The organism is Rhodovulum sp. FJ3 (assembly GCF_032918305.1).
In the GTDB taxonomy this organism is placed as follows: domain Bacteria; phylum Pseudomonadota; class Alphaproteobacteria; order Rhodobacterales; family Rhodobacteraceae; genus SAT37.
The window spans coordinates 622,729-678,644 of record NZ_JAWJUU010000002.1 but is presented as its reverse complement, the minus strand read 5'-3'; the positions used below and the strand labels follow the sequence as shown (position 1 = coordinate 678,644).

Here is a 55,916-nt window from a genome sequence, read left to right as displayed (position 1 = left end):
GGCAGGTGGCGCAGCTGGCGACGGGTGCGTGCGCGTTTCGACCATGCTGCGATCACGGCTTGGGCGTCGGCGGCGTCCGCAGAGGGGCGCACCAGTTGGGAAATCAGGCCAGAGAGAGCGGGGAAGAAGCGTGCAGGCGAAAACATAGGGTTATCCTTGTTGATTTGTATTGATACAATCCGTTAGTTGTGTCATGGAAGTTAGGTACATTGCGCCGAACAATTTTACGAGGGAAATATTGTGATGGATACAATAAAGGAAATTGATCTATCCACGTCGGATGGGCCCAAGTATCTGTCATTGTTTGAGGAATTGCGCGCGCGGGTTAGTGATGGCCGCCTGAAGGCGGGTGAAAAAATGCCGCCAGTGCGCAACTTGGCGTGGGATTTGGGTGTGACACCCGGCACGGTTGCGCGCAGTTATCAGAAGCTGGTCGAGACGGGCGTGTTCGAGGCGCATGTGGGGCGGGGTACATTTGTCGCCGACAAGGCGCGGCCGATCACGGGGGTGATCGACACAATGCCCCAGCCGGAAATCCCCGTGGAACGGATCCGCGATGGTAGTGCGATTGATTTGCGCAGTCCGATCCTGCCCGATGTGGGGCAGAGCGAGTTGATCCGGTCCCTGATGCGGCGCGGGGCGGATGAGATGCCCCTGATCCAGATTATGGATTACCCGCAGGAGGTGGACCAGCAGGAGTTGAAGTCGCTGATCCTTGGGAATGTGGCATCGTTCGACCGCTCGGTCCTGAGCGAAAAGGACGTGACCCTGACCAACGGGGGGCAGCACGCGATCAACCTGATCTATCAGGCGGTTCTGCGCGGCGATCGACCTGTGGTCCTGACAGAAGAGCTTGCCTATCCCGGTATCCGTCATGCGGCGCGGCTGGCGCGGGCACAGTTGGTGTCGGTTGAGCAAGACGAACAGGGGCCGGTGCCCGCCTCGATCCAGGCGGCCTGTCGTGCGCATCATGTGCAGCTGTTTGTGACATCGGCCCATGCGCACAATCCGACGACCATCAACACAACGCCCGAACGCAGACGCGAGATTGCGGCCTTGGCGCGGGCGGAGAATTTCCAGATTTTGGATGATCAGTGCTATAGCCTGACCATCGGGGATCGTCCGTCCTATCGCGATCTTGCGCCCGAGCGGGTGTGGTATGTGTCCTCGCTGGCCAAGCGGGTGTCGCCTGCGCTGCGGTTCGGGTGGATCATTTCGCCCGAGGGGCAGTCCGAGGCCGCCCGCATCGTGGCGCGGCATTCGACCTTTGGTCTGGCGGGGCCGATTGTGTGGTTGACGACCGAGGTGATGAAACATCCGCAGATCGCGGAAATGCGCGCAGGCGTGGTCGAAGAGACCCGCCATCGGGTTGAGATCGCACGCGAATGCCTTGCGGGGTTTGATCTGCGCTCGGACCCGCTTGTGGCCTTTGCCTATCTGGTCTTGCCGGCGGGGTGGCGGGCGTCGTCCTTTGTCATGGCCTGTGAGAGGGCGGGGATTTTGGTGCGCTCGGCCGATGATTTCGTGGCCTTTGGGGGCAGGGCGCCCAATGCGGTGCGATTTGCCTTTAACGGGGGCATCAGTCGCACCCGATTCCGCGAGGCGATGAGCACAATTGCCGATCTGTTGCGCAATCCGCCTCATGAAATGGGTGCGTAGGTTGGGGTAAAATAATACCTATTTTTTAACCTGTTGTTTATGAACGGTTTTATGGCCATTCATGCGCTTGACTGTGTGTTTGGGCGCTGTATAACCCCGCAATCGAATTCTGGTGGGGCGACCCACCTCTGGATCAGACTACAGGGTATACCCACGATGAAAACCTTTACCGCTACTCCGGCGGACATCGACAAGAAATGGATCCTGATCGACGCCGAGGGCGTTGTTCTGGGTCGTCTTGCATCGATCGTCGCCATGCGCCTGCGCGGCAAGCACAAGCCGTCGTTCACGCCCAACATGGACATGGGCGACAACGTGATTGTCATCAACGCTGACAAAATTCAGCTGACTGGCAAGAAACGTGACGACAAAAACTACTACTGGCACACCGGCCACCCGGGCGGCATCAAGTCGCGCACGGCCCGCCAGATCCTGGAAGGTGAGCACCCCGAGCGCGTTGTCACCAAAGCTGTTCAGCGCATGCTGCCCGGTGGCAAGCTGTCGCGTCAGCAGATGACCAACCTGCGCGTTTACGCCGGCGCTGAGCATCCGCACGAAGCACAACAGCCCGAAGTGCTGGATGTGAAATCCAAGAACCCGAAAAACACCCGGAGCGCATGATGACTGAAGAAATCAAATCGCTCGAAGAGCTGAACGCTGCCGTCTCGGGCGAAGGCGTTGTTGCCGAAGTCGAAGCCCCCCGTGAACCCGTTCGTGACGAACTGGGCCGCTCCTACGCCACCGGCAAGCGTAAAGACGCTGTTGCGCGTGTCTGGATCAAGCCGGGTTCGGGCAAAGTAACCGTCAACGGCAAAGAGATGAACGTCTACTTTGCACGTCCGGTTCTGCAGATGATCCTGCGTCAGCCGTTCACCGTTGCCGGTGTCGAAGATCAGTTCGACGTCATGGCAACCGTCAAAGGCGGTGGTCTGTCGGGCCAAGCTGGTGCGGTCAAGCACGGCATCTCGAAGGCTCTGCAGCTGTACGATCCCTCGCTGCGCGCGCCGCTCAAGGCTGCTGGCTTCCTGACCCGCGACAGCCGCGTTGTTGAACGTAAAAAGTTCGGCCGTGCAAAAGCACGTCGTTCGTTCCAGTTCTCGAAGCGTTAATCGCCTCGACACTGTCGAAATTCAAACGGTCGCCTTCGGGCGGCCGTTTTTCTTTGTGTTCACTGGGGCGGGGCGCAATAGTGCGGGTGAATTTGCCCGAGGTACCCCATGTATACGCCGACCCATTTTGCCGAAACGGACGACGCCGAAATCCGCCGGATCGTGGCGGCCTTTCCTTTGGCCAGTTGCGTTGTGGCGGTCGATGGTGACTATGTGGTGAACCATCTCCCCGTGCTGTGGGGTGAGGACCGGTTGATCGGCCATGTGGCGTTGAACAACGATCTGCACCGGATTGCTGACGGGATGGACGCCGTGTTCCTTTTTCGCGCCGAGGACAGCTATATCTCGCCTAACTGGTACCCGACCAAGGCCGAGACGCACCGCCATGTGCCGACGTGGAACTATAGCGCGGTGAACCTGCACGGACGTCTGGTGTTTGATCCGTCGCGCAAGGCCAAGCTGGCCGTGGTGGGGCAGTTGACCAAGCATTTTGAGGGCGCGTTGAACGGCGATGAGGCATGGAAAATGCGCGATGCGCCGCGCGATTACATGGATGGGATGCTGGACAATATCGTCGCCTTTTCCGTGGATGTGGCGCGGGTTGAGGCGAAGTCGAAGCTCAGCCAGAACCGAGGGCCACGCGATTACGAGGCCGTGCGCGAGCAGATGCACGCGCAGGGCAAGCAGGACCTTGCCCGCCGGATGGTGGACCGCTCCTAACCCGAAAACATCAATGTGAAACAGGGTGATCGCCCGTCCCATTGTTGCCGCCCGCGCCGGATGTAGGGTGCGCGCGACGACAATGGATCAGATGGACAGGATGATCATGGAGCAGGGTGTAGAGGGTGCCGCGAAACCGGGCGGTTTCGGGCGGCGCTTGGTGGCGTTTCTCATCGATGGGGTGCTGGTGTTTATCATCAATGTCTTGGTGATGATTGTGGTTCTCCTTTTCATCCGCCGCAGTTTTCAGGAAAGCGGTGGTTTTGATGGCGCGGCCTTGCTGGTCATCATCACCAGCTATCTGTGCGGGATTTTGGTGGCGTGGCTCTATTTCGCGTTCGGGGATGCGTCGGCGCGTCAGGGCACGTTTGGCAAGCGGATGATGGGCCTCAAGGTCACGGGCGTGAATGGGGGCAAGATCGGGTTCGGTCGGGCCAGCCTGCGCTATGTCGGGCGGTTGTTGGGGGTGTTGACCATGTTGGTCGGGTTCCTGATCGCACTGGTCACGCCGCGCCGCCGTGCGTTGCATGATTATGTGGCTGGTACGGTCGTTGTGCGGGTGTAACACCCGCTGCGCGCCTAAAAATTGGGCGCGTCAATCGTGAGGCCGAAAGTCGTAATATTTCATATTCGCAACATGTTGCGAGGCGTTCTTCGACTAAATGATGCCTTGCCTATGTGGTGTTGTGCAACTGACCTCTTGAGCATGGCAGATTTTGTTTCCATGATCCGTAAAGGCAGATCGAACTGGGGCGCGGAATGAGTCTGGGATCAAGGTGGCGGCGCATGATGCGATCCGAGGGGGCCAATGGCCTTGCCTTGGTCAGCCCCGCCGCATTGTACGCGATCCTGTTGCTGGCCGTGCCCTTGTGCGTGATTTTCGCGTTCAGCTTTTGGACCCAAGACTACCTGACCATCGACCGGACGTGGACGCTCAAGAACTATACCGAGGCGTTTACCGAACCGCTCTATGGTGAGTTGCTGCGCCGCTCAATCCTGATTTCGGGCTCGGTCACATTGGTGACGGTCGTCTTGGCCTTTCCGATTGCCTATTTCGTGTCCTTCTACGTCGCGCCCGAGCGTAAATCGCTGTGGATTTTCCTGATTACCATTCCCTTCTGGACCTCCTATCTGATCCGCGTGTTCCTGTGGAAGGTGATTTTGGGCTATAACGGGGTGATTAACACATCGCTCCAAGGTGTTGGGATCATTGAGGAACCTCTGACCTTTATCCTGTACAACGCGAATGCGGTGGTGATCACATTGGCCCATGCGTTCGCGCCGTTTGCGATCCTGCCGATCTTTGTCGCGCTGGAAAAGATCGACCGGTCATTGATTGAGGCCAGCCTTGATCTGGGCGAGAACCGTGTGACGACGTTTCTGCGGGTGACGCTCCCGTTGGCGATGCCGGGGGTCGTGGCGGCGGTTCTGATCGTGTTCATCCCGACGATCGGGGATTACGTCACGCCGCGTTTGGTCGGTGGGCCCGATGGGTTGATGATCGCCAATATGATCCAGACCCAGTTCCTGAAACTCAACAACGCGCCGATGGGGGCGACCTTGGCCATCATCGCCATGGCCAGCGTCACTGTCATCGCCTTGGCCTTTGTCGGGTTGAACCGGCGGTTTTTGCGGGGGCCGAAATGAAGGGCATCTGGCTGCGCGTTTATGCGGTTCTGTATTTGGTGTTTCTCTATGCGCCGATCATTCTGCTGCCGCTGTTTGCGTTTAACGATTCAACGATCATCGCCTTTCCCCTGACGGGGTTCACGACCAACTGGTTCGTGGAACTGACCAAGATCGAGGCGATGCATGCGGCCGTGTTGAACAGCCTGTTCATCGCCATCACCACCGCCGTCTTTGCGACGCTCTTGGGTATTTGCGCGGCGCGGGCGAACAACCGCTATCGCTTTCCGGGGCAGCGCGGGATCATGGGCATGGTCATGCTACCCCTCGTCCTGCCCGAGATCATCGTGGCGGTGTCCCTATTGGTGGTGCTGTTGCAGCTTGGGTTCAGCCTTGGGTCTTGGTCGGTTATTCTCGGGCATGTTCTGATCTGTACGCCGTTCTCCATCGCGATCCTGAACTCGGCCTTTCAGAACCTTGATCGATCCCTCGAAGAGGCGGCGATCGACCTTGGCGAAACCCCGTTCAGCAGCTTTCGTTTGATCACCCTGCCGCTGGTCATGCCGGGGATCATTTCGTCGATGCTGATCTCGTTCACCATTTCGCTTGATGAATTCATCATCGCGTTTTTCCTGACGGGCAATGAACCGACCCTGCCGGTGTACCTGTGGGCGCAACTGCGCTTTCCGCAGAAACTGCCGGTGGTTCTGGCGCTTGGGACGTTGCTTGTGGCGCTGTCGATCATTCTTTTGACCTGCGCCGAATTCTTTCGCCGCCGCGGTGTTGCGCGGGCGGGCAAATCCGACACAGGGGGCTTTTTGTGACCCAACCGATTATCGACCTGCGCGATGTGCAGAAATTCTATGGTGATTATCACGCGCTGCGCGGGATTACGGCGACCATCGGGCAGGGGGAATTCTTTTCCCTGCTGGGGCCGTCCGGATGTGGCAAAACGACTTTGCTGCGCACCATCGCGGGGTTTGAGGACCTGTCGTCGGGCACGGTCCTGATCGGCGGACAAGACATGGCGCGGGTGCCCGCGAACCAGCGGCCCACGAATATGGTGTTTCAATCCTATGCGATCTTCCCGCACCTCAGCGTCGCGCAAAACGTCGGGTTCGGCCTGCGACGCGCGGGCCTGGACAAGGCGACGTTGGCCGCGCGCGTGGATGAGGCGCTAGAGATGGTCGGCCTGTCGGGCTATGGCAAACGCTCGGCCCATGCCCTGTCTGGTGGTCAGCGTCAGCGCGTCGCGCTTGCCCGCGCCCTGATCCTAAAGCCCAAGGTCCTGTTGCTGGACGAACCCCTGTCGGCGCTGGACAAAAAGCTGCGCGAACAGATGCAGGTCGAACTGATCCGGCTGCAGCGTCTGGTCGGGATCACCTTTATCCTTGTGACCCACGACCAAGAAGAGGCCTTGGTCATGTCCGACCGCATTGCGGTGATGTTTGACGGTCAGATTGCCCAGTTGGACGATCCCGAAACCCTGTATCGGCGTCCCAAAACCCACCGTGTTGCGGACTTCATCGGCATGATGAATTTCCTGCCCACGCGCATTTTGTCCGAGGACGGGGATCGCGCGACGCTGGACATCTCGGGGCTTGGCCGGACCGAATTTGACCTTGGCGCCTGTCCCACGGCCACGGCGGGGCCGGACGGAACGGCGGTGGGTCTGCGTCCCGAAACCCTGACCCTGTTGTTTGACGGGCAAACCGCCACAGGCCGACAGGTCATCGGCACGGTCGAAGAGGTCGTTTATTACGGCGATATGACATACTACGACATCCGGTTGCCCGATGGGGATCAGGTGGTGCGCGTGTCGATGCGCAACCTGTTTGGCCGTCCGGTTCTGGAGATCGGCGCGCCCGCACGTTTGTCGTGGGATCCGGGCGCGCTTGTGCTGTTTCGTTAGGCGTCCAGCGGCAGCAGGCCAAGACCGCGCAGGTAAATGCCGATCCCGCTTTCGAGCAGGTCCTCAGGCGAAAACTGGGTCCGCGCGCCCGGATTGCCGCGGGCGTAGAGTTCAACCACCCCGTGGCTCATCGCCCAGATATGGGCGGAAAACATTGCCGCCGGTGGGCGGCGGTCTGCGGGCAGGCGTTGCAACAGATCCTGCGCCGCGCGTTCCAAAATGCCACTGGCACGGGTGGCGACGCGCGCCAGTTCGGCGTTGGAATTCAGGGACAGCCCGCTTTCGAACATCGCCATATAGTGGCCCGGATGTTTGCGCGCAAAGGCCAGATAGGCGCGGCCCGTGGCGCTAAAACTGGCCGAGGCCGAGGGCTGACCGCTCTCATAGGCGTATTCCATCAGGTCGCCGAAAATCTCATACCCCTGGCGGGCGACCTCGATCAACAGATCCTCACGGCCCTGAAAGTGGCGGTAAACGGCGGCGGGGGTGACGCCCGCCTTTTTCGCCGCCTCGCTGAGGGTAAAGCCGGTCGGGCCTTTCTCCTCAATCAGGCCAAGGGCGGCATCGACCAAGGCTTGTTTCAGGTTGCCGTGGTGATAGCCGCGTTTAGGCATTCCAGATCTCCGGCCCGCCGCAAATCGCGGGGTCAGGCGCGGCGACGACCGCGTGGTCCTTGCCGGCGTAATCCACCTGCGCCAGAACCGCGCGGATCGCGGCCAGACGGGCGCGGCGTTTATCGTCCGAGCGCAGCACGGTCCACGGCGCAAAACCGTTGTGGGATTTGGTCAGGGTCTCATCAATCGCGGAGGTGTAGGCGTCCCAACGGTTCAGGCCCTCAACATCGATCCAACTCAGCTTCCATTGTTTGAGCGGATCGCTTTCCCGCGCCAAAAACCGGCGTAACTGTTCCGCGCGCCCGACGTTCAGCCACAGTTTGACCAGCGTGATGCCCTCATCCACAATCATTTGTTCGAATTCAGGGACTTGCGTAAAGAAATGCGTGCGTTGTTCCGGCGTGCAAAAGCCGAACACATGTTCCACCACGCCGCGATTGTACCAGCTGCGGTCGAACAGGGCGATTTCGCCGCCCGCAGGCAGATGCGCGATATAGCGTTGGAAATACCACTGGCTGGCCTCTTTGTCCGACGGTTTAGACAGGGCCACCACACGCGCGACGCGTGGATTAAGATTTTCGCGGAACCGCTTGATAGTTCCACCTTTTCCGGCGGCGTCACGACCCTCAAACACCACGGCGATCCGCGATCCGGCCTCTTTGACATGGGCCTGTAGCTTGACCAGTTCGATCTGCAGCGCGGCCAGTTGATCCTCATACTCCCCGCGCTTCATCCGGTCGTCATAAGGGTAATCGGTCAAGATCGGCCCCTTGGGGTCCTCGGCAATGGCGTCGCGCACGTCTTGGGGCGCGGCGTCAGTGTGGAATTTGGAAATGGCCCCATCGAACGGCAGCGACATCATATGCTCCTGTTTTTGGGCCATTATGACGCGGGATCGGCGGGGCGCAAACCCGCGCGTGTCGCGGCGCGCAAAATTGCGTCCACCGTAGCCTGTGGCGCGACGTGGTGGGGCATGTGGCCCACATCCGGCAACATGGTCAGGCACGCGTTCGGCGCAAGGCGTTCCAGCACCTCGGAATGGATATGTGCGGGCACAATCGTATCCGCATCCCCGTGCAAGATTTCAATCGGGATATCAATGGATTGATAGCGCGGCTTCATGTCGATGACGTGCGGTTTCAACCCGTTCACCTGACGCGCATTGGCGCGGATCGTATGGGGGCGCAGGGTCAGGTCCACGCCAACATGATCCGCGTACCCATCGGGCACATCATTTGGTTCAAAGATGGACGTTACCGCGTTGATCTTAATAGACTCTGGCAAAAACCGAGAGATCAGAGGGGGTAGGACCGCGCCGCCAATCCGGCTGGACGCAATGCTGTACCACGGACCCAGACCACCGGGCCACGGGGCAACCGCACCGGCCAGCGACACGACCGCGCCGACCCGTTCGGGGTGGTTCAACGCCCATGCCATCGCCACCGCGCCGCCATAGGAATGGCCAAGCACCACCGCGCGCTCAACACCCAGCATCTCGGCCGCCTGATCCAAGATCGCGGCCTGTTCAAACGGGGTTTCTCCGCGCGTGTGCAACGGGTCGCTGTGCCCCAGACCGGGGCGGTCAAAGGCGATGACGCGGAAATCACCGGTCAGCCGGTCGATCAGGTCAAAGGTGAAATCGCGCGTGTTGCCGCTTGCCCCGTGGATCAGGATCAGGTCGGGACCGTCACCTGCCACATGGGCATGCACCGCAAACCCGTCCACATGCAGGATCGGACCGGTCGGGGGATAGCGGGTCTCAGGCGTCTTCGGTTCCGATCTTGGCAAGGTCATATGGCGTGGTCTGATAAATTTCGTTGATCCAGTTGCCATATAGAAGGTGCGCGTGCGATCTCCAGCGGTTCATCGGCGGCTGGGACGGATCGTCGTCGGGATAATAGTTGTAGGGCACGTTGATCGGTGTGCCAGCGGCGACATCGCGATCGTATTCCTGTTTCAACGTGTCGCTGTCATATTCAAAGTGGTTGAAGATATAGAGCGCACGGTGGCAGGTGTCCTGAACCAGACAGGGGCCAAGCTCATCACTGGCCAACAGGGTGGTTAGGCCTTCGGTCGCGTCGACCTCATCCTGATGGATTTCGGTCCAGCGGCTGACGGGGATCAGGCATTGATCAGAGAACCCGCGCAAATAGGGCGAGGCGGGTGTGACCGCACGATGCGGGAAGCAGCCGAACAGTTTATGGTCGATCACGTGCTTTTTGATGCCGTGGAAATAGTTGATCATCGCCATCCCGCCCCAGCACACGCCAAAGGTGGAATGCACATGGGTCTGGGTCCAGTCAAAGATCTGGCACAGCTCGTCCCAATAGGTCACGTCGTTAAACGGCAGATGCTCAATCGGCGCGCCGGTGATGATCAGCCCGTCGAATTTCTCACCCGTGGCGCGCACCTCATCAAAGGGGCGATAGAACGCCTCCATATGGGCGGGGGCGGTGTTCTTGGTTTCGTGCTCGGACATCCGGATCAGCGAGAATTCGATCTGGATCGGGGTGGCCCCGATCAGGCGGGCGAATTGCGTCTCGGTCTGGATTTTCTTGGGCATCAGGTTCAGCAACCCGATCCGCAGGGGGCGGATGTCCTGACGGTCTGCCGTTTGTGCGCCCATCACCATCACGCCTTCGCGCGAGAGCACGTCAAAGGCAGGCAGGTCACTGGGCAGTTTAATCGGCATTGGTCTGGTCCGTTTCTATGTCAGACGGGTGAGATAGGGCTATTTTCCGTGGGCCTCAAGGGTCTGGGCCAGAAGGCTCTCGAAATCTTCAGGGGATTTGACCCGCGCGACATCGTCGGCCGAGATCTTGATGCCCCAGTTTTTCGCCATATCGGCATAGCGCGGCTGACGGTGGGCCAGAGCGCGTGCATAGGTCCAGCGCACAAAGGCGTCGGGGTTCACCTGTTCAGGCGTCGCGCCGGTCTGGGCCAGATAATCGTCCCACGCCGCATTCAGAAAGGCGGGTTGGTAATACATCGGTTTGGGCGCGCGATCAAACCGGCGGATCAACTCCTCGGTATGATCCTCGGTGCCCTCGATCCAGACCATCAACAGGTTCTTGGACAGGGTGCTGAGAACCGGATCGTTGGGATCGTTCGGGTCAACCACCTCACAGATCGAGCCGCCGCTATCACAAATGAAATTGTCATAGCCATAGAGGTCCTTGGCGCGGTTCACGAAATGAGGCGTGTCCATCAGGGCCGCGATTTCGGAGACGCGGTGCTGTTCCTGACGGGCGCGGTATTCGTCAATCGGCAGGCCGCCCTTATCGGGATTGCCCGGCTTGCCCAGATAGGTCGACAGCGGCGCAAGGTTTTCAAACGTGATGTTGGACGCGATCATAACGCTGTCAGACAACAGCAATTCCCGCAGGAGGGGGACGCGCATCGCCTCACGCTTAAAGTTATCGGCGATGTATTCGCCCATGTACCGCGTGCCGATCCGGTAATCGACGGAATAGTGGAACCAGCCGCCCGCATCGCGCAGCATGTTTGACAAATAGGTTTTGCCCAGACCCGACATCCCGAACAAAAGGACGCGCTTTTCACTGGCCTGTTGCCACGCGGCGGACGACGAATAAAACATGTGCTCTCCCCGATAATGGGACTGTCCTAGCCATCCGGTTCGGGCCGGTCAATTCCAAAGGTAAGACCAAAAAACACCCCGAACCACAGGGGCCGGAGTGTTCAGGATCAACGCAAGTGGCGCGGATCAGAAGGTATAGGCGACCTTAAACCCAACGGCGAGGCCCGAGTTGTCCTCGAACTGGCCCAGCGGCGTGCCGGTGGCCAGAGGGTTCTGCGTGGTCGCATCGCCGATCCAGATATAGCGCGCGCCGCCGGTGATCTCGATATTGCCGGTGGTGTAGGTCGCGCCGACGCTGAGGCTGGTGAAACCGTCCGTCGGGCCAAGGTTCGAGGTGAACCCGCCTTGGGATTCCTCATAGCCCAGCGAAATCGCGCCCGACCAGTTCTCGTTGAACCGGCGACCGATACCGATGTTATAGGTGAACACGTCCTCGTCATAGGACACCAGAGGCGAGCCTAGCAGGCCCACGAACTGGGCCGGGGCCACGTCGAATTCCGTCCAATCGACCCAGCGCACCGAGCCAAACAGCAACGTGTCCGCAGCAATACCTGTCTGGAACTCAAGGTTCACCGATTGCGGGACCTCGGTTTCAAAGGGGGTGGACGTGGTCGACCCGAACAGGGTCTCTGTCCCGACGAAATCGTGGTTGATGGCCGAGTTATAGGTCAGCGCAACCCGCGCCGCGATCTCGGGCTTTTCCCACGCGATGCCGGCGACATAGCCGAAATCGCTTTCCGTGGTGGTTTGCAGATCATAGTTTACCGGCCCAAGGCTGACCGTTACGTCACCCGAACCCGCTTGGTTGCGCAGGCCGCCATAGACACTGATGTTGTTGTCAAACCGGTACTTGATCAACGCCGTCACGGCCAGCGAGTCCAGCACCGCCGATGATCCGTCCAGCGGATAGGCCGGATCACCCGCATAGGTGATGTCCGCGCCCAGCGGCTGATCAATGATCAGTGCAACGTCGATGTTATCGGACAGTTTGGTTTTGTACCCCAAACTCGGCGATGTGAACGAATGTGCGACATCCCCCGTCGACGTGGTCGTGCCATCCTGAACACCCGAGACGCTCGGGCTGACAAAGCCGAACGAAAACTCGGCATAGGTGCCTTCTTCGAACAGAATCGCGGTTGACTGGCTGCTGCGTTCCACACCGCCAGCGTATACTGATTGCGCGCTAAGCAAGCCTAGCGCCACTCCTCCCAAAATGCGTTGCATTGTTTTTTCCCCGTATTGCAACTCTGCTCAAATGCTAGAGAAGTCATCATATTTGCGTCAATTCTTGACTTTGCGTCAACATGTTGTGAGGTCAAGATTACCTAGCGTTCAAACGGCTGTCACGTTTTGTTTCGGCCCGCAGGTTGAGAAAATTCCCAATAATGATCAGGCCCGCCCCCAAAAAGACGATGCCGTCCAGACCTTCGTTATAGAAAAGGGCGCCGACGATAGCTGCAACCGGCAGGCGAACGAAGTCCATCGGCATTACAATCACGGCAGGTGCACAGCGCAGCGCCTGTGTCAGACAAAAATGTGCGAACAATCCCGCGCAGCCGATCAACACCAGCCACGGCGCGGTGCGTAGATCGGGCAGGGCGATGTCACCATCCCATCCCGCCATCGTGATCCCGAATATGGCTTGCATCACGGTCAGCCAGAACAGGATCGACAGGATCGGTTCCGTCTGTGTCAGGCGCTTGGTACAGATCGCGGTGCCCGCGAAACAGATCGCCGCAATGGCAATTGCGATGATCCCAGGATCGAGGTGGCCAAAGTCGGGGCGCGCGACAATCAGGATGCCAGTGAACCCCAGAATGGCCGCCGCGGCGCGGGGCAGGGTGATGCGTTCGCCCAGAAACAGGGGCGCCATCAAGGTGACCCATAGGGGGGCCGAGAACTCGATCGAAAACACCTGCGCCAAAGGGATCATGGTGATCGCGAAAAACCACAGGTTCTGTCCGGCAAAGTGTAAAAGGTTGCGCAGGGCATGGAGGCCAAGGCGCGTCCGGCGGATGTTCGCGGTCTGGCGAGTGGCGAGGGCAACAGAGGTCACGATGAAGATGCCGACGAGGCTGCGGAACAGCATGATCTCGAATGTATCGAGATCACCGGACACGGCGCGGCCCGCAATGGCCATAGAGGTGAACGACGCAATCGCACCCGTCATCCAGACGGCTGCGGCCAAGGTCGGAGTAAGCGGCATTAGAAAGATCCCAGTCTGACGACCCGAGTGGTGGTACAGGTCGTCAGAGAAGGGCAGACTATTTACAAAACAGCAAGCCCAACCGCGACGAATATCGCGAAAATACCAATAACTGCCATAACGACGCACTCAGGCCGTTGTGACGGTGCTTTGGTCGTGTGGCAATAGCCGCAGTCTGTGCCCGACAGACGCATTTTATGCCCGCACTCCGTGCACCGGAACATGCGAATAGTCATTTTTTCCCCATACATACTTTCGATAATATGCCCGTCGAAAGTATGGGCATATTGCTGGTCGACTGTCGGATTGGCAACTCATATCGGAAGAAATGGGACGGATTTGTCGTCTTTACGTCCCAATTTGCGACCTTTCGGCGTCGCACCAAGTGGTGCATTTCGAGGTGATCGAAAATTCATCGAAATTGAGGGGGCAATGCAAGCGCAGCAGGCAAATTCACGATGAGGTGAGGCTGGCGAGTCGCGGCACTTTGATCAATGAACAAAGCCGCCCGAACCGGTTGGTCGGGCGGCCAATGATTTTCAGTGCCGGTTCTGGCGCGCGGCCACAATGGCGCGTGCGGGGATCATTCCCACTCAATCGTTCCCGGCGGTTTCGAGGTCACGTCGTAGGTCACGCGGTTGATGCCCTTGACCTCGTTGATGATCCGCGTGGCGGTTTCGCCGAGGAACTCGTGGCTGAACGGATAGTAATCCGCCGTCATCCCGTCGACCGAGGTTACGGCGCGCAGGGCACAGGCATAGTCATAGGTCCGGCCATCGCCCATCACACCCACGGTGCGCACCGGTAGGATCGCCACAAACGCCTGCCAGATCTCGTCATAGAGACCGTGCTTGCGGATCTGGTCGATATAGACCGCATCGGCCTGACGCAGGATGTCCAGCTTGTCGCGGGTGATCTCGCCGGGGCAACGGATCGCCAGACCCGGTCCGGGGAAGGGGTGGCGCCCGATGAACGAGGCAGGCAGGCCCAGTTCGTGACCCAGCGCGCGCACCTCGTCCTTGAACAACTCGCGCAGCGGCTCGACCAGTTTCAGGCCCATCTTCTCCGGCAGACCACCCACATTGTGGTGCGATTTGATCGTGACCGAGGGGCCGCCACTGAACGAGACGGATTCGATAACGTCGGGATACAGCGTCCCTTGGGCAAGGAATTCTGCGCCCTCAATCTGATCGGCGTATTTCTGGAACACGTCGATGAACAGCTTGCCGATGGTTTTGCGTTTCACCTCGGGGTCGCTGACACCTTCCAGCGCGCCAAGGAACAGGTCGCTCTCATCGGCGTGGATCAGGTTCAGATTATAGTTCTCGCGGAACATCTGAACCACCTGTTCGGCCTCGTTCAGACGCAGCAGACCGTGGTCAACAAACACACAGGTCAGTTGATCCCCGATTGCCTCATGCAGCAGGATACCGGTGACCGAGCTATCGACGCCGCCCGACAGGGCACAAATGACCTTTTTGTCGCCAACCTGTTCGCGGATTTTCGCGATCATTTCCTCACGATAGGCGCCCATCGTCCAGTCACCGGCGAAACCGGCCATCTTGACGAAGTTCTCATAGAGGGTCTTGCCGTTCGGGGTGTGGTGCACCTCGGGGTGGAATTGAACGGCAAAGAAGTTCCGGTCCAGATCCGCGGTGACGGCAAAGGGGGCGTTGGGCGAGGTGCCATAAACGGCAAAGCCCGGCGCGATGGCAGACACGTGGTCGCCGTGGCTCATCCAGACCTGTTCCTTGTCCTCAAGGAACCAGCCGTTCAGCAATTCGATCCGGTCATCGGCGGGCGTCACATAGGCGCGGCCGAATTCGGCGGTGCCGTGGCCGCGTTCCACCTTGCCGCCCAGCATATGCATCATGACCTGTTGGCCATAGCAGATACCAAGGATCGGCACGCCCAGATCAAACACGGATGCGGGCGGGCGCGGTGAATTCTCGTCCAGAACGCTGGCCGGACCGCCCGAAAAGATCACCGCTTTGGGGGCGAACTCTTGCAGGAACGTGTCGGTGACGTTCTGAAACGGATGGATTTCACAATAGACGTTCAGCTCACGCAGGCGGCGCGCGATCAGCTGCGTCACCTGGCTGCCAAAGTCGATAATCAGAAGTCGGTCATGGGATGGTGCTGTCATAGACCGGCTGATAGGGCCGGATCGGTAAAAGCGCAAGAGTGTTTGCCGCATCCGCGCGCGCGAAAGACGTGAATGTCGCGGATGGTGCGCATTGCGCCGGAATTTGGGCCTATCTCTTGCAGGGACGGGGCTAGAAAGAGATCAAGGGCGGACGTGCCCGCAACAGTCATGCGTGCAGGGAATAGAAAACATGGCCGAAACAGAGACAACAGGACGGGCGTCGCGTCGGGCACGTGGTGGCGGGGGCGCAGCGCGCCGTGCCGCACGGACCGCAGTGTCGGTTGAAACGGCACCGGTGATTGAGCGCAAGACGCCGCTCTACGAACTGCTGGACGAAGAAACCCTGTCGATCATCGAGGCGAACGCCGAAACCGTTCTCGAAGAGATCGGCGTGGCCTTTGTCGAAAACCCCGAGGCCCTCGTGCGTTGGCGCGAAGCGGGTGCGGATGTGCGCGGTGAACGCGTCCATATCCCCCGTGGTCTGGCGCGCAAGCTCTGTGAAACCGCGCCGTCCTCGTTCATTCAGCACGCCCGCAACCCAGAACGCTCGGTCGAAATCGGTGGCAAGAACCTTGTGCTGGCTCCCGTCTATGGCCCGCCGTTCGTGCGCGATCATGCCGGTGGCCGCCGTTACGCGACGATGGAAGATTTCCGCAAGTTCGTGAAACTGGGCTATATGTCCAAGTGGCTGCAGCACTCGGGCGGCACGGTGTGTGAGCCGACCGATATTCCGGTGAACAAGCGTCACCTTGATATGCTGCACGCCCACATGACCCTGTCGGACAAACCGTTCATGGGCAGTGTGACCGACCCGTCGCGCGCGCAGGATTCGGTTGAGATGTGCGAGATTCTGTTCGGCAAAGAGTTCGTGCAGAACAACACGGTGATGACCTCGCTGATCAACGTGAACTCGCCCCTGACCTTTGACGCGACCATGATGGGCGCGCTTGAGGTTTACGCCGCCAACAATCAGGCCTGCATCGTGTCGCCCTTTATCGTGGGCGGGGCCATGGCGCCCGTGTCCGTTGTCGGCACCCTGACCCAGGTTCTGGCCGAAGTCATGGCCGGCATCGCCTATTCGCAGTTGGTGCGCCCCGGTGCGCCGGTGATTTTCGGTGCCTTCGTGACCTCGATCGACATGAACAGCGGCGCGCCCACCTTTGGTACGCCCGAGGCAAGTCAGATCCTGTACGGTGCCGGTCAGTTGGCCCGCCGTATGGGCCTGCCGTTCCGGTCGGGTGGTGGTCTGTGTGGCTCGAAACTGCCCGATGCGCAGGCGGCCTATGAGACCGCGAACACGCTGAACGCGGCCTATATGGGCGGTGTGAACTTTATGCTGCACTCCTGCGGGTGGTTGGAGGGCGGTCTGGTTGCGAGTTTCGAGAAATTCGTGATGGACGCCGATCAACTGGGCACGCTGCACAAGATGGGCAAGGGCGTTGCGAACGACGAAAACGCCCAAGCGATGGACGCCCTGCGTGAGGTTGGTCCGGGTGGCCACTTCTTGGGCTGTGCGCATACACAGGCGAACTATCAGGACGCGTTCTGGCGCACGAACCTGCTTGACTACAAACCGTTCGAGACTTGGGACGAAGAGGGCGCGCGCGATACCCAAGTGCTTGCCGCGGCGCGTGTCGAGAAACTGCTCAACGATTATCAGGCGCCGCCGCTTGATCCGGCGATTGCCGAGGCGTTGGCCGCATACGTGGCCGCCAAAAAAGCGGCCACCGAGGATGCGTTCTATTAATAAACCCTAGACGGTCCGCGAGGGCCGCGGGATCAGGCTGCTCTCGGCCATGAGAGCAATCAGAACCTCGATATGACGGGCGATGGAGTAACTTCCATCGCCCGTTTTTCGTGTTTCCTCCAACCGTTTCTCCTGTTCCAGCAACGCGTCCAGCGCCGCCGACGGGCGCGGCAGGCGTTCGGCGCGCATTACCCGTTTAAGATCGCGTTCACGACGGTAATCCGCCAGTCCGAACCGCGCGGCCTTGATCAACAGGCCGGGGCGACGCATGGCGGACAGGGTGGAAATGGGATCGGTCATTTGGAAACTCCTGCGATTCAATGATCACAGCTTCTCACAACCTTTGCGCGTGTTGCCGAAACCTGTCGAATACCGTTCGGAGGTTTCAGAAAGGTTTATGTTTTTAAATCAATCATATCGAACAGCGGTTTGATTAACGAGTTGGTAAGATTCACAACCTTAGCGTGCAGTTGGCCAAGTTTTTAGGCTGGTGACGCTGAAGCAACCTTGGGGGGTTACAGTGACAGGGATTGCCATGACACCGATCAATCAGGGGGCCGGAGTTCCGGCGTGGGTACCTGTGCCGGTGCGCTGGTATTTGGATCACACCGGTGGAAACCGGTCGATCCGTGCAATCGCTCGGGATGAGAACCGCCATCCCTCGACCGTCCTAAGGCAAATTCGCCGGATCGAGCAACGTCGCGACGATCCGCTGACTGACGGGGCTTTGTGCGCCCTGGAACAGTCTGCTCCTGTTTCGCTGATTGATAAGGACCATATTGATATGACAGCGCCCATTCGTTCGAACATTTCCAAAGACATTCTGATTGATGAGGCCGAGCTGCGCCGTGAGGCGCGCCGCGTTCTGCGTCGCCTGTGTGAAAAAGGGGCGTATTTGGCCCTTGCCGGTGATCTGGAAAAGGCGGCCGTTCTGAAAGACGGCCCCGAAGGACAGGCCCAGCGGATCGCCGTGGTGTCCCGTGGCGTCGCACAGGCCTTTGCGGTCAAGGACTGGATCAAATGCCAGCGCTCGGGCCGGATCGCGACCTATGTGATTACGGATGCGGGACGCGCGGCGTTGAAACGTATTCTGGCCGAAGACACGCCCGCCAATGGCACCACCGGTTTCGCCGAGGCCCCCAGCAGTTTCGCCGAACAGCACCGCAGCTGGGGTGAGCGTTACGTCATGGACGACGAGGACGAGAGCCCGCGCGCCATGCGCTATAACCTTGGTGAAAGCCCGCTGACCCTGTTGGCGCGGCGCAAGGACAAGTCGGGCGAACCGTTCCTCAGCCCCGATCTGGTGGCGGCGGGTGAACGTTTGCGCGAGGATTTTGAGCTGTCGCAGATGGGGCCGCGTGTCACCCAGAACTGGGATCGGTTCCTGACCGGCGGTTCGCCCAGCCACGGGTCCTATGGCGGTCCGGGGGACGGGGCGCGCAATGCCAAGGACCGGATGGCCGCCGCGCTGCGCGATCTGGGTCCGGGTCTGGGGGATGTGGCGCTGCGGTGTTGTTGTTTCCTTGAGGGGCTGGAGACGGCGGAAAAGCGGATGGGCTGGTCTGCGCGCTCGGGCAAGATCGTGCTGCGCATCGCGTTGCAACGTCTGCGCCGTCACTATGACGAGAGCACGGACCAAAGCCGCGATATGATCGGATAACCCTAAAGCGCGACGAGGTGGCCGATGCCAAAGGCCACCGCGCCGCAGATGCTGCCGATCAGGACGGTCTCGGCGGTGGCGCGCAGAAAGGCCTCGCCGGTGGCGCGGCTGCGCACCAGACCCAACAGGACCAGCGCGCCAAGGCTAAACAACGCCGATAGGGTCGCCGTGTCATTGCCCGCAGGCCATGCCAGATAGGGCACGATCGGCACAAAGCCAAAGGTGATGAACGCCAGAAATGTGGCCAATCCGGTGTGGATCGGGTTGCCACGCACCGGATCGGGCGAGGCGGGGTCGAGCTGGGCCAGCAGATGCGCGGTGACCTCTCCCGATTGGCCCAAGGCCCGCGCCGCATCGCGCGCATGTGCATCGTCCAACCCGTGCGACATCAGGCTATCGGCCAGACGCGCCTCAACCTCGGCGGGATTGGCGTGGGTCAGGTCGGTCATGGTGCGGCGGTGCTTGCGATAGACCAGTTGGGCCGAACGTCCCGACAGGAACTCGCCCAATCCCATGGCGACCCCATCGGCAAACAGGTTCGCAAACCCGAACACCAGAACCGCAATCCCGCCGATCCCCGCAACATCGCCTGCCTGCGCCCCCGCAAACCCCGCGACAATGGCGAATGTCGTCACCACCCCGTCATTCGCGCCGTAAACGATCTGGCGCAGGTAATGGGCAAACAGGCTGGCGTGGCGGGTGCGGGACATGGCGGGCCTTTGGTCAATTCCCCCTAGGCATCGCATGTGCACAGGCCCGTGAACAGGACCCAAATCAAAAAGGGCGCCCCGCGTGGGACGCCCTGAAGTCACATAATCCGAAAACGGAGCTTAGGCAGCGGCGCCTTTGGCGTCGTCCACCAGCCAGTTCAGAACGGTCTCGGGCGAGGACACGCCATAGGGATCGTCGCCGTGGTTGTCCGACAGGCCGGGCTCTTCGAACCATGCCTCGACAACACCGTCTTTGACGATGGCGGCATAGCGCCACGAGCGCAGGCCAAAACCAAGGTTGTCCTTGCGCACCAGCATACCCATGCGGCGGGTGAATTCGCCCGAGCCATCGGGGATGACTTTGACGTTCTTCAGCTCTTGGGCTTCGGCCCATTTGTTCATGACAAAGCTGTCGTTGACCGACATGCAGTAGATGTCGTCGATGCCATACTCGGCGAAATCGGCAAAGCCGTTCTCAAAGCCGGGCAGCTGGTAGGTCGAGCAGGTCGGGGTGAACGCACCGGGCAGCGAGAACAGGACAACGCGCTTGCCAGCAAAGTAATCGGCGGTGGTTTTGTCTTCCCAACGGAACGGGTTCGGGCCTTCGATGCTGTCGTCGCGAACGCGGGTGTGGAAGGTCACATCGGGGAGGCGGTAACCGGTTTTCATCTGAATGTCCTCTTTCGGATTCGAATCTGGTTGCACTGCAGTAATCGTGCTGCACTGCCGCAAGGGCTTAGAAGGATTCCAATCTGGCCTCAACCGCTTTGCCTGTCACATCCCTCACATCTTTGCGGGGCAGGGAGAAATCGGCGCGATAATGGGCGTTTGGCGGGGGGTGAATGACCTGCGCGCAAGGCGGCCATGCGGGCGTGGAATGGACATTCAGTGACCAAAGGCTTAGATATCTGGCAGTTCACTTTTGATCGGAGACAGCGTTGAGCGACCGAGACCTAAAAATCCCCGACCAGCGGCATCCCGAAAAGGCGCATCGCCCCGACAATGCCCAGCCCAAGAAACCGTCGTGGATCCGCGTCAAGGCGCCGGGCGGTCAGGGCTATGCCGACACGCATAAGATCATGCGCGAACACAACCTGACCACCGTCTGCGAAGAGGCCGGGTGCCCCAACGTCGGCGAATGCTGGTCCCAAGGGCACGCGACCATGATGATCATGGGCGAGATTTGTACCCGCGGCTGTACCTTCTGCAACGTGGCGACGGGGCGTCCGGATGCGCTTGACGTGTTCGAACCGGGTCGTGTGGCGGATGCGGTGAAAAAGCTGGGCCTGAACCATGTGGTTATCACCAGTGTGGACCGCGACGATGTCGAGGACGGCGGGGCCGAGCATTTCGCCCAAACCATCCGCGCCGTGCGTCGCCAGTCGCCCGAGACCACGATTGAGATTCTGACGCCTGATTTCCTGAAATGTACGCCGGATGCGTTGGAGATCGTGGTGCGTGCAAAGCCGGATGTGTTCAACCACAACCTTGAGACCGTGCCGGGCCTGTATCCCGAGGTGCGCCCCGGTGCGCGCTATTTCCATTCGCTGCGTCTGTTGCAGCGGGTCAAGGAAATGGACCCCTCGATGTTCACCAAATCGGGCATCATGGTGGGTCTGGGCGAGGACCGTCAGGCCGTGCTGCAGGTCATGGATGACATGCGCGCCGCCGATATCGATTTCCTGACCATCGGGCAGTATTTGCAACCGACGCCGAAGCACCATGCGGTGGACCGGTTCGTGACGCCCGATGAATTCGCAAGCTATGAAAAGGCCGCGTTTGGCAAGGGGTTCCTGATGGTGTCGGCCACGCCGCTGACCCGGTCCTCCTATCACGCGGGCGATGACTTCGCCCGTCTGCGCGCGGCACGTCAGGCCAAGCTTGGTCTGGCCTAAGGGGCTGCTGACCGAATTGAAAAGGCCCGCCAATGGCGGGCCTTTGTTGTTTTAAGTTTACTATGGAAATTGTGACGGGCACATTCAGCTACTATCAACGCTGTATAAAGTGCATAGGTGGCGAGTGTCCAAACGATGTCTTGGTTGTCAAAGTAAGATAAAGACTAGTGCAAGAATTTGTAGCCATTGTGGAGCCAACCAGAGCAAGCTTTCAATCTGGCTTAATGCTTCATCTGGTTTCGTCACGCTGCTCGTTTCTGTGCTTTCTCTTATTGTGTCCGTTTTTGCCATTTATTTCAGCATTCGAGAAGAGGAACCGCTTCCGAAGCTGTTCGTGCAGTTTGACCGTTTCAACCCTGACGACTTCGCACTTACGGTATCGAATCTAGGTCAACTTCCCACGGTTATCGAAGACATAAACTTGAAGATGACTTTTGAGTTGCGTGACCGCCAGTACTCTGGGGATGTATGGTTTGAAATTGATCCTACCCTCATCGCGACTGCCGAGAGTAGGCTCTTGAAACTACCGTATGATAGTTTCCTACCGAAACACTCAAATTTCGTGTCTTCTGGTTCTTCAGATGATTTGACTGAAGATTTTAGAGAGTTGAGAATTGCGTCCGCGCTCGGGGGTAACTTGGACTGTAAAATATTTCTGAGCTATTCGAGCCGTAGGAGTTTTCCGCATAATTTCGACGTGGCTCAGGCGACAGTAAACGGTCAGTGTGTTGATGCGATGAGGTGGTATGCGAAGGCACGATGGGATTTTATTGAGGAAACACCAAAGTGACAGCGCATGTTTAACAAAGGCCCGCCAATGGCGGGCCTTTGTTGTTTATTCTAGGGCCAACAGATAGGCGGCGATGGCGTCGCGATCCTCGGGCGGGAGGTTGGCCATATTGGTGACCACATCCGCCATATGCCCGCCTGCGCTGTCGAAATCGGGGGTAAAGCCGGTTTCGAGGTAATAGGCGATGTCGCCTGCGGACCAGCCGAGCGCGCCCGGCGTGATCGCGGGCACCTTGCCCTTGCCATCCGCCGTTGGCGCGCCGGTCATCCATGCGGCGGTGTCAAGCCCGCCCAGTACTCCGCGCGGGGTGTGGCATTCGGCGCAATGGCCCAGTGCCTCAACCAGATAGCGGCCGCGCTCCAACTCCTGTGTGGCCGCGTTGGTCAGGACCGGATCGTCGCTCAGGTACAGCAGTTTCCACAGGCCAAGGCCCCTGCGGATGTTGAACGGAAACCCGACCTCATGCGCGCGGCTGGGGGTCGGGTCGGCGGGCAGGGTGGTGATATAGGCGTAGAGATCGACCACATCCTGATCCGTCATCCGCGCATAGGACGTATAGGGAAAGGCCGGATAATAGTGTCGCCCGTCCGGCGAGGTGCCGGCTTTCAACGCGCGGCCCAGATCGGCCACGGTCCATGCGCCGATGCCGTGGTCCATATCCGTGCTGATATTCGGGGCGTAGAAGGTGCCGAAATCGGTGGCAAAGGCCTGACCGCCCGCAAGGGTCAGTTTGGCGTCGCCCTCGGCCCCCGGCGCGGCGTGGCAAGAGGCACAGCCGCCCGCGTAAAACACCTGTTCACCCGCCGCAACGTCGCCCGTCAGGACGGCAAAAACGGCGGGATCGGATGGCGCGGGGCGTGTCAGTAGCCAAAAGGCCGCAAAACCCAGCGCCGCCGCGCCAAGTGCATAGGGGAAAATCCGCATGACTATCCGTTAGTTTGCGGGTGCGCGATAGGCCTTGTGACAGGCACCACATGCGCCGCCGACGGGACCAAAGGCGGCCTTCATCTCATCCAGACCCATGCCAGCGGCATCGGAGAGATCGGTCGAGGCCTCCCACAGGGCAACCGCCTTGGCGCGGACATCGTCGCCGTTCTCCCAGATCGCGGGCAAGGCGCGCGAGCCCTCAAAGCTGTCGCTATCGGTGCCGGGCAGCCATGCGCCGGGGATGCGCATGCCGGATGCGGCGGCAAGGCTGTTGGCGGCGTTGGTGGCGGTTTCGGCGTTATAGGGCAACTGACCCTTGGCCATCGCGCCCAATACACCAAGGTTATAGGCGTAAATCTGCATCTGTGCCTTGCGGACCTTGACCGCGTTTTCGGCGGCCTTGCCGTCTTGGGCCACGGCGACACCCGCGCCGGTCACAACAGTTGCACCCAATGCGGCGCAAGCGATCCACGTTTTCAGTCCCATCCGATTACCTCCGTTAAAAATACTGAACGTATTAGAGCGCAGATTCGTTCCCAGACCTAGTGACATTGCCATGACGGGGTTTGTCGGCAAATTGTTGCGTGGCGCGTGTTATTTCACGCGCCCACGGGGCACGCGGTTCGGCGTCAGCCACTCGGGCCAGCCCCAGATCCGTTCGATCCCGAACAGCACCAGACAGATCGCGATCACCACCGCGCCAAAGATTACGCGGTTCATACTGGGCGGATTGCGCGCCCATCGCGACGCGCGGACAAGCCACATATTCATGCTTCATCCCCCGTAAAGCGGACCTTGCCAATATAGGGCAGATTGCGGTTTCTCTGGGCGAAATCGATGCCATATCCGACCACGAATTCGTCGGGGATTTCGAACCCAATCCAGTCGGCGTTCATCTCAACCTCACGCCGCGCGGGCTTGTCCAGCAAGGCGCAAACGGCCAAGCGGCGGGGTTTGCGCCCCCCTAGCATGTGCAACACATGGGTCAATGTGTGGCCCGTGTCGACGATGTCCTCAACCACCAGAACATCGCGGCCCTCAATCTTGCCGCGCAGGTCTTTGAGGATGCGCACCTCACGCGACGACGTCGTGTCGTCGCCATAAGAGGAGGCCTCAAGAAAATCGACCTCGACCGGCAGGTCGATTTCACGCACCAGATCGGCGATGAACACGAATGAACCACGCAGCAACCCCACCACGACCAGTTTGTCGGTGTCCGCGAAATGAGTGGAAATATCACGGGCCACTGCCTCAATTCGGGCGGCAATGGCCTTGGCCGAGATCATTTCATCTATCACATATTGTCGCTGGGGCATTGGCAAACCTTGAAGTTCTGGGCGGATTGGACGACATGACGCCTACGTCTTAACAAATATCCGAGATCATGCCGACCCATTCCGAGACACGTGTTTTGCCCTATACCGCACAGCAGATGTACGATCTGGTGGCGGATGTGGGATCCTATCCAAAGTTCCTGCCTTGGACCGCGGCAGCGCGGATACGCTCGCGCACCGACAACGGGCAGGGCGGTGTGGTGATGGAAGCCGATCTGGTGATCTCGTTCAAGGTGTTTCGCGAGCGGTTTGGCAGTCACGTGACCCTGTGGCCCGAAGCGATGAAGATCGACACGCGGTATCTGGATGGTCCTTTCAAGCATATGGTGTCGAACTGGGCGTTTCGCGATCGTCCCGAGGGGGGCTGCGAGGTCGAGTTCTTTGTGGATTTCGAATTCAAGAACCGCATCCTGCAAGGGGTCATTGGCGCCGTGTTCGGCGAGGCGATGCAGCGGGTCGTCAAAGCGTTTGAAGCGCGAGCGGCGGATTTGTACGCGCCAGCCTAAGCGGCACGCCCGTGGGGCGCGCCGGATTTGAGTATTTTTGCCAAGATGAAGAGGGCGGCCGTTCAGGACGGGCGGGTCAGTGCGCGCAGCCAGATCAGAACGAAGAGGGCCGAGAAGAGGGCGTTCCAGCTGGCCATGGAGAGGCCGAAGAGGGACCAGGCGACCTCATCACAGAGGACCAGTTTCGGGGCGGCCTCGAAATTCAGGAGATCCGCGCCGGACATGCCCGATAGGCCGCCGCCCGCCGAGGTGCAGGAGGTCGGGCCCTGCCACCAATCCCGTTCGACGCCGGTGTGATAGATGCCGATGCCCGATGTGGTGGCCGCACTAACGGCGCCGAGGGCCGCGATGATGCGGGCGGGGAAGGCCATGCCGATGAGGCCGGCGAGCACCGCCGCGCCGTGGGGCCAGCGCTGCCAGATGCACATGGCACAGGGGGCGAGGCCGCCGATGAACTGAAACGCCCACGCGCCCAGCAGCATGGACAGGGAGCCGGCGGCGGCCAGAAGGATCAAAAAGCGACGGGTGTCGGTCATAGGAATTTCACCAGATAAAAGCCCCCGATGAGGGCGATCAGGAAGAGGGCGAACATCAGCCCGAGGCGACGTTCAATAAAGTCGCGGATCGGTGGGCCAAAGCGTTTCAGGAGTGCTGCGACGATAAAGAACCGCGCGGCGCGGGCGATGATGGACGAGACGATAAACACGGGGATCGACAGGCCGGTGAGGCCCGAAAGGATCGTGATGACCTTGAACGGGAACGGTGTCAGACCCGCGAAGAGCACCACCCACGCGCCGTAGGCGTCAAATCGCGTGGCGAAGTCGTCGAAATAGGCCTCTTTGCCGTAAAAGGCGAGGACCGGTTGGCCAACCGAGTCAAACAGAAACGCCCCGATGGCATAGCCCAAAAGCGCGCCAAGGACCGAGGCAACCGTCGTGATCAGTGCGATCAGCCATGCCCGTTTCGGCGCGGCCAGAATCATAGGAATCATCAGGACGTCGGGGGGGATGGGGAAAACCGAGCTTTCGATGAACGAGACGATCGCAAGGGCCCACAAAGCGTTCTTGGACGCGGCCAGAGAGACCGTCCAATCATATAACCGCCGCAACATGTGCGCCCCTTTTCACGAAACCAATCTCCTCATTGCAATGCCTTATGCAAAATTGCGGGTCAAGCGATTGGGGCCATTGACCATCCCCGAGAGGCGATATAAACGGCACGGGCTGGGCCCGAGTGGCGGAATGGTAGACGCAGGGGATTCAAAATCCCCCGCCGCAAGGCGTGCCGGTTCGAGTCCGGCCTCGGGTACCAGCGAAAATCACACATGACGAGGCCATGCCGCAGGCGGTCGTTTCCGGTTTCAAGATCGGAAACGGATGACGTTAGTGGCGCTTTGCCTTCCGAAAGTATGTATTCGAACTATCCCAAAGCTCTCTTTGATTCGCGTAAAAACCGCCTCAAAGTTGCGTAAAATGCGATCAATCATCCGTGGGTCGCGTAAATTCCGTCAGTTACGCGACAAATTTTAACACTCAAGTTTTTGACACAATTCAAACGGCTTAGGGCCCAGTTCCTGTTTTTGGACTTTTTCTGATTTGGGAACAAAGAAGGGGGCTGGGGATGCGAAAAATCACAACGAACAGTAAATGAAGGTTAATTTCAGGGTCATCGCGCAAGGATCGTCCCCGCAGTGGCGACAATAGGTTGTGCAGGTGCAGCATCTCTCGCCGTCGAAATTTCGACAAATGGGGCGAAAGTGAGGCAGGCCGTGCCCCAATCCCGTCAAATTTTCCTTTGATAGCGAACCCCTCCTTAAGTAAACCTTACCTAGCCCATCTGGGGGGCTTTGATATCGACCTTAGGGTCAATCTCTCTCGGACGTGACTGCCACGCGTCCGGCACAAGACAAAGATGACACGCTTTGCACGGACACCTGCCAGTGTCTGTGTTTGGGGTAGCGCGTTGTCTAACGTTGGTGCGTCTCCCGAATGGGCCTGTGTAATGGCCAGTTGATCCGCCGTGGTGCGCGGAGTGACATTTGGGGAAAGATACGATGTCCGATTTTCTGCTTGATTGGAGCGCACTAGGCGCTGACGGCTTGTTCAGCCTGTTCTCGTCCGGTGGCGACAACGTTGGGGTTTCGATCTCGACCCCGACCAGCGGCTGCAACACAAGCTTTTTCATCGACGGCAACGGCAATCTGGCCAGCAACGACGTCACACAGGCGACGACCACGATCCTGACCTTTGACGAGGCGGTGAGCGATGTGTCCTTCTCGCTCTATGATGTCGACGCGGCCCACGGACAGTGGGACGATAAGGTGACCATCCTGGCCTATGACGCCGATGGCAATCTGGTTCCCGTCGATTTCAGCAACGTCAACACCTCCCTGCAGACCGTGAATGGCAACACGATCGAAGGCACCACCAACGGGGACACCGACACCAATGGCGCAGGCGACACGGACACCGTCGACGTTACCATTGCGGGCCCGATCGTGCGTCTGGAGATCATCCACGACAACGGCGATAGCTACCACGAGAGCGGCTATATCAGCGTCAGCGACCTGAGCTTTAACCTTGCCGATGTGCTGGGCGACGGCATTGTTGAGGGGACTGAAGGCGGCGACATCATCGACGGCACCTATCTGGGCGATCCCGATGGGGACCTGATCGACGCGCTGGACGCGGTCCTGCCTGGTGAGGTTGGCAACGACGACATCGTGACCGCCGGCGCGGGCAATGACTGGGTCGATGGTGCTGACGGCAATGACGAGATTTTCGGCGGCACGGATCACGACACGCTGATCGGTGGTGTGGGCGATGACGTCATCTTTGGTGACAGCAGCGGCCCCGATGGCGATCCCACCGTCCGCGAGAGCTTTAACTGGAGCAAACTGCCGGATCAGGATTACTATGGTTACGGCACCGTAGACGATGGCGATGATCTTGAGGGTCTGACCCTCAGCCAGAACACCGGCACCGTCACCGTGACGGTCTCCACGCCGGACGATTATGCCTCGGGTCTGGATACCGAGTTCGAGACCCAGACGATCAACGTCGCGGGCATCGACGGCGGCGACGAGACCGTCAACAGCCACAGCAGCCTTGAATCCTTTGGCTCGCACGGGAATGGCGACGGCACCTATGTCGTTGAATTCTCGGACAGCGTGACCAACGTTGATTTCCGCGTGAACGACATCGACGCCAACCGTGGTCAGGTCACGATCCGTGCCTATGACGCGGACGGCAACCTGATCCCCGTCACTCTGACGGCTGGCTCGGACCTGATCCTGTCGGACACCGATGCGCAGGCGGGCGATGACACCGCGCTGGCCACCGGGAATGGCGACAGCGACGACAGCAACAACTCATTGCTGGTTGAAATCGCGGGTCCCGTGTCGCGGATCGAGATCGACCATGTGAACGCCGGTACCGAAAACACCGCGATCTATATTTCCGACATCTTCTTTGACGCCACGATCGCCGGTCCCGGTGATGCGACGGGCAATGACGTTCTGGCCGGTGGTCTGGGCGCGGATGCCCTGTTCGGCGAAGGTGGCGATGACCTGTTCGTGGTCGAAAACGGCTTTGGTGCCGACACGATCGTCGGCGGTGAAACCGGTGAATACAACGGCGACTTCCTTGATGCGCGCAGCATGACCGACGACGCCAATGTCGTCCTCAGCGCGCCGGAAACCGGCACGATCACCTCGGGAGGTGACACCGCTCAGTTCTCTGAGATCGAGAACATCCTACTGGGTTCGGGCGATGACACGCTGACCGGTTCGACGGGCAACGATGTCGCCGCCTTGGGCGCGGGTAGCGATGCCGCAAGCGCTGGCGAGGGCGACGACAGCCTCTGGGGCGAAGCGGGGGATGACACCCTGACCGGCGGCGCGGGCGTGAACTATCTGGACGGCGGCGACGGCGACGATGTCTTTGTCGGCGGCGAGGGCGCGGATGGCTTCTCGGGCGGTCGCGGTCAGGACAACATCGACTATTCCTCCTCGGATGAGGCAGTGAATGTTCAGTTGTTCAACGACGGCACCGGCACCCTGTCAGGCGGCGATGCGGCCAATGACACCGTGTTCGGTGGCATCGACGGCGTCATCGGGTCCGAGTTCAACGATACCCTTGTCGGTTTTGACGCAAGCAGCACCAACCCTGACGACACCTTTACCAACGAGTTCTTTGGCGAAGGTGGCGACGACTATATCGACGGTGCAGGCGGTGGCGACCTGCTGGACGGTGGTTTGGGCAACGACACCATTCTGGGTGGCGACGGCGACGACACGATCAGCGCGGGCGTAGATCAACTGGGCGCGCCCGATCTGGGCTATCCCGGTCTGTTTGATGCCGACGACAATCCCACCGACGATCTGGACAGCGTCGATGGCGGCGCGGGCAACGACATCATCTTTACGGGTGATGACGCCGACACCATCTTGGGCGGCACGGGCAATGACACCATCGACGGTGGTGTGGATGCCGACGTGATCTCGGGTGGCGATGACAACGATTATATCGTCGGTGGCGAGGGTGCCGATGACATCTCGGGCGATGACGGCGATGACACGATTTACGGCGGTCTGGATCCGTCCTTCCCCGACAGCCTGAACATTGTCGATGCTCTGGACGCGGTTCAGAACAACGGCACCGACACGATTGACGGTGGCGCGGGTAACGACCTGATCTTTGGTCAGGACGACGATGACCTGATCGACGGCGGCACCGGCAACGACACAATCGACGGCGGTATCGACGAGGACACGATCTTTGGCGGCACGGGTGCGGATAGCATCATCGGCGGTCAGGGCGATGACCTGATCGACGCGGGCTTTGACACCGACGCCGACGTTCTGCGCGGGAACGAGGACGCCGATACCTTTACCGGCGCGACCGCAGGCGACACCGTGTTCGGTGGCTCGGGCGGGGACGACAACGATACGCTGGACCTGCGGGGCACCCTGCCCACCGGTGGCAGCTATATCCTGACCAACCTGACCACCGACAGCGACGGCAACGGCTTTGACGGGACGGTTCAGTATTTCGACGCCAGCGGCGCGGATGCGGGCACGGTTCAGTTCAACAACATTGAAAACGTCATCCCGTGCTTTACGCCCGGCACCACCATCGCGACCCCGCGTGGCGAGGTTCTGGTCGAGACCCTGCGCGAAGGTGACAAGGTCATCACCCGCGACAACGGCATTCAGGAAATCCGCTGGGTGGGCGAGCGTGCACTGGACGGTCGCGAACTGTCCAAGGCACGTCATCTGCGCCCGATCATGATCAAGGCCGGTTCGCTGGGCCAAGGTCTGCCCGAGCGTGACATGCTGGTCAGCCCGAACCACCGCGTTCTGGTCTCGAACGATCGCACGGCACTGTACTTTGAGGAACGCGAAGTTCTGGTCGCCGCCAAGCATCTGGTCAACAACAGCTCGATTCAGGCGCTGGACACGACCGGCACGACCTATATCCACTTTATGTTCGATCAGCATGAGGTGGTTCTGTCGAACGGGTCCTGGACCGAGAGCTTCCAGCCGGGTGATTACACGCTCAAGGGCATGGGCAACGCCCAGCGCAACGAGATCTTTGAACTCTTCCCCGAACTGCAGAGCGATCAGGGCCTGCAGGATTACACCGCTGCGCGCAAAACGCTGAAGCGGCATGAGGCCAAGATCCTGCAACTGTGATCCGCATCACAGGATGAATTAAAAACGCCGCGTCCGATTGGGCGCGGCGTTTTTTCGTTAGTGCGGGGTGTTGGTGCGGGTGCGCCAGTCGTCCCATGCCTCGGGCGTGTCGAGGTCGGTTGTGGCGTGACCCTCACGCAGGGGGATCAGGTGCAACCGGTCCCTCTGCGCCATGATCACCGGTTTCGCGCCGGTGTCGCCGGTGATGGTGGCAAGGTCGGGAAACAGGTCTGCGGGAAACACGACGGGATGCCCCTGAACACCGTTCGACGTGGCGCGGATGATGGCGCGCGTGTCGTTATCGAACGCATCGCGCAGGGTATTCAGGTCGTCCGTGGTGATCTCTGGCATATCGGCCAGAACCACCATCGCGCCGGTATGACCGGCGGGCAGGGCGGCAATCGCCCCGCGCAGGGACATGGCCATGCCGTCGGCCGCGTCGGGGACAGGGATGCGAACGGCGTTCAGCCCCTCAATCGCGTCGGCGCGCGTGGGATGATCGGGCGACAGGGCGACATAGGTGGACAGACCCGTAGCAATCGCCCGCCCCAATTGCCGCGCGATCAGGGGCGTGCCATCGATCGTCTCCATCAGCTTATCGCGCCCGCGCATCCGTCGCGCAGATCCCGCCGCCAGAACGATGATCGCCAGCCCCGTCATGGATTACCGTTCGGGGATCAGGCCGCGCGGACTGAACCGCAGCACCAAGAGCAGGATCACCCCCATGCTCAGCAGACGCATATAGGCCACGCTGTCGATCAGATGCGCGCGCAGGGGGCTGTCGGCGGCCATACCGGCGGTCAGGGTCTCCATCGCCAGCTTGCCCAGCGGCTCGGCCTGAACCCAAAAGAACCAGATCAGGAAGCCGCCCAGAACCGCGCCGAAATTGTTGCCCGATCCGCCCACGATCACCATCACCCAGATCAGGAAGGTAAAGCGCAGCGGCTGATAAGACGTCGGCGTCAATTGCCCGTCCAGCGTGGTCATCATCGCCCCCGCCAACCCGCAGATGGCCGAGCCGATCACGAACACCTGCAAATGGCGGTGGGTCACGTCCTTGCCCATAGCCGAGGCCGCGACCTCATTGTCCCGGATCGCGCGCATCATCCGACCCCACGGGGATTTCAGCGCCATTTGCGCCCCCCACAGGATCAGGGCCAGAACGATGCCGAACAGGGCGGAATAGCACAGCTTGACGAACAGGGTCGACGCGGTGACAGGGTCCAGTCCGATCGCCGCCGCGCGCTCGGCAAAGCCGACCGATTGCTGCAGGTCGATCTCATAGGGAACAGGGCGGGGCAGGCCGATCACGTTCTTGACCCCGCGGTTCAACCAGTCCTCGTTCTTCAGGATCGAGATCACGATCTCCGAAATCCCGAGGGTCGCAATCGCCAGATAATCCGACCGGAGGCCAAGCGCGGTTTTCCCGATCACCCACGCCGCCGCCGCCGCCAAGGCGGCCCCAACGGGCCAGCTCAGCAACACCGGCAGGCCAAGCCCGCCCAGATAGCCGGCGGTGGAGGGATCGACCGCCTCAATCGCCTGAACCGCGCTGTCAAACAGGGCACGGTAGATGAAAAAGCCCGCGATGGCATAGGCCGCCATGACACCCGCGCGCACGCGCCCGACCGGCACCCGCCGCCACAGCATCACCGCACCCACAATCATCGCCACAGCCAGCAGCAACGCGAACACCACCTTGGGCCCGCCCGCATCCCACGCCGCAGGCACCGGTGCCGCCGAGGTGATGACAACCGCCAAACCGCCCAGCGCGACAAACCCCATGGTGCCCACGTTGAACAACCCCGCAAAGCCCCATTGGATATTCACCCCCACGGCCATAATCGCGGAAATCATCCCCATGTTCAGGATTTTCAGGGCGGTGTTCCAGCTCTGCAAGAAACCGGTCAGCACGATCAGACCGGCGACAAAGGCAAACAGGATAAGGTCACGCGTTTTCATACCGCTTTCCCCTTGAACAGGCCCGTCGGGCGGATCAGCAACACGATGATCAGAATGACAAAACTGACCGCGTGTTTGTAATCGGTCGAAATCAGCTGCACCAACCCATCGGGCGCAAGCGTTTCGGGCAGCACATAGGTCAGCACCTTTTTAAACGCATAGGTCACGGTGACCTCGCTGAACGCGATCAGGAACCCGCCCGCAATCGCGCCAAGCGGACTGCCCAACCCCCCGACAATCGCGGCGGCAAAAATCGGCAGCAACAGTTGGAAATAGGTGAACGGCTTGTAGCTTTTGTCGAGACCATAGAGAACACCGGCCAGAACCGTCAGGGCGGCCACGATAATCCACGTCAGGCGCACCACCTGTTCGGGGTTGATCCCCGACAACAGGGCAAGGTCCTCGTTATCGGAATAGGCGCGCATCGCCTTGCCCATCCGCGTGCGATTGAGGAACCAGAACAGCGCGATCACGGCAATCACCGTCACCACAATCGTCAATGCCTGCGATGTGCGCAGGGCCAAACCCTCATCCAGACCGGTCAGCGTCTTGAACTCGCGCGCGGTGATGATGAATCGCTCTCCATCGGCGAAACGGCGGTCATCAGGCCCAAGGATGATGCGCGTGACCCCGTTGGTGACGAACATCACACCGATGGAAACGATCACGAAAATCACCGGCGCGGCCTTGATCCGGCGATAGAACCGGTAAACCACGCGGTCGGTCGCCAAAACCCAAACCGACGTGATCGCAATCGCCACCGGCAACACCAACAGTGCCGTCGGCAAGGGCCCCATCGACAGGCCCAGCGCCTGCGCCCCCCATGTCAACAGAACCGTCACCATCGTCCCAAGGGCCATCGTGTCCCCATGGGCAAAGTTCGAAAACCGCAGCACCCCGTAGACGAGGGTCACGCCCAGCGCCCCAAGCGCAAGCTGCGCCCCATAGGTCGTTGCCGGAATGATCACGAAATTGGCCAGCACGATAAAGGCGTTCAACAGATCCATCGCTCAGCCCCCCAAGAACGTGCGGCGCACTTCAGGATCCGCCAACAAGGCCGGTCCCGTATCGGTATAGGCATTCGCCCCCTGCACCAGGACATAGCCCCGATCCGCAATCTCCAACGCCTGACGCGCGTTCTGCTCCACCATCAGAATGGAAATGCCCGTGCGCGCGATCTCGATGATGCGATCAAACAGCTCATCCATCACAATCGGGCTGACCCCTGCGGTCGGCTCATCCAGCATCAACAGGCTGGGCTTCGTCATCAACGCGCGCCCCACCGCGACCTGCTGGCGCTGACCGCCCGACAACTCGCCCGCCGCCTGACGGCGCTTGTCGCGCAAAATGGGAAACAGGTCATAAATCTGCTCAATCGTCTCGCGATAATCATCACGCCGCAGATAGGCCCCCATCTCAAGGTTTTCCTCAACCGACATCGACCCGAAAATATTGCGCAACTGGGGCACAAACCCCATGCCCTTGGCCACGCGATCCTGCGGGCTCAGGCCCGTGATCTCTTCCCCATCCAGCCGCACCGATCCCCCGCGCAGGGCCAACATCCCGAACACCGCCTTCATCGCGGTGGATTTGCCCGCGCCATTGGGACCAACAATCACCGCAATCTGCCCGCGATCCACGCTCAGGCTACAGCCATGCAGAATATCCGCAGCCCCATAGCCCCCGGTCATCGCTTCGGCCTGCAAAAACGGCTCAGGCATGCGCGCTCCTGTTTTCATCTTGGTCTAAATACTCATGTCCCCATAGGCCACAGGCACACGGCTGGGCCGCTCACAGGGGCGTGTTCGCACTGTTGTCGGGAACGGCGCGCAAATGCAAGGGGGGGCGGGGCCAACCGACCCCACGTCAGAGCGTCCGCGTTACCCGCGCCAGATCCAGCCGCCGCCGAAAATCCGGCTGCTTTCGGGGTCATAGAACACACAGGCCTGACCGGGGCTGATCCCTTCCTCGGGGGTCAGCAATTCGACCTCCGCCGTGGTTTCGCTCAGCGGTCGAATGATCGCGGCGCGCGGCGGGCGGGTGGACCGGACCTTGACCGAAATCTCCCACTGATCGCGGGATGTAAACGGCTCATCCCCCAGCCAGTTGATCTCGCGCACGGGCACGGTGCGGGTGGCCAGCATCTCTTTGGGGCCAACCACCACCTGTTTTTTGTCGACGTCCAGGCGCACGACATAAAGGGGCTCGGACAGACCGCCGATCCCAAGGCCGCGCCGCTGACCAATGGTGTAATGGATCACGCCCTCATGGCTGCCCAAGACACGCCCGTCCGCATGCACGATCTCACCGGGTTCGGCGGCGCCGGGACGCAGTTTTTCGATCACGCTGGCATAGTTGCCGTCCGGCACGAAACAGATGTCCTGACTGTCGGGCTTATCCGCCACCGCCAGCCCGTATTTCGCCGCCAACTCACGCGTTGCGTCCTTGCTGGGCAGATGGCCCAAGGGAAAGCGCAAAAACGACAGCTGTTCCGGTGTGGTCGAGAACAGGAAATAGCTCTGGTCGCGGTTCGCATCGGCGGCACAGTGCAACTCGGGCCCGTGTTCGCCGTCCATACGTTGAATATAGTGACCGGTCGCCATGCAATCGGCGTCCAGATCGCGCGCGGTTTCCAAGAGGTCCTTGAACTTGACCCGCTCATTGCACCGGATACAGGGCACCGGCGTCGCACCGGCCAGATAGCTGTCGGCGAATTCGTCGATCACCGCGTCCTTAAAGATGTTCTCGTAATCCAGAACGTAATGGGGAAAGCCCATTTCCTCGGCCACACGGCGCGCGTCGTGGATGTCGATCCCCGCACAGCACGCGCCCTTTTTCGCCAAGGCCGCCCCATGATCATAGAGCTGTAGCGTGACGCCGACCACGTCATAGCCCTGTTCCTTGAGCATCGCGGCCACGACCGAACTGTCCACGCCGCCGGACATGGCGACGACGACCCGTGTTTCCGACGGGGGTTTGGCAAAACCAAGAGAGTTCAGCGGCGTATCGTTGCTGTCATAGGGCATCTGGGCGTCCTTTCGGGAGATACCGCTGAATATATGAAAATGCGAACTAGTCTCAAGGCCCGCTTTCACCCTCTTTTAAGGCCCTCGGTCGAACCTTCCCTCACTGCGAAGAGGGGAATGATGATGTTTCTGAAAAAACTGCCCGGGCCGCGATCCGTGAAATTGCCGGATGGCACAACCATGACGCGCGCCGATCTGCCGCCTGAAAACACCGTGCGCTGGGTCGCCAGCCGCAAGGCCGCCGTGGTCAAGGCGGTTGCGGCAGGTTTGTTAACAGAATCAGAGGCTTGTCAGATGTATTCCCTGTCCTCAGAGGAGCTGTCGGAATGGATGTCCGCGGTCAGCAATCACGGCCTTAAGGCCCTGCGCGCAACGAAATTACAGAACTATAGACAACCCTGAATTGTGTGGATAATATTTTAATCATTAGTAACGTGTGTTTAACACTTTTAAGTTCTGCTGATTTTAGACGATTTTTTTATTCCGAACGGAGATTTCAATCATGCGCGTGCTGCTGGTAGAGGACGACCCGACCACGTCGAAAAGCATCGAAATGATGCTGACCCATGCGAACCTGAACGTCTATACGACCGATTTGGGCGAAGAGGGGATCGATCTGGCGAAACTCTATGATTACGACCTGATCCTTCTGGACCTGAACCTGCCGGATATGAACGGGCATGAGGTTCTGCGCCAATTGCGCATGGCGCGGGTGGATACGCCGATCCTGATCCTGTCGGGTGAGGACGACACCGATAACAAGCTCAAGGGCTTTGGCTATGGCGCGGACGATTACCTGACCAAACCGTTCCACCGCGAAGAACTGGTCGCGCGGATCCACGCGATCATCCGCCGTTCCAAAGGTCATGCGCAATCGGTGATCAACACCGGTCGCATCACGGTCAATCTTGACGCCAAAACCGTCGATGCGGATGGCAAGGCGGTCCATCTGACCGGCAAAGAATACCAGATGCTGGAACTCTTGTCCTTGCGCAAGGGCACGACCCTGACCAAGGAAATGTTCCTGAACCATCTTTACGGCGGCATGGATGAGCCCGAGTTAAAAATCATCGACGTGTTCATCTGCAAACTGCGCAAAAAGCTCAGCCAAGCCACCGACGGCGCAAACTATATCGAGACAGTCTGGGGCCGTGGCTATGTGCTGCGCGATCCCGAACCGGCACAGTTCGACGATCACGACCGGATCGCAATGCGGGCCTGAATGGCCCCACGGGTTGGCCCGCCGTGGATGTCAGCGGGCCGAAAGTAAAGTCCACCACTCATGACATCTGGACCTTGCCGGGGTGCCCGCCTAAAAAATGGAGGCACCCCGGGGAGGCACATTCATGTCCGACGAAATTTCCATCGATTCCATGACCAAGGAACAGGCCGCCGCCGAATTGGCGCGCTTGGCCAGTCTGCTGGCCGGGGCCAACACGGCCTATCATGGCGGCGATGATCCGGTCATGAATGATGCAGCCTATGACGCGCTGAAACGTCGGAATGCCGAGATAGAGGCGCGATTCCCCGACCTTAAACGCGGCGACAGTCCCAGCGAACAGGTCGGCGCCGCCCCGTCCGACGGATTCGGCAAGGTGCGCCATGTGGTGCGGATGTTGTCCCTTGGCAATGCGTTTGAGGACGAGGACGTCACCGAATTCGACACACGGATTCGCAAATACCTTGGCCTGCCTGCCGACGCGACCCTGAGCTATACGGCCGAACCCAAGATTGATGGGCTGTCCCTGTCCCTGCGCTATGAAAACGGCACCCTTGTTCAGGCCGCCACGCGCGGCGATGGCGAAGAGGGCGAAAACGTCACCGCCAACGCCCTGACCATCACCGACATTCCCCACCAAATCACCGGCGCGCCCGAGGTGCTTGAGGTGCGGGGCGAGGTCTATATGTCCCATCAGGATTTCGCGGACCTGAACGCGCGTCAGGCCGAGGCGGGGCAAAAACAGTTCGCTAACCCGCGCAACGCCGCCGCCGGTTCCCTGCGCCAGTTGGATGCGACCATCACGGCGGCCCGCCCGCTGCGGTTCTTTGCCTATGCGTGGGGCGATCTGTCCGCGCCGCTGGCCGAGACACAGATGGGCGCGATTGAACGGCTGGCCGCGCTCGGGTTTTCCACGAACCCGCTAACCAAGCTTTGTGATGGGCCCGCCGCGATGATCGACCATTACCGGTCGATTGAGGCACAGCGCGCGACGCTGGGTTATGACATCGACGGGGTGGTGTATAAGGTCAACGATCTGGCGCTTCAGGCGCGCCTCGGGTTCCGTTCGACCACGCCGCGTTGGGCAATTGCGCATAAGTTCCCTGCCGAACTGGCGTGGACGCGTCTGGAAAACATCGAAATTCAGGTCGGGCGCACGGGGGCCCTATCCCCGGTCGCACGCCTGCATCCCGTTACGGTCGGCGGCGTGGTGGTTAGCAACGCCACCCTGCACAACGAGGATTACATCGCCGGTCTGGACAGCAAGGGCCAGACGATCCGCGACGGCAAGGACATCCGCGTCGGCGATTGGGTGCAGGTCTATCGCGCCGGGGATGTGATCCCGAAAATCGCCGATGTCGACCTGAAAAAACGCCCACAAGATGCGGAAAAATATGAATTTCCCACCGTCTGCCCCGAATGCGATTCTGACGCCATCCGCGAAGAGGGCGACGCGGTGCGCCGGTGCAGTGGCGGCATGGTGTGCCCCGCACAGGCGGTGGAAAAGCTAAAGCATCTCGTGTCCCGCGCGGCGTTCGACATTGAGGGCCTTGGCGCGAAACAGGTCGAACAGTTCTACGCCGATGGATGGGTCCGCGAACCGGCGGATATTTTCACCCTGCGCGAGCGGTTCGGGTCCGGCATTCAACAGCTTAAGAACCGCGAGGGCTGGGGCGAGAAATCCGCGACCAACCTGTTCAACGCGATTGATGAGCGGCGCAAGATCGGCCTGTCGCGCGTCGTTTTTGCCCTCGGCATCCGGCATGTGGGCGAAAGCGCCTCGTCGCTCTTGGCCAATCGCTATGGCACATGGGCCGCGTTTGAGGCCGCGATTACCGCCGCCCAGATCGGTGAAGGCACCGAATGGGACGACCTGTTGGCGATTGACGGGGTGGGCGCGGTGATGGCGACGTCCCTTGTGACCGCCTTCCACCAAGGGGCCGAACGGGACATGATCGACCGCCTGATCGCCCATCTGGACGTGCAAGAGGCCGCCGCGCCCGCCGTCGGCGACAGTCCTGTCGCGGGCAAAACCGTGGTGTTCACCGGCACGTTAGAAAAAATGACCCGCGCCGAGGCCAAGGCGCGTGCCGAGGCACTTGGCGCCAAGGTCGCGGGGTCGGTGTCCGCCAAAACCGACCTGTTGATCGCGGGTCCGGGCGCGGGGTCCAAGGCGAAAAAGGCCGCCGATCTGGGCGTTGAAACCATTGACGAAGACGGCTGGCTGGCCCTGATCGACGGCGCATGAGCACACGGCCCGATATCCTGTTCCCGCTGTTCGCGGGCTTGGACAGTCTGGACGGGATTGGCCCGAAGACGGCCGCGCATTTCGCGAATATCCATGTGGAAAAGCCGCGTGACCTGTTGTTTTTGTTGCCCTATTCGGGAACGGACCGGCGCATGCGCGACACGGTTGCGGGCGTTCCGGCGGGTGAGGTCGCGACGGTCACCGTGACCGTGAAACGCCACAGCCCCGCGCGCGCCCGTGGTCGCCCGTATCGGGTGTTTGTGGATGACGGGCAAATCGAATTCCCGTTGGTGTTTTTCCACGCCAACGACCGCTATCTGACCGCGCAATTGCCCGAAGGGGCACGGCGTGTGATTTCGGGCAAGCTGGAATGGTTCGATGGCACGCCCCAAATCGTGCACCCCGATCATATCCTTGAACCGGACGCGGTGGACGGGCTGCCCGACTATGAACCGGTCTATCCCCTGACCGCCGGCGTCACGCAAAAGGTCATGGCGCGCGCGGTGCGTCATGCGGTGCGATTGGCGCCGGATCTGGCGGAATGGATTGACCCGTCCCTGATGCGGCGCGAGGGCTGGCCAAGCTGGGCCGACGCCCTGCATCAGGCGCATAGCCCACAGGCAACCGGCGATCTGTCGCCCGAGACGCCCGCGCGCCAACGTCTGGCCTATGATGAGCTGTTCGCGCATCAACTGACCCTCGCGCTGGCCCGCGCGGATCAACGCCGTGCGACAGGCAAGCCGACCGTGGGTGATGGAACGTTGCGCGATAAGGTACTGAAATCCCTGCCATTCGCGCCGACGGGGGCACAGACCCGCGCGATCGGGGAGATCACCGCCGACCTTGCCGCGCCCTATCGGATGAACCGGCTGTTGCAGGGGGATGTGGGCTCGGGCAAGACGCTGGTCGCGCTGATGGCGCTGCTGACGGCGGTTGAGGCCGGCGGTCAGGGCGTGATGATGGCGCCGACCGAAATTCTGGCCCGTCAGCATCTGGATAGCATCCTGCCCTTGGCCGAGGCCGCGGGGGTCGTCGTTGCCGTTCTGACCGGCCGCGATAAGGGGAAAGAGCGTCAATCGAAACTGGCCGCGCTGGCCCGTGGGGACATCCATATCCTGATCGGCACGCATGCGGTGTTCCAAAAAGACGTCGAATTCCGCGATCTGCGTCTGGCGATTATCGACGAACAGCACCGGTTCGGCGTGGCCCAACGGATGGAGCTGGCCGCCAAAGGGCAGGGCGCGCATATTCTGGTGATGACCGCGACGCCGATCCCGAGATCGCTTAGCCTTGCGCAATACGGTGACATGGATGTGTCTATCCTCGACCAAAAACCACCCGGACGGACGCCGGTGAAAACCGCGTTGGTGTCGACCGCGCGGATGGAAGAGGTGGTCGCGCATCTGCGCGGCGCGATTGACGGCGGGCGACAGGCCTATTGGGTGTGCCCGCTGGTCGAGGAATCCGAGGTCATGGATATGACCGCCGCGCAGGACCGGTTCGTTCATCTGCGCGCCGTGTTTGGCGAGGGCGTCGTGGGCCTAGTCCACGGTCAGATGGCAGACGCGGAAAAAGACGCGGCCATGGCCGATTTCGTGGCCGGTCGGACCAAGGTTCTGGTCGCAACCACGGTGATTGAGGTGGGTGTGAACGTCCCCAACGCCTCGATCATGGTGATTGAGCGGGCCGAGCATTTCGGTCTGGCCCAGCTACACCAGTTGCGCGGACGGGTCGGGCGCGGGGACGCGGCGTCGACCTGTTTGTTGATGTACCAGTCGCCGATGTCCGAAACCGGTCGGCGGCGGCTAGAGATTCTGCGCGAAACCGAGGATGGGTTCCGAATCTCGGAGGAAGATTTGGCCATGCGCGGGGCCGGTGATGTGATTGGCACGGCGCAATCGGGTCTGCCACGGTTTCGCATCGCCGATCTGGAACGTCAGGCGAACCTGATGGCGACGGCCCAAACAGACGCGCGCGCGTTACTGCATACAGACCCTGATTTAACAGGGGATCGGGGCCGTGCGGCGCGGGTTTTGCTGTGGTTGATGGAGCGGGATCGCGCCATCAAATTGATCAAGGTTGGCTAGGCCAAAACCAGACCTGTTCTCATTTGTTCGCAAATGTTCTCATAAAGTTCTTTACAGATGGTTTCCAAAATGAGAACAAAGTGGCAACAGAAACGAATGAGTAAGGTTTTCGCCATGCTGAACGATCTGAAAGACATTTGCCTGCGTGCCGGTCCCACCTTGGTCCAAGATGCCTTGGGTGCGACGTCGTTGATTGTGATGTTGGTGGTTGGCCTGCACATTCCGGGGCTGCTCTAGGGCCCGTTACCTGTTCACTGCCTGTGCCACGGGGTCGCCATGCGTCACATGTCCCAATCTGACGCCTGTCCCCATCCATGATCCGGCTGTCCCCGGATCGCGCGACCCCACGGTAATACCTATCGCGCCTGACCCAGTCAGGCGCGTTTTTTTATGCGCGGATGTGGGGGGGCGTTAGGCCGAAACGGGGCTTTCGGCGGCGTCCATCGCGGCCAATGTCGCATCAAGGCACAACAGGATCGACGCATGGCGGTTGCGATATTCGCGCGCGGGTTCCAGCACGGCCAGACCATCGAACGGCGCGGCGGGCGCGGGACCGTTGTCGGTCAGCATCGCCTTCAGCTGATCGCGGGCGGTCTGGATTTCGGCGCGGCTGCGCCCGATCACCGAGGCGGCGACGACAGAGGCGCTTGCCTGACCCAAGGCGCAGGCTTTGACGTCTTGGGCAAAGTCGGAAATCGCGCCGTTTTCCATACGCAGATCTACCGACACGGTCGAACCGCAGAGCGGCGCGCGCTTTTTGGCATGGCCCATCGGATTGTCCAGCTTGCCCACATGCGGGATGTCGGCGGCCAGTTCGAGGATCTTTGCCGAGTAGAGCTTGATCAGGTCTGTTTCCGCGCTCATGCCATTTCCTTTTTGACGTCTGATGCGTAGATAATGCGCCACAGCAGATTTGCAAAGGATAGCCGATATGGGGTTCGACGTAACAACACTAAAGTTTGATGCCAATGGCCTGATCCCCGCGATTGCGCAGGACGAGGCGGGCGAGGTGTTGATGATGGCGTGGATGAATGCCGAGGCCGTCACGCGCACGCTTGAGACCGGTCGGGTGACCTATTGGTCGCGCTCGCGTCAGTCGTTCTGGATCAAGGGCGAAAGCAGCGGGCATGTGCAGGAACTGGTGGATTTACGCGTCGATTGTGACCGCGATTGCCTGTTGATGGTGGTGCGTCAGACCGGCCCCGCCTGTCACACGAACCGGCGCAGTTGTTTTTACACGGCGGTGCGTGATGGGGAAGAGATCGAACTGATGGCGCCGATGGTGGGCGAGTGACGCCTGCGGCGCGAGTATTTTTGCCAAGATGAAGAGGGCGGGTTAGAGCCCGACCAGCGCGCGGATGTCTGCGGGGGCGGCGCCGTCCGCGCGGTATTTGGCGATAGCGCGGGCGTCATCGCGTTTGGCAAGACGTTTGCCAGCGTCATCGCGGATCAGGTCGTGGTGGTGATAGGTCGGGGTCGGGAGGCCAAGGAGCCGTTGCAGCAGCACATGGACCGTGGTGGCCGCGAAAAGGTCCGCGCCGCGGGTGACTGTGGTCACACCTTGGGCCGCGTCATCGACTGTGACCGCGATATGGTAGGATGTTCCGATGTCACGGCGGGCGAGGACAATGTCGCCGACGGTGTCGGGCAGGGTGCTTAGGTCGATGTCATGCGTGCCGGTGTGGATCGGGCCGGTTTCGGTGAAGATCAGGTTTTGGTCCCCGAGGCGTTCGGCCGCGCGCGCGATGTTCAGGCGGATCGCGTCGGTGTCTTTTGGCGCGCGGGGCGGTAGGTCGCGGCAAGTTCCGGGGTAGATCGGGCCGTCGGGACCGATCATGCGCGCGCCTTCTTGCGGCGCGCTGAGCGCGGCACGGATGTCGCCACGGGTGCAGGAACACGGATAGGTCAGGCCCATGTCGGTCAGGCGTTTGAGCGCCGCGTCATAGGCCGTGCGGCGGTCCGATTGACGCATGACGGGTGTGGGCCATGTCAGGCCCAGCCACGCCAGATCATCATAGATCGCCTGTTCGAATTCGGGTTTGCAGCGCGGTTGATCGATATCCTCGATCCGGAGTAGGAAGGTCCCGTTTTGCGATTTTGCCTGCTTGAACGCCAAAAGAGCCGAATAGGCGTGACCCAAATGCAAAAGCCCGGTCGGGGACGGGGCAAAGCGCGTGACGGGGATCACCCCGCCAGCCATGCCGTCCAATCCGCCTTGGCGCGGTCGGTATAGGCCTTGTACCGGTCCTTGCGCCCGCGACGACCGCCCTTGAGGCCCTCAACCGGTGGGAAGAGGCCAAAGTTCACGTTCATCGGTTGGAAAGTCTTGGCCTCGGCCCCGCCGGTGATATGCGTGACGAGCGCACCGGTGGCGGTGGTGGCCGGAACCGGCGGCAGGGTCTTGCCTGTGAGTTCCGCAATGGCCAAACGCGCGGCCAAGAGGCCCATTGCGGCGCTTTCGACATAGCCCTCAACGCCGGTGATTTGCCCCGCGAACCGGATGTTCGGGCGCGATTTCAGGCGCATTTGATCATCCAGCAGCGTGGGCGAATTGATAAAGGTGTTGCGGTGAATGCCGCCAAGGCGTGCGAAACTGGCGTTCTCAAGACCTGGAATGGTGCGAAACACTTCGGTTTGGGCGCCATATTTCATCTTGGTCTGAAAGCCGACGATGTTGAACAGCGTCCCCAGCGCGTTGTCGCGGCGCAACTGCACCACGGCCCATGGTTTTACGTCGGGCTGATGCGGATTGGTCAGGCCCACGGGCTTCATCGGGCCGTGGCGCAGGGTTTCGCGCCCGCGTTCGGCCATCACCTCAATCGGGAGGCAGCCGTCGAAATAGCCCGCGGTTTCGCCTTCGTGGAATTCGGTTTTGTCGGCGGCCAAGAGGGCGTCGATAAAGGCGTCGTATTGGTCGCGCGTCATCGGACAGTTGAGGTAGGCCTTGCGCTCTTCCTCGGTGTCGCCTTTGTCATAGCGCGATTGGAACCACGCTTGCGACATGTCGATGCTGTCGGTGTAAACGATAGGCGCGATGGCGTCGAAAAACGCAAGGCTGTCGGCACCGGTTTCGGCGCGGATGCTTTGGGCCAGCGCGCCGGAGGTCAGGGGACCGGTCGCGATGATCCAGTGCCCGTCGGTGGGCAGGTCGGTGATTTCACCCTCTTCCACACGGACGTTCGGGTGGGCGCGCAGGCGCTCGGTTACCGCATTAGAGAACGCATCGCGGTCCACGGCAAGCGCACCACCAGCGGGCAGTTGATGCGCGTCGGCCATTTCCATCAACAGCCCATTCGCCTGTCGCATTTCCCAGTGCAGCAGGCCGACCGCGTTCTGTTCGTCATCGTCCGAACGGAACGAGTTCGAACAGACCATTTCCGCCAGATTGCCGGTTTGATGCGCAAAGGTTTCGACCGTGGGGCGCATTTCGTGGATGACGATCTGAACGCCGGCCTGTGCGGCCTGCCATGCGGCCTCGGATCCGGCCATGCCGCCGCCGATGATGTGCAATGTGTTTTCCATGGGGGCGATTTAGGACACGCGCGGCCAAAGGGAAAGATGTTTCCGTGGCCGCGGCGCGTGATTTTTAGGGGCGCAGACGGCCTGTGCGCCAATAGGGGGCCAGCGGATCGGGCGCGTTCAGGGGCCGCGTGCGGGCCGAGGCCGCCGATTGGCCAAGGGTTACGGTGAGGCCGAGGAAAAACCGGTCCTCACTGCCCGAGAGGTCGCCGCTAAACCGGCTATGGGCGGCGCCCATGGTCAGGCTGATCGCGCTTTTGGGGATGTCATATTGGCCCGCGACGCGCAGGGTGGCGGCGGTGGATTGTAGGCCGATCTGGTCGATGTCGACGCCCGACAGATCAGCGGTCAGCCACAGGTTTTCCGACGCGCGCCAGCCAAGACCGGCACCCGCAAACACATAGTCCAGATTGCGATCGTCGACCTGACCCACACCCGCGTGGGCCGTCAGGGCCAGATCGGGCGTCAGGTCGATTGTGCCCTCAATCCCCAGATCCAGAAGGGTGCTGGCCGTGTCGTTGATGTCGCGATAGGCGGCGAAGAAGCCGTATTTCTGACCGGGTTCGGGGGCCAGATAGAGGTGACCGGCGATATATCCGATTTCGGTGTCCGCGAATTGGCTGAGGCCAAGGTCGCCCTGAAGGCCATGGAAGGGCGTGATGGCGACGTCGGCCTGTGCTTGGGCGGTCTTGTCGCTGGTATCATCGGTGGAGACGCCGAGCGTGGCAAAGGTCAGGCCAAGGCTGCTCTGGGCGTGGGCGGCGGGGGCCAGTGTGCTTAGGGCGATCAGTAAGGGAATGGCGAGTTTCATGGCGGCCTCATCAGGTTATGAGGCAAAATAGGTCTGTGCGGTGATTTGAATAAAGTTTTAGTTTAACAGATGGTTAACGTGCGCGTTTCAGGTGTGACGTTAACCAAAAGGAAAACGGGCCGCCCAAGGGCGACCCGTTTGAGATTTCAGCGGATTTGGCACCTGTGGCTTAGGTTTCGGCCTGATCCACCGCCTCGTCCTCGTCGTTTTGTTCGGCGATCCATGCGACCGAAACGACCTCTTCGCCCTTCGCCGTGTTGAATACGCGCACCCCACCGGCCGAGCGGGAGCGGAACGAAATCCCGTCCACAGGGCAGCGGATCGATTGACCCTTGGAGGTCGCCAGCATGATCTGGTCGTCCATCTGGACGGGGAAGCTGGCCACCAGTTTGCCGCCGCGCATCGCCTTGTCGATGGCCTGAACGCCTTGGCCGCCGCGTCCGCGTACGGGGTAGTCGTGGCTGCTGCTGAGCTTGCCCGCGCCGCCGGCGGTGATGGTCAGGATCAGGTCCTCGGCCGCCGACATTTCGGCATAGCGTTCCGGCGACAGTTGACCGGCCTCGACGGCGTCCTCATCGGCATCCGCGCCCTCATCCGGTGCACCGGCGATCAGGCGACGTTGTTTGAGATAGGCGGCGCGCTCTTCCGAGGTGGCCTCAAAGTGGCGGATGATGGCCATCGACACCACCGTGTCGCCATCGCCCAGACGCACACCGCGTACACCGGTGGAATCGCGGCCCTTGAACACGCGGACCTCGGTCGTGGGGAAGCGGATCGCCCGGCCCCCTGTGGTGACCAGCATCACATCGTCCTCTTCGGTACAAATGCGCGCGTTCACAAGGCTGACGTCCTCGGGCAGTTTCATCGCGATCTTGCCGTTGGATTTGACGTTGGTGAAATCCGACAGGGCATTGCGGCGGACATCGCCCGCGCTGGTCGCAAAGAAGATCTGCAGGTCCGACCATTCCTCTTCGGGGCGATCAACGGGCATGATGGCCGCGATCGACACGCCTTGGGGGATCGGCAGGATGTTGACGATGGCCTTGCCCTTGGACGTGCGGCCCCCTTGGGGCAGGCGCCATGTCTTGAGCTTGTAGACCATGCCGTCCGTCGTAAAGAACAGCAGTTGCGTATGCGTGTTGGCCACAAAGAGGTTCGTGACGACGTCCTCTTCCTTGGTGGCCATGCCAGACAGGCCCTTGCCGCCGCGACGTTGGGCGCGGTAATCGGCCAGCGGGGTGCGTTTGATATAGCCGCCCGAGGTGACGGTCACGACCATGTCTTCGCGTTCGATCAGGTCCTCATCGTCCATATCGCCGGACCAGTCGACGATCTGGGTGCGACGGGGCACGGCGAATTGCTCGCGCACCTCGCTCAGTTCGGTGCCGATGATTTCCAGAATCCGTTCGCGCGAGCGCAGGATGTCGAGGTATTCGCGGATTTTCGCCGCCAGTTCCTGCAGCTCATCCGTGACCTCTTTGACGCCCATCGCGGTCAGGCGTTGCAGGCGCAGTTCCAAAATCGCGCGGGCCTGAGTTTCGGACAGGTTATAGGTGCCATCGTCGTTGATCGTGTGGGTCGGATCATCGACCAGACGGATGTATTCGGCGATGTCATGGGCGGGCCAGCGGCGCGTCATCAGTTTCTCGCGCGCCTCGGCGGGATCGGCAGAGGCACGGATGGTCGCGACGACCTCATCCACGTTGGACACGGCCACGGCCAGACCGCAGAGGATATGGCTGCGATCACGGGCCTTGCGCAGTTCAAAGGCGGTGCGGCGCGCGACGACCTCTTCGCGGAAGTCGATGAATGCCGTCAGAAACTTGCGCAGGGTCAGCTGTTCCGGACGACCGCCGTTCAGCGCCAGCATGTTCGCGCCAAAGCTGGTCTGCATTTGGGTAAAGCGGAACAGCTGGTTCAGGACGACCTCGGGCGTGGCATCGCGCTTCAGCTCGATCACAACACGGACGCCGACGCGGTCGGATTCGTCTTGGATGCTGCTGATGCCTTCGAGTTTCTTATCGCGGACCAGTTCGGCGATCTTTTCGATCATATTGGCCTTGTTCACCTGATAGGGAATTTCGTCCAAGACAATCGCGTAGCGGTCCTTGCGGATTTCCTCGATCCGCGTTTTGGCGCGGATGATGATTGAGCCACGGCCCTCAAGATAGGCTTTGCGCGCGCCGCTGCGGCCAAGGATGATGCCGCCGGTCGGGAAATCGGGGGCGGGGATGTATTCCATCAGGTCCGCCGAATCCAGATCGGGATTTTCGATCAGCGCCAGCGTCGCATCGATCACCTCACCCAGGTTGTGGGGCGGAATGCGGGTCGCCATACCGACCGCGATGCCCTCGGCCCCGTTGACCAGCATGTTCGGAAAGCGCGCGGGTAGAACCGTGGGCTCATTACGTTCGTTCGCATAGTTCGGAACGAAATCCACCGTGTCCTTGTCGATATCGACAAGAAGCTGTTCCGCGACCTTTTCAAGACGGCTTTCGGTGTAACGATAGGCCGCGGCGGGGTCGCCATCCATCGAGCCAAAGTTGCCCTGACCGTCGATCAGCGGCACCGACATCGAGAAATCCTGTGCCATCCGCACAAGCGATTCATAAACCGCGCTGTCCCCGTGGGGGTGATAGCGGCCCATGACGTCACCGACGGCGGTGGCGCATTTGCGGTAGGCCTTGTTCTGGGTCTGGCCGTTTTCCCACAGCGTATAAAGGATGCGCCGGTGCACAGGTTTTAGGCCGTCGCGCAGGTCCGGAATCGCGCGGCTGACGATCACGGACATGGCGTAATCCATGAACGAGTTCTGCATTTCCTCTTCGATGGAAATTACAGGTCCGTCGTGCACAGGGCGCTGAGGGCCGTTTTCGTCTTCGTTTTCAGGTGTTTGCGGCGTATCGGTCACGTTTTTTCCAGCCTGTTGACGCGTCTCTATATATTGTTGGACCGACTATATCTTATCCCGCATCTTGGGTGCAATGGCCGCGTGTGAATGAGTGCGGATAGGGGGGTGAAACGGGGCTTGTGCGTTGATCTTTTTGACAAAAATTCCGGATGTGGCACCCTGATTGCAGGGAGGAGAGATCGGAACGGAGGTGATCATGGAGATGAGCGAGACCGAACTGATGCTCAAGGGCTATGGGCTGACCACGGCCGAGCTGTTTTATCACATGCCGGATTATGTGCATGTTCTGAACAGTTTTATCTGGCAAGAGTACGATTTGGCGCCGGATCATCCGCGCCTGTTTGACTTTATCGAGTTCTGGCAGCGTGAGATTGAGGGGCCGTTGCATTCGGTGCGGTTTACGCATCGCAAGCTGATCTCGCCCGGGGAATGGCGCAATGTGGTGGGGGAGTTCACCCTGCATTAACGCGTGCCTGTGGCGCGGTTTTTTTGAGTATTTGGGCCAAGATGAAAGACAAACGGCCGCCCATGGTGGACGGCCGTCATCGTGTTTTCGGTTGGCGTGCTTAGGAGACGTGGTCGTAGGCGCTCTCACCATGGGCGGTGATGTCGAGGCCGTTGAACTCTTGCTCTTCGCTGACGCGCAGGGGGGTGATCAGGGCGACCAGTTTGATCAGGACCACAGTGACGACAACGGTAAAGATGCCGACGATCGCAAGGCCGCCGAGTTGGGCGGTCCAGCTGCCCGCGCCGAAGGCCGCGATCATGATCGTGCCGAAGATGCCACCGACGCCGTGGACGGCAAAGACGTCCAGCGTGTCGTCGATTTTCAGCTTGTTCCGGATCAGGTTGACCGCCTCTTGGCACAGGATGCCCGCGACGGCGCCGATGATCAGGGCCTCAACCGGGCCGACAAAGCCCGAGGCGGGGGTGATCGAGGCGAGGCCCGCAATTGTGCCGGTGACGATGCCAACCAGCGAGGCCTTGCCGTATTTCAGCTTTTCCCACAGGGCCCATGTCAGGGATGCGGTGGCCGCCGACAGGTGGGTGACGGTCAGGGCCATGGCTGCACCGCCGTCTGCGGCCAGTTGCGAGCCGCCGTTAAAGCCGAACCAGCCGACCCAGAGCATCGAGGCGCCGATCATGACATAGCCCGGGTTATGGGGCGGTTTGGTAGCGTCCTTGCGCGGGCCAAGGAAGACGGCGATCAGGATTGCGGCCAGACCTGCGGTTTCGTGCACCACGATGCCGCCCGCAAAATCGCGCACGCCCGTGTCGCCAAAGATACCGCCATCCGACAGCATGCCGCCGCCCCAGATCCAGTGGGTCACCGGCGCATAGCAGAGCAGCATCCACAGGCCGGAGAAGACCAGCACGAATCCAAACCCGATGCGTTCGACATAGGCGCCGACGATCAGGGCGGGGGTGATGATGGCAAAGGTCATCTGGAAGGCAAAGAACAGAACCTCGGGCAGGGTGCCCGACACGGTGTCCGCCGTGATCCCGTCGAGGAACATCTTGCCAAAGCCCCCCCAATAGGCGTTTCCGTCCCCAAAGGCGATGGAATAGCCAAAGGCGAACCACAGCACGCTCATCAAACAGGCAATCGCGTAACAATGCATAAACACGCTGAGCACGTTACGGGCGCGCACTAGGCCCCCGTAGAACAGAGCCAGCCCTGGCAATGTCATAAACAGCACCAGCGCCGTGGCCACGATGATCCACGCGGTATCCGCTCCGACCATAATCCCTTCCTTCCCATTCTGATAGGTTTTTGGGCAGAGACAGTTTTTAAAGGGCGCAGGAAAGGGGCGAGTGCGAAAAATAACGATTAAAAATACGACAAAACTAAAAACGATGCCACAATGGGCGGATTGAACCCTGTTCTGATCAAAAACTGTGCGAAATAGAGTCAGGCAGGAATGGCGTTGATCAGCAAGGACAGGGCATGTTCCACCGTCGCCGCGCGCACGTTCGACCGTCCGAGCGGGCCGAAATCAATGGTTTCGGTCTGTGTCGTGCCCCCGTGTGCAAGGCCGAAACAGACGCGGCCCTCGGGCTTGAACTCCGATCCGCCGGGGCCTGCGATGCCGGTCACAGAGACAGCGATGGCGGCGTCTGAGCGGGCGAGCGCGCCGTTTGCCATTTCGGCGGCGACCTGTTCGCTGACCGCGCCGTGGGCGTCTAGGGTGGCGGGGGAAACGCCCAGCATGTCGACCTTGGCCGCGTTGGTATAGGTGACGAACCCACGGTCGAACACCGCCGAGGATCCGGCGATTTCCGTGATCGCACCGGCGATCAGGCCTGCGGTACAGCTTTCGGCGGTGGCAATCATGACACCGGCGGCGCGGGCGCGGGCCAAAAGGTCGGTGGCCAGAGCGATATGCGCCTCCGCGCTCACAGAATGATCACGTGATAGATGACGGCCAAGATCACGGTGCAAACGCCCGCGAACACACCAGCCCAGAGATCGTCCAGCATCACGCCCTTGGCGTCATGGCGGCGATCTGCGCGTCCGACGAGGGACGGTTTCCAGATGTCGAACAGGCGGAACAGCAGGAACGCCGCCACCGGACCGGGCCAGACCATCGACATGTCGCGCATCCAGAACCCGAATGCGGGGAATAACATGGCCAGCCACAGGCCAGCAACCTCATCAATCACGATCTCGGAGGGGTCTTCGCCGGGGCGGTCGCGCAGCTCGGCCTCACAGGCCCAAAAGCCCGCGATGGTCGCAACCACAAAGGCGATCACAAGCGCCGGAAAGCCCAGATAGCGTTCGATCCCCCAGCCGACGATCAGCGCGGCCAGCGATCCCCATGTGCCCGGCGCGGGACGCAGCAGGCCTGCGCCGAAAAAGATGGCGATGATGCGGCTCATGCTTTGACCAGTGTTGCCGTCGCGATGGCGGCAATCCCTTCTTTGCGACCGGTAAAGCCAAGGGTCTCACTTGTCGTGGCCTTGATGCTGACGCGGTCGGGGGTGATGCCCATGATGCGGGCCATTTCCTGTTTCATCGCGCCGGTGTGCGGCCCGATCTTGGGTTGCTCGCAGATCAGCGTGCAATCGGCATGTGTCAATGTAAACCCGTGTTCGCGGGCCAGATCGGCGGCGTGTTTCAGGAAAATGTGGCTGGCGGCGCCTTTCCATTGCGGGTCGCTGGGCGGGAAGTGCTGGCCAATGTCGCCCATGCCAAGGGCGCCGTAAATCGCGTCCGTCACCGCGTGCATGCCCACATCCGCGTCCGAATGACCCAGCAGGGCGTGGGTGTGCGGAATTTCGACCCCGCACAGGATGACGGCGGTGCCATCGGTGAACTTATGCACATCAAAACCGTTACCGGTTCGCACGTCCATGGTGCTCTCCTTTATCAGACGCTCGGCCCGCGCGAAATCGCCGGGGTAGGTCAGTTTAATGTTGTCCTCGCTGCCGTCGGTGATTTCAACGGGCAGGCCAGCGGCAAGGGCGACCTCGACATCATCCGCCGCAGGGGCGGTGACGCTGGCGTGGGCCGCGAGAATGGATTTGGTATCAAACCCTTGGGGGGTTTGGGCGCGATAAAGACCTTCGCGCGATTGGGGGCCTTGGACGCGGCCCAGATCGCCGCGCCACAGCGCATCGGAAACGGGCAGGGCGGGTGCGGCCCCGGGCGCGGTGTCAAGCGCGCGCAGAACCCCGTCGATCACATGATCAGGCACCAAAGGCCGCGCGCCATCGTGGATCAGAACGCGGTCCCCGGACACGCGGTTCAGACCCGCCCGCACAGAGGCATCGCGCGTTGCGCCGCCAGCCACCTGAATCACGTCATTTGCCCAATCTGAACAGTGTTCTGTGAACAGATGCCCGTCTTCGGGGTGGAGAACGACGATAATCTCATCAATCGCGGGATGGCGCACAAACCGTTCAATCGTCCACGACAAAACCGCCCGCCCCAGAAGGGGCTGGTATTGCTTGGGAATTTCGCCCCCTGCGCGGGTGCCGCGTCCCGCCGCAACGATCAGTGCGCTGGTCCTCATGGTTCTCTCTTTATGACCCGTTCCGTGTATGCGTTGCCAAAGCGCAGGGCAATGGGGCAGTTTTTCGCGGGCCTAATGATTAAATAATGTGCAGTATGTGTTTGATGAGTAATTTTGCGGCAGCATGGTTTGCCATTGTGGTTGCTGTCGCGTAAATCCCTTGTGAAACGCACAAGGATTAATCAATTGGCCATTCAAGTGGCGAACCTGAACTTCAGCCCGCCCGTATTTCTGGCACCTTTGGCGGGCATCACGGATTTACCGTTTCGCACGCTCGTGTCGTCCTTCGGCGCGGGCCTTGTGGTGAGCGAAATGGTCGCAAGCCAAGAGATGGTTCAGGCCAAGCCCGGCGTGCGCGAACGTGCGGAATTGGGGTTCGGGGTTGCGAACACCTCTGTCCAACTGGCCGGTCGTGACGCGGAATGGATGGCCGAGGCCGCCCGCATGGTTGAGGCCAATGGCGCGCGCATCATCGACATCAACATGGGCTGTCCCGCGAAAAAGGTCGTCAATGGCTATAGCGGCTCGGCCCTGATGCGAGATCTGGACCATGCGTTGACCTTGATTGATGCGGTTGTGGGGGCGGTCAGCGTGCCGGTAACCCTGAAGACGCGCCTTGGCTGGGATGATGATTTGATGAACGCGCCGGAATTGGCAAAGCGCGCGGAAAACAGCGGCATTGCCATGGTGACGATCCACGGGCGCACGCGCTGTCAGTTCTATAAGGGGCGCGCGGATTGGGCGGCCATCGCAAATGTGAAACAGGCCGTTGATATTCCTGTCATCGCAAACGGTGACATTGTGGATCATGACACGGCAAAAACGGCTCTTACCCAATCGGGTGCGGACGGCATCATGATCGGACGCGGCGCACAGGGGCGGCCTTGGGTGTTGGCCCAGATCGCGGCGGAGCTGACCGGCGCGGATGTGCCCGATGCGCCCACGGGTAATGACCTGATCCGCATTGTGCAGGACCATTATAGTGCGATGATTTCGTTTTACGGCGCGGCCCTCGGCAACCGCGTCGCGCGCAAGCATCTGGGCTGGTACATGGACGAGGCACACACGCCCGCCGCCCTGCGTCAGCGCGTTTTGACCGAAACCGATCCGGACACGACCCTGTCCCTGATCCCCGAGGCGCTTGATCCTGCGCATGGGGTGGCGGCATGAACGCGAAACCCTTGGACGATGTGATCTGGTCGGCCCTGCCGATGCCCGCCATTCTGGTGGATGACGCCAATTGCATTTTGCAGGTGAACCCCTCGGCCGAACAGTTTCTGGTCAGTTCGCAAAAGGCCCTGTCCGGCGTTCCGATCTGGGAGCGGCTGGAGACCGACATCCTGTTGACCGATGCGCTGGACAAGGTGCGGGACAATCAGGCGGAACTGGTCGTCAATGAATCAAACGTGGCCAGCCGTCGGCGTGCGCCGGTGCAATCCACCCTGCAAATCGCCCCCGTGGATGAGGATGAGGGCACGGTCCTGATCCTGATCACGCCGCGCAACATCGTGGACCGGCTAGAGCGCGCGCAATCGTCCAAATCCGCGGCGAAATCCGCGATCGGCATGGCCGAGATGCTGGCCCATGAAATCAAGAACCCGCTGGCGGGGATCACGGGCGCGGCCCAACTGTTGTCGATGGGTCTGGACGCGGCGGATCTGGAATTGACCGATCTGATCGTGGCCGAAAGCCGCCGGATTGTGAAACTGCTGGATCAGGTTGAACAGTTCGGCAACCTGCGCCCGCCCGAGCGCAAGGCGATCAACCTGCATGACCTGTTGGATCGCGCGCGCCGCTCGGCCCAAGTGGGCTTTGCCGCCGGTGTGCGTCTGGTTGAACAATATGACCCCTCGCTGCCCGCGACCTATGCGGACGGGGACCAGTTGTTGCAGGTGTTCCTGAACCTGCTGAAAAACGCCGCCGAGGCGATGGAGCGGACCGGCACGGGCGATGAAATCCGCATCCGCACCTTCTATGACCACTCGCTGCGCCGGCGTCTGGATGACGGGTCGGGTGTGGGCGTTCCGTTGCAGGTCGAGATCATCGATAACGGTCCCGGTCTGCCCAGCGAAATCGCCAGCGATATCTTTGAACCCTTTGTTTCCGGACGCGAAAACGGCACGGGCCTTGGCCTTGCTTTGGTGTCCAAAATCATTTCCGAGCACGATGGCCTTGTCGCCGTCGATAGCTCGTCCGCGGGCACGACGTTCCGCATCTCACTTCCTCTTGCCCCCAAGACTTCGGAGTAATTCACTATGGATGGTACAGTACTTGTCGCCGATGACGACCGCACAATCCGGACGGTTCTGACGCAGGCCCTGACGCGGGCGGGCTGTAAGGTGCACGCGACCTCCTCCCTGATGACGCTGATGCGCTGGGTCGAAGAGGGCAAGGGCGATCTGGTCATTTCGGATGTGATCATGCCGGACGGTAACGGCCTTGAGATGCTGCCAAAAATCGGGATGGAACGTCCCGGTCTGCCGGTGATTGTGATCTCGGCGCAAAACACCATCATGACCGCCATTCAGGCCGCCGAGGCCGAGGCCTATGATTACCTGCCAAAACCCTTTGACCTGCCGGACCTGATGAAACGGGCCGCGCGGGCACTGGAAAGCAAGCGGCGTGCGCCGTCGGCCACGGGCGGGGCACCCGTACCGACACCGCGCAGCGAACCGATCGCAGCAGAGAACACCGACGACCTGCCGCTGGTGGGGCGCACTCCGCAGATGCAGGCGCTCTATCGTCTGGTTGCGCGGGTGATGAACACCGATCTGGCGGTGCTGATCACGGGGGAATCGGGCACCGGTAAATCCCTGATCGCCAAGGCGATCCACGACTTTTCCGACCGGCGCAATTCGCCCTTTGTGACCGCCACCGCCGCCGATCTGGCCGGTATGGATGGCCCGTCGGAATTGCTGGCCCGTGCCAAGGGCGGCTCGATCCTGTTTGATGAGGTCGGCGATCTGGATGCCGAGGCGCAGGCGCGTATCGTGCGGATGCTAGACGGGTTTGGCGACAATTCCCCGCGCATCATGGCGTCCTCGCAGACCGATCTGATGGCACGGATGGAGGCGGGGCATTTCCGTCAGGATCTGTTCTATCGTTTGGGCGGTGTCACCGTGAATGTGCCAAGCCTGCGCGAACGCGTGGATGACATCCCGCTGTTGGCGGATCACTTCTTGGCCCGCGCGGAACGTGATGGCCTGACCCTGCGCCGGTTTGCAGATGATGCGATGGAACTGGTCCGCGCCTATAGTTGGCCC

55 protein-coding genes and 1 tRNA gene (2 of these 56 only partly in view) are annotated in these 55,916 nt (G+C 60.6%); 24 read left to right on the top strand and 32 right to left on the bottom strand.

The features are described from left to right. On the bottom strand, positions 1 to 146 hold the 5' portion of the coding sequence (locus tag R1W00_RS08370; protein WP_317262271.1) for a DUF1127 domain-containing protein. 79 nt of this gene lie to the left of the window's left edge; only the first 146 of its 225 coding nucleotides appear in the window; it begins with the start codon at positions 144 to 146; its stop codon lies beyond the left edge, outside the window. A 97-nt stretch (positions 147 to 243) separates the two neighbouring features. On the opposite strand from R1W00_RS08370, the gene R1W00_RS08365 reads away from it, so the two are divergent. From R1W00_RS08365 to R1W00_RS08330, 8 genes are all read left to right on the top strand, one after another. Then, positions 244 to 1,659, top strand: coding sequence for a PLP-dependent aminotransferase family protein (locus R1W00_RS08365; RefSeq protein WP_317262270.1), 1,416 nt, complete (start codon positions 244 to 246; stop codon positions 1,657 to 1,659). A 156-nt stretch (positions 1,660 to 1,815) separates the two neighbouring features. Next, positions 1,816 to 2,280: a 50S ribosomal protein L13 gene (gene rplM, locus R1W00_RS08360; RefSeq protein ID WP_317262269.1), complete on the top strand. Its 465-nt coding sequence runs from the start codon at positions 1,816 to 1,818 to the stop codon at positions 2,278 to 2,280. After that, positions 2,280 to 2,768, top strand: coding sequence for a 30S ribosomal protein S9 (rpsI, locus tag R1W00_RS08355; protein WP_317262268.1), 489 nt, complete (start codon positions 2,280 to 2,282; stop codon positions 2,766 to 2,768). The genes rplM and rpsI overlap by 1 nt, the downstream gene beginning before the upstream one ends. A gap of 108 nt (positions 2,769 to 2,876) precedes the next feature. Further along, positions 2,877 to 3,488, top strand: coding sequence for an FMN-binding negative transcriptional regulator (locus R1W00_RS08350; protein ID WP_317262267.1), 612 nt, complete (start codon positions 2,877 to 2,879; stop codon positions 3,486 to 3,488). Positions 3,489 to 3,555: 67 nt separating this feature from the next. Then, the gene (locus R1W00_RS08345; RefSeq protein ID WP_317262266.1) at positions 3,556 to 4,053 is read left to right on the top strand and encodes an RDD family protein; all 498 of its coding nucleotides are present in this window, start codon (positions 3,556 to 3,558) and stop codon (positions 4,051 to 4,053) included. A 194-nt stretch (positions 4,054 to 4,247) separates the two neighbouring features. Continuing rightward, positions 4,248 to 5,135 (top strand): ABC transporter permease, encoded by an 888-nt coding sequence (locus R1W00_RS08340; protein ID WP_317262265.1) that lies wholly within the window; start codon positions 4,248 to 4,250, stop codon positions 5,133 to 5,135. Continuing rightward, positions 5,132 to 5,938 carry an ABC transporter permease gene (locus tag R1W00_RS08335; RefSeq protein ID WP_317262264.1) on the top strand — a complete coding sequence of 269 codons (807 nt, stop codon included), beginning with the start codon at positions 5,132 to 5,134 and terminating at the stop codon, positions 5,936 to 5,938. The genes R1W00_RS08340 and R1W00_RS08335 overlap by 4 nt, the downstream gene beginning before the upstream one ends. Next, positions 5,935 to 7,026, top strand: a complete 1,092-nt coding sequence (locus R1W00_RS08330; protein WP_317262263.1) for an ABC transporter ATP-binding protein — start codon at positions 5,935 to 5,937, stop codon at positions 7,024 to 7,026. The genes R1W00_RS08335 and R1W00_RS08330 overlap by 4 nt, the downstream gene beginning before the upstream one ends. Here R1W00_RS08330 and R1W00_RS08325 read toward each other — a convergent pair. From R1W00_RS08325 to guaA, 8 genes are all read right to left on the bottom strand, one after another. Next, positions 7,023 to 7,640 (bottom strand): TetR/AcrR family transcriptional regulator, encoded by a 618-nt coding sequence (locus tag R1W00_RS08325; protein WP_317262262.1) that lies wholly within the window; start codon positions 7,638 to 7,640, stop codon positions 7,023 to 7,025. The genes R1W00_RS08330 and R1W00_RS08325 overlap by 4 nt on opposite strands. Further along, positions 7,633 to 8,499: a polyphosphate kinase 2 gene (gene ppk2 / locus R1W00_RS08320; RefSeq protein WP_317262261.1), complete on the bottom strand. Its 867-nt coding sequence runs from the start codon at positions 8,497 to 8,499 to the stop codon at positions 7,633 to 7,635. The genes R1W00_RS08325 and ppk2 overlap by 8 nt, the downstream gene beginning before the upstream one ends. A 23-nt stretch (positions 8,500 to 8,522) precedes the next feature. After that, complete coding sequence (locus R1W00_RS08315; protein ID WP_317262260.1) at positions 8,523 to 9,434, bottom strand: alpha/beta hydrolase; 912 nt, start codon at positions 9,432 to 9,434, stop codon at positions 8,523 to 8,525. Further along, complete coding sequence (gene metA, locus R1W00_RS08310) at positions 9,400 to 10,332, bottom strand: homoserine O-acetyltransferase/O-succinyltransferase family protein (RefSeq protein ID WP_317262259.1); 933 nt, start codon at positions 10,330 to 10,332, stop codon at positions 9,400 to 9,402. Before metA ends, R1W00_RS08315 begins: the two co-directional genes overlap by 35 nt. A 39-nt stretch (positions 10,333 to 10,371) precedes the next feature. Then, positions 10,372 to 11,238, bottom strand: a complete 867-nt coding sequence (locus tag R1W00_RS08305; RefSeq protein ID WP_317262258.1) for an ATPase — start codon at positions 11,236 to 11,238, stop codon at positions 10,372 to 10,374. Between the two features lie 126 nt (positions 11,239 to 11,364). Then, a complete protein-coding gene (locus tag R1W00_RS08300) occupies positions 11,365 to 12,462 on the bottom strand; it encodes an OmpP1/FadL family transporter (RefSeq protein ID WP_317262257.1) in 1,098 nt (365 codons plus the stop codon). A gap of 97 nt (positions 12,463 to 12,559) precedes the next feature. Next, positions 12,560 to 13,444 (bottom strand): DMT family transporter, encoded by an 885-nt coding sequence (locus R1W00_RS08295; RefSeq protein ID WP_317262256.1) that lies wholly within the window; start codon positions 13,442 to 13,444, stop codon positions 12,560 to 12,562. A 583-nt stretch (positions 13,445 to 14,027) separates the two neighbouring features. Then, positions 14,028 to 15,590, bottom strand: a complete 1,563-nt coding sequence (gene guaA / locus R1W00_RS08290; protein WP_317262255.1) for a glutamine-hydrolyzing GMP synthase — start codon at positions 15,588 to 15,590, stop codon at positions 14,028 to 14,030. Positions 15,591 to 15,780: 190 nt separating this feature from the next. Between guaA and R1W00_RS08285 the strand changes: the two genes are divergently transcribed. Beyond that, positions 15,781 to 17,337: a trimethylamine methyltransferase family protein gene (locus R1W00_RS08285; RefSeq protein WP_317262254.1), complete on the top strand. Its 1,557-nt coding sequence runs from the start codon at positions 15,781 to 15,783 to the stop codon at positions 17,335 to 17,337. Between the two features lie 6 nt (positions 17,338 to 17,343). On the opposite strand, the gene R1W00_RS08280 is transcribed toward R1W00_RS08285, so the two are convergent. Next, entirely contained in the window at positions 17,344 to 17,637 is a 294-nt protein-coding gene (locus R1W00_RS08280) for a DUF6477 family protein (RefSeq protein ID WP_317262253.1), read from the bottom strand. Positions 17,638 to 18,121: 484 nt separating this feature from the next. Between R1W00_RS08280 and R1W00_RS08275 the strand changes: the two genes are divergently transcribed. After that, positions 18,122 to 18,997, top strand: a complete 876-nt coding sequence (locus tag R1W00_RS08275) for a DUF6456 domain-containing protein (RefSeq protein WP_410901533.1) — start codon at positions 18,122 to 18,124, stop codon at positions 18,995 to 18,997. Positions 18,998 to 18,999: 2 nt separating this feature from the next. On the opposite strand, the gene R1W00_RS08270 is transcribed toward R1W00_RS08275, so the two are convergent. Together R1W00_RS08270 and R1W00_RS08265 are read right to left on the bottom strand one after the other, a co-directional pair. Beyond that, entirely contained in the window at positions 19,000 to 19,707 is a 708-nt protein-coding gene (locus R1W00_RS08270; protein WP_317262251.1) for a VIT1/CCC1 transporter family protein, read from the bottom strand. Between the two features lie 120 nt (positions 19,708 to 19,827). Continuing rightward, positions 19,828 to 20,376 (bottom strand): peroxiredoxin, encoded by a 549-nt coding sequence (locus R1W00_RS08265; protein WP_317262250.1) that lies wholly within the window; start codon positions 20,374 to 20,376, stop codon positions 19,828 to 19,830. Between the two features lie 269 nt (positions 20,377 to 20,645). Here R1W00_RS08265 and lipA point away from each other — a divergent pair, with 269 nt between their 5' ends. Beyond that, entirely contained in the window at positions 20,646 to 21,602 is a 957-nt protein-coding gene (gene lipA / locus R1W00_RS08260; protein WP_317262249.1) for a lipoyl synthase, read from the top strand. Positions 21,603 to 22,437: 835 nt separating this feature from the next. On the opposite strand, the gene R1W00_RS08255 is transcribed toward lipA, so the two are convergent. The 4 genes from R1W00_RS08255 to hpt form a co-directional block, all read right to left on the bottom strand. Next, positions 22,438 to 23,316 (bottom strand): cytochrome c, encoded by an 879-nt coding sequence (locus R1W00_RS08255; protein WP_317262248.1) that lies wholly within the window; start codon positions 23,314 to 23,316, stop codon positions 22,438 to 22,440. 9 nt (positions 23,317 to 23,325) lie between these two features. Next, complete coding sequence (locus tag R1W00_RS08250) at positions 23,326 to 23,805, bottom strand: cytochrome c (protein ID WP_317262247.1); 480 nt, start codon at positions 23,803 to 23,805, stop codon at positions 23,326 to 23,328. A gap of 108 nt (positions 23,806 to 23,913) precedes the next feature. Then, the gene (locus R1W00_RS08245; RefSeq protein WP_317262246.1) at positions 23,914 to 24,090 is read right to left on the bottom strand and encodes a hypothetical protein; all 177 of its coding nucleotides are present in this window, start codon (positions 24,088 to 24,090) and stop codon (positions 23,914 to 23,916) included. Further along, positions 24,087 to 24,635, bottom strand: coding sequence for a hypoxanthine phosphoribosyltransferase (gene hpt / locus R1W00_RS08240; protein WP_317262245.1), 549 nt, complete (start codon positions 24,633 to 24,635; stop codon positions 24,087 to 24,089). The genes R1W00_RS08245 and hpt overlap by 4 nt, the downstream gene beginning before the upstream one ends. Before the next feature lie 68 nt (positions 24,636 to 24,703). Here hpt and R1W00_RS08235 point away from each other — a divergent pair, with 68 nt between their 5' ends. Further along, positions 24,704 to 25,159, top strand: coding sequence for a type II toxin-antitoxin system RatA family toxin (locus R1W00_RS08235; protein WP_317262244.1), 456 nt, complete (start codon positions 24,704 to 24,706; stop codon positions 25,157 to 25,159). 62 nt (positions 25,160 to 25,221) lie between these two features. Here the strand turns inward: R1W00_RS08235 and R1W00_RS08230 are convergent, their stop codons facing one another. Together R1W00_RS08230 and R1W00_RS08225 are read right to left on the bottom strand one after the other, a co-directional pair. Beyond that, positions 25,222 to 25,695 (bottom strand): disulfide bond formation protein B, encoded by a 474-nt coding sequence (locus R1W00_RS08230; protein ID WP_317262243.1) that lies wholly within the window; start codon positions 25,693 to 25,695, stop codon positions 25,222 to 25,224. Further along, positions 25,692 to 26,270, bottom strand: coding sequence for a YqaA family protein (locus R1W00_RS08225; RefSeq protein ID WP_317262242.1), 579 nt, complete (start codon positions 26,268 to 26,270; stop codon positions 25,692 to 25,694). Before R1W00_RS08225 ends, R1W00_RS08230 begins: the two co-directional genes overlap by 4 nt. A 116-nt stretch (positions 26,271 to 26,386) precedes the next feature. On the opposite strand from R1W00_RS08225, the gene R1W00_RS08220 reads away from it, so the two are divergent. Both R1W00_RS08220 and R1W00_RS08215 read left to right on the top strand, forming a co-directional pair. Next, positions 26,387 to 26,470, top strand: a tRNA-Leu gene (locus R1W00_RS08220). A 742-nt stretch (positions 26,471 to 27,212) separates the two neighbouring features. Continuing rightward, the gene (locus tag R1W00_RS08215; RefSeq protein WP_317262241.1) at positions 27,213 to 30,854 is read left to right on the top strand and encodes a Hint domain-containing protein; all 3,642 of its coding nucleotides are present in this window, start codon (positions 27,213 to 27,215) and stop codon (positions 30,852 to 30,854) included. A gap of 57 nt (positions 30,855 to 30,911) precedes the next feature. On the opposite strand, the gene R1W00_RS08210 is transcribed toward R1W00_RS08215, so the two are convergent. The 5 genes from R1W00_RS08210 to mnmA all read right to left on the bottom strand — a co-directional run bounded on the left by R1W00_RS08210 (position 30,912) and on the right by mnmA (position 35,842). Then, positions 30,912 to 31,514 carry a nucleotidyltransferase family protein gene (locus R1W00_RS08210; RefSeq protein WP_317262240.1) on the bottom strand — a complete coding sequence of 201 codons (603 nt, stop codon included), beginning with the start codon at positions 31,512 to 31,514 and terminating at the stop codon, positions 30,912 to 30,914. Positions 31,515 to 31,517: 3 nt separating this feature from the next. Continuing rightward, positions 31,518 to 32,816, bottom strand: coding sequence for a branched-chain amino acid ABC transporter permease (locus R1W00_RS08205; RefSeq protein WP_317262239.1), 1,299 nt, complete (start codon positions 32,814 to 32,816; stop codon positions 31,518 to 31,520). Further along, on the bottom strand, positions 32,813 to 33,823 hold the full coding sequence (locus R1W00_RS08200; protein ID WP_317262238.1) for a branched-chain amino acid ABC transporter permease: 1,011 nt from the start codon (positions 33,821 to 33,823) through the stop codon (positions 32,813 to 32,815). The genes R1W00_RS08205 and R1W00_RS08200 overlap by 4 nt, the downstream gene beginning before the upstream one ends. Before the next feature lie 3 nt (positions 33,824 to 33,826). Further along, the gene (locus tag R1W00_RS08195; RefSeq protein WP_317262237.1) at positions 33,827 to 34,537 is read right to left on the bottom strand and encodes an ABC transporter ATP-binding protein; all 711 of its coding nucleotides are present in this window, start codon (positions 34,535 to 34,537) and stop codon (positions 33,827 to 33,829) included. 159 nt (positions 34,538 to 34,696) lie between these two features. Next, positions 34,697 to 35,842, bottom strand: coding sequence for a tRNA 2-thiouridine(34) synthase MnmA (gene mnmA, locus R1W00_RS08190; RefSeq protein ID WP_317262236.1), 1,146 nt, complete (start codon positions 35,840 to 35,842; stop codon positions 34,697 to 34,699). Positions 35,843 to 35,965: 123 nt separating this feature from the next. Here mnmA and R1W00_RS08185 point away from each other — a divergent pair, with 123 nt between their 5' ends. The 5 genes from R1W00_RS08185 to R1W00_RS08165 all read left to right on the top strand — a co-directional run bounded on the left by R1W00_RS08185 (position 35,966) and on the right by R1W00_RS08165 (position 41,633). Next, the gene (locus R1W00_RS08185) at positions 35,966 to 36,244 is read left to right on the top strand and encodes a DUF1153 domain-containing protein (protein ID WP_317262406.1); all 279 of its coding nucleotides are present in this window, start codon (positions 35,966 to 35,968) and stop codon (positions 36,242 to 36,244) included. A 100-nt stretch (positions 36,245 to 36,344) separates the two neighbouring features. Further along, on the top strand, positions 36,345 to 37,064 hold the full coding sequence (ctrA, locus tag R1W00_RS08180) for a response regulator transcription factor CtrA (RefSeq protein WP_317262235.1): 720 nt from the start codon (positions 36,345 to 36,347) through the stop codon (positions 37,062 to 37,064). A 124-nt stretch (positions 37,065 to 37,188) separates the two neighbouring features. Beyond that, positions 37,189 to 39,309: an NAD-dependent DNA ligase LigA gene (gene ligA, locus R1W00_RS08175; protein WP_317262234.1), complete on the top strand. Its 2,121-nt coding sequence runs from the start codon at positions 37,189 to 37,191 to the stop codon at positions 39,307 to 39,309. Next, positions 39,306 to 41,396, top strand: a complete 2,091-nt coding sequence (recG, locus tag R1W00_RS08170; RefSeq protein ID WP_317262233.1) for an ATP-dependent DNA helicase RecG — start codon at positions 39,306 to 39,308, stop codon at positions 41,394 to 41,396. Before ligA ends, recG begins: the two co-directional genes overlap by 4 nt. Positions 41,397 to 41,492: 96 nt before the next feature. Next, a complete protein-coding gene (locus tag R1W00_RS08165) occupies positions 41,493 to 41,633 on the top strand; it encodes a hypothetical protein (protein WP_317262232.1) in 141 nt (46 codons plus the stop codon). 174 nt (positions 41,634 to 41,807) lie between these two features. On the opposite strand, the gene R1W00_RS08160 is transcribed toward R1W00_RS08165, so the two are convergent. Further along, the gene (locus tag R1W00_RS08160) at positions 41,808 to 42,260 is read right to left on the bottom strand and encodes an iron-sulfur cluster assembly scaffold protein (protein ID WP_317262231.1); all 453 of its coding nucleotides are present in this window, start codon (positions 42,258 to 42,260) and stop codon (positions 41,808 to 41,810) included. A gap of 67 nt (positions 42,261 to 42,327) precedes the next feature. Here R1W00_RS08160 and hisI point away from each other — a divergent pair, with 67 nt between their 5' ends. Beyond that, positions 42,328 to 42,690, top strand: a complete 363-nt coding sequence (gene hisI, locus R1W00_RS08155) for a phosphoribosyl-AMP cyclohydrolase (RefSeq protein WP_317262230.1) — start codon at positions 42,328 to 42,330, stop codon at positions 42,688 to 42,690. Positions 42,691 to 42,732: 42 nt separating this feature from the next. Here the strand turns inward: hisI and gluQRS are convergent, their stop codons facing one another. The 4 genes from gluQRS to gyrA all read right to left on the bottom strand — a co-directional run bounded on the left by gluQRS (position 42,733) and on the right by gyrA (position 48,637). Next, the gene (gluQRS, locus tag R1W00_RS08150) at positions 42,733 to 43,596 is read right to left on the bottom strand and encodes a tRNA glutamyl-Q(34) synthetase GluQRS (protein ID WP_317262229.1); all 864 of its coding nucleotides are present in this window, start codon (positions 43,594 to 43,596) and stop codon (positions 42,733 to 42,735) included. Continuing rightward, on the bottom strand, positions 43,581 to 44,918 hold the full coding sequence (gene trmFO, locus R1W00_RS08145; RefSeq protein WP_317262228.1) for a methylenetetrahydrofolate--tRNA-(uracil(54)-C(5))-methyltransferase (FADH(2)-oxidizing) TrmFO: 1,338 nt from the start codon (positions 44,916 to 44,918) through the stop codon (positions 43,581 to 43,583). The genes gluQRS and trmFO overlap by 16 nt, the downstream gene beginning before the upstream one ends. 64 nt (positions 44,919 to 44,982) lie before the next feature. Further along, positions 44,983 to 45,726, bottom strand: a complete 744-nt coding sequence (locus R1W00_RS08140) for a hypothetical protein (protein ID WP_317262227.1) — start codon at positions 45,724 to 45,726, stop codon at positions 44,983 to 44,985. A 169-nt stretch (positions 45,727 to 45,895) separates the two neighbouring features. Next, positions 45,896 to 48,637: a DNA gyrase subunit A gene (gene gyrA, locus R1W00_RS08135; RefSeq protein WP_317262226.1), complete on the bottom strand. Its 2,742-nt coding sequence runs from the start codon at positions 48,635 to 48,637 to the stop codon at positions 45,896 to 45,898. Positions 48,638 to 48,833: 196 nt separating this feature from the next. Here gyrA and R1W00_RS08130 point away from each other — a divergent pair, with 196 nt between their 5' ends. After that, entirely contained in the window at positions 48,834 to 49,103 is a 270-nt protein-coding gene (locus R1W00_RS08130; protein ID WP_317262225.1) for an usg protein, read from the top strand. 100 nt (positions 49,104 to 49,203) lie between these two features. On the opposite strand, the gene R1W00_RS08125 is transcribed toward R1W00_RS08130, so the two are convergent. The 4 genes from R1W00_RS08125 to R1W00_RS08110 all read right to left on the bottom strand — a co-directional run bounded on the left by R1W00_RS08125 (position 49,204) and on the right by R1W00_RS08110 (position 52,653). Beyond that, complete coding sequence (locus R1W00_RS08125) at positions 49,204 to 50,382, bottom strand: ammonium transporter (RefSeq protein WP_317262224.1); 1,179 nt, start codon at positions 50,380 to 50,382, stop codon at positions 49,204 to 49,206. A 167-nt stretch (positions 50,383 to 50,549) separates the two neighbouring features. After that, complete coding sequence (locus tag R1W00_RS08120) at positions 50,550 to 51,038, bottom strand: CinA family protein (RefSeq protein ID WP_317262223.1); 489 nt, start codon at positions 51,036 to 51,038, stop codon at positions 50,550 to 50,552. Continuing rightward, positions 51,035 to 51,517, bottom strand: coding sequence for a phosphatidylglycerophosphatase A (locus R1W00_RS08115; protein ID WP_317262222.1), 483 nt, complete (start codon positions 51,515 to 51,517; stop codon positions 51,035 to 51,037). The genes R1W00_RS08120 and R1W00_RS08115 overlap by 4 nt, the downstream gene beginning before the upstream one ends. Then, entirely contained in the window at positions 51,514 to 52,653 is a 1,140-nt protein-coding gene (locus R1W00_RS08110) for a bifunctional 2-C-methyl-D-erythritol 4-phosphate cytidylyltransferase/2-C-methyl-D-erythritol 2,4-cyclodiphosphate synthase (protein ID WP_317262221.1), read from the bottom strand. Before R1W00_RS08110 ends, R1W00_RS08115 begins: the two co-directional genes overlap by 4 nt. A gap of 186 nt (positions 52,654 to 52,839) precedes the next feature. Between R1W00_RS08110 and dusB the strand changes: the two genes are divergently transcribed. The 3 genes in view from dusB to R1W00_RS08095 are tightly spaced (at most 6 nt apart) and all read left to right on the top strand, a layout consistent with a single transcriptional unit that may run on beyond the window. After that, positions 52,840 to 53,823 (top strand): tRNA dihydrouridine synthase DusB, encoded by a 984-nt coding sequence (gene dusB, locus R1W00_RS08105; protein WP_317262220.1) that lies wholly within the window; start codon positions 52,840 to 52,842, stop codon positions 53,821 to 53,823. Beyond that, the gene (locus tag R1W00_RS08100; RefSeq protein WP_317262219.1) at positions 53,820 to 54,902 is read left to right on the top strand and encodes a two-component system sensor histidine kinase NtrB; all 1,083 of its coding nucleotides are present in this window, start codon (positions 53,820 to 53,822) and stop codon (positions 54,900 to 54,902) included. The genes dusB and R1W00_RS08100 overlap by 4 nt, the downstream gene beginning before the upstream one ends. Before the next feature lie 6 nt (positions 54,903 to 54,908). After that, positions 54,909 to 55,916: the 5' portion of a response regulator gene (locus tag R1W00_RS08095; protein ID WP_317262218.1), read on the top strand. Its footprint extends 390 nt past the window's final position; 1,008 of the gene's 1,398 nt are visible here — the first part of the coding sequence; the start codon lies at positions 54,909 to 54,911; its stop codon lies beyond the right edge, outside the window.

Bases quoted from the DNA above. Each gene is read 5' to 3' on its own strand.
- mnmA (WP_317262236.1), bottom strand. From the start codon at position 35,842: ATGCCCTATGACAGCAACGATACGCCGCTGAACTCTCTTGGTTTTGCC.
- guaA (WP_317262255.1), bottom strand. From the start codon at position 15,590: ATGACAGCACCATCCCATGACCGACTTCTGATTATCGACTTTGGCAGC.
- R1W00_RS08215 (WP_317262241.1), top strand. From the start codon at position 27,213: ATGTCCGATTTTCTGCTTGATTGGAGCGCACTAGGCGCTGACGGCTTG.
- R1W00_RS08325 (WP_317262262.1), bottom strand. From the start codon at position 7,640: ATGCCTAAACGCGGCTATCACCACGGCAACCTGAAACAAGCCTTGGTC.
- R1W00_RS08200 (WP_317262238.1), bottom strand. From the start codon at position 33,823: ATGGATCTGTTGAACGCCTTTATCGTGCTGGCCAATTTCGTGATCATT.
- R1W00_RS08235 (WP_317262244.1), top strand. From the start codon at position 24,704: ATGCCGACCCATTCCGAGACACGTGTTTTGCCCTATACCGCACAGCAG.
- R1W00_RS08245 (WP_317262246.1), bottom strand. From the start codon at position 24,090: ATGAATATGTGGCTTGTCCGCGCGTCGCGATGGGCGCGCAATCCGCCC.
- R1W00_RS08230 (WP_317262243.1), bottom strand. From the start codon at position 25,695: ATGACCGACACCCGTCGCTTTTTGATCCTTCTGGCCGCCGCCGGCTCC.
- R1W00_RS08255 (WP_317262248.1), bottom strand. From the start codon at position 23,316: ATGCGGATTTTCCCCTATGCACTTGGCGCGGCGGCGCTGGGTTTTGCG.
- ctrA (WP_317262235.1), top strand. From the start codon at position 36,345: ATGCGCGTGCTGCTGGTAGAGGACGACCCGACCACGTCGAAAAGCATC.
- R1W00_RS08350 (WP_317262267.1), top strand. From the start codon at position 2,877: ATGTATACGCCGACCCATTTTGCCGAAACGGACGACGCCGAAATCCGC.
- R1W00_RS08210 (WP_317262240.1), bottom strand. From the start codon at position 31,514: ATGACGGGGCTGGCGATCATCGTTCTGGCGGCGGGATCTGCGCGACGG.
- hisI (WP_317262230.1), top strand. From the start codon at position 42,328: ATGGGGTTCGACGTAACAACACTAAAGTTTGATGCCAATGGCCTGATC.
- ppk2 (WP_317262261.1), bottom strand. From the start codon at position 8,499: ATGTCGCTGCCGTTCGATGGGGCCATTTCCAAATTCCACACTGACGCC.
- R1W00_RS08160 (WP_317262231.1), bottom strand. From the start codon at position 42,260: ATGAGCGCGGAAACAGACCTGATCAAGCTCTACTCGGCAAAGATCCTC.
- R1W00_RS08265 (WP_317262250.1), bottom strand. From the start codon at position 20,376: ATGAAAACCGGTTACCGCCTCCCCGATGTGACCTTCCACACCCGCGTT.
- R1W00_RS08205 (WP_317262239.1), bottom strand. From the start codon at position 32,816: ATGAAAACGCGTGACCTTATCCTGTTTGCCTTTGTCGCCGGTCTGATC.
- R1W00_RS08365 (WP_317262270.1), top strand. From the start codon at position 244: ATGGATACAATAAAGGAAATTGATCTATCCACGTCGGATGGGCCCAAG.
- rpsI (WP_317262268.1), top strand. From the start codon at position 2,280: ATGACTGAAGAAATCAAATCGCTCGAAGAGCTGAACGCTGCCGTCTCG.
- R1W00_RS08115 (WP_317262222.1), bottom strand. From the start codon at position 51,517: ATGAGCCGCATCATCGCCATCTTTTTCGGCGCAGGCCTGCTGCGTCCC.
- rplM (WP_317262269.1), top strand. From the start codon at position 1,816: ATGAAAACCTTTACCGCTACTCCGGCGGACATCGACAAGAAATGGATC.
- R1W00_RS08280 (WP_317262253.1), bottom strand. From the start codon at position 17,637: ATGACCGATCCCATTTCCACCCTGTCCGCCATGCGTCGCCCCGGCCTG.
- R1W00_RS08195 (WP_317262237.1), bottom strand. From the start codon at position 34,537: ATGCCTGAGCCGTTTTTGCAGGCCGAAGCGATGACCGGGGGCTATGGG.
- R1W00_RS08315 (WP_317262260.1), bottom strand. From the start codon at position 9,434: ATGACCTTGCCAAGATCGGAACCGAAGACGCCTGAGACCCGCTATCCC.
- R1W00_RS08270 (WP_317262251.1), bottom strand. From the start codon at position 19,707: ATGTCCCGCACCCGCCACGCCAGCCTGTTTGCCCATTACCTGCGCCAG.
- R1W00_RS08185 (WP_317262406.1), top strand. From the start codon at position 35,966: ATGTTTCTGAAAAAACTGCCCGGGCCGCGATCCGTGAAATTGCCGGAT.
- R1W00_RS08140 (WP_317262227.1), bottom strand. From the start codon at position 45,726: ATGAAACTCGCCATTCCCTTACTGATCGCCCTAAGCACACTGGCCCCC.
- recG (WP_317262233.1), top strand. From the start codon at position 39,306: ATGAGCACACGGCCCGATATCCTGTTCCCGCTGTTCGCGGGCTTGGAC.
- hpt (WP_317262245.1), bottom strand. From the start codon at position 24,635: ATGCCCCAGCGACAATATGTGATAGATGAAATGATCTCGGCCAAGGCC.
- metA (WP_317262259.1), bottom strand. From the start codon at position 10,332: ATGCCGATTAAACTGCCCAGTGACCTGCCTGCCTTTGACGTGCTCTCG.
- R1W00_RS08340 (WP_317262265.1), top strand. From the start codon at position 4,248: ATGAGTCTGGGATCAAGGTGGCGGCGCATGATGCGATCCGAGGGGGCC.
- R1W00_RS08275 (WP_410901533.1), top strand. From the start codon at position 18,122: ATGACAGCGCCCATTCGTTCGAACATTTCCAAAGACATTCTGATTGAT.
- R1W00_RS08110 (WP_317262221.1), bottom strand. From the start codon at position 52,653: ATGAGGACCAGCGCACTGATCGTTGCGGCGGGACGCGGCACCCGCGCA.
- R1W00_RS08125 (WP_317262224.1), bottom strand. From the start codon at position 50,382: ATGGTCGGAGCGGATACCGCGTGGATCATCGTGGCCACGGCGCTGGTG.
- R1W00_RS08130 (WP_317262225.1), top strand. From the start codon at position 48,834: ATGGAGATGAGCGAGACCGAACTGATGCTCAAGGGCTATGGGCTGACC.
- R1W00_RS08300 (WP_317262257.1), bottom strand. From the start codon at position 12,462: ATGCAACGCATTTTGGGAGGAGTGGCGCTAGGCTTGCTTAGCGCGCAA.
- R1W00_RS08100 (WP_317262219.1), top strand. From the start codon at position 53,820: ATGAACGCGAAACCCTTGGACGATGTGATCTGGTCGGCCCTGCCGATG.
- R1W00_RS08305 (WP_317262258.1), bottom strand. From the start codon at position 11,238: ATGTTTTATTCGTCGTCCGCCGCGTGGCAACAGGCCAGTGAAAAGCGC.
- gluQRS (WP_317262229.1), bottom strand. From the start codon at position 43,596: ATGGCTGGCGGGGTGATCCCCGTCACGCGCTTTGCCCCGTCCCCGACC.
- R1W00_RS08335 (WP_317262264.1), top strand. From the start codon at position 5,132: ATGAAGGGCATCTGGCTGCGCGTTTATGCGGTTCTGTATTTGGTGTTT.
- trmFO (WP_317262228.1), bottom strand. From the start codon at position 44,918: ATGGAAAACACATTGCACATCATCGGCGGCGGCATGGCCGGATCCGAG.
- R1W00_RS08250 (WP_317262247.1), bottom strand. From the start codon at position 23,805: ATGGGACTGAAAACGTGGATCGCTTGCGCCGCATTGGGTGCAACTGTT.
- R1W00_RS08295 (WP_317262256.1), bottom strand. From the start codon at position 13,444: ATGCCGCTTACTCCGACCTTGGCCGCAGCCGTCTGGATGACGGGTGCG.
- ligA (WP_317262234.1), top strand. From the start codon at position 37,189: ATGTCCGACGAAATTTCCATCGATTCCATGACCAAGGAACAGGCCGCC.
- R1W00_RS08165 (WP_317262232.1), top strand. From the start codon at position 41,493: ATGAGTAAGGTTTTCGCCATGCTGAACGATCTGAAAGACATTTGCCTG.
- R1W00_RS08285 (WP_317262254.1), top strand. From the start codon at position 15,781: ATGGCCGAAACAGAGACAACAGGACGGGCGTCGCGTCGGGCACGTGGT.
- R1W00_RS08225 (WP_317262242.1), bottom strand. From the start codon at position 26,270: ATGTTGCGGCGGTTATATGATTGGACGGTCTCTCTGGCCGCGTCCAAG.